Annotated in this window: 50 protein-coding genes (1 of these 50 running past the window's edge); 26 read left to right on the forward strand and 24 right to left on the reverse strand. The window is 66.6% G+C overall.

Annotated features, from left to right (window positions below; all coding sequences use genetic code 11):
- The 7 genes from F464_RS0118905 to F464_RS0118935 all read left to right on the forward strand — a co-directional run.
- Positions 1-68, forward strand: the 3' portion of a protein-coding gene (locus F464_RS0118905) for an SDR family oxidoreductase (protein WP_018991416.1). It extends 691 nt beyond the left edge of the window; 68 of the gene's 759 nt are visible here — the last part of the coding sequence; the start codon falls outside the window, past its left edge; it ends in the stop codon at positions 66-68.
- Entirely contained in the window at positions 65-1120 is a 1056-nt protein-coding gene (locus F464_RS0118910) for a ferredoxin--NADP reductase (protein WP_018991417.1), read from the forward strand. The genes F464_RS0118905 and F464_RS0118910 overlap by 4 nt, the downstream gene beginning before the upstream one ends.
- Before the next feature lie 160 nt (positions 1121-1280).
- Complete coding sequence (locus tag F464_RS0118915; protein ID WP_018991418.1) at positions 1281-2030, forward strand: electron transfer flavoprotein subunit beta/FixA family protein; 750 nt, start codon at positions 1281-1283, stop codon at positions 2028-2030.
- Between the two features lie 13 nt (positions 2031-2043).
- Positions 2044-2991: an electron transfer flavoprotein subunit alpha/FixB family protein gene (locus F464_RS0118920; RefSeq protein ID WP_018991419.1), complete on the forward strand. Its 948-nt coding sequence runs from the start codon at positions 2044-2046 to the stop codon at positions 2989-2991.
- Positions 2992-3120: 129 nt separating this feature from the next.
- A complete protein-coding gene (locus F464_RS0118925; protein ID WP_228217493.1) occupies positions 3121-4290 on the forward strand; it encodes a helix-turn-helix transcriptional regulator in 1170 nt (389 codons plus the stop codon).
- 238 nt (positions 4291-4528) lie between these two features.
- On the forward strand, positions 4529-5383 hold the full coding sequence (locus tag F464_RS0118930) for an SDR family NAD(P)-dependent oxidoreductase (protein WP_018991421.1): 855 nt from the start codon (positions 4529-4531) through the stop codon (positions 5381-5383).
- 17 nt (positions 5384-5400) lie between these two features.
- Positions 5401-7050, forward strand: a complete 1650-nt coding sequence (locus F464_RS0118935; RefSeq protein ID WP_018991422.1) for an electron transfer flavoprotein-ubiquinone oxidoreductase — start codon at positions 5401-5403, stop codon at positions 7048-7050.
- 167 nt (positions 7051-7217) lie between these two features.
- Here F464_RS0118935 and oah read toward each other — a convergent pair whose 3' ends face one another.
- On the reverse strand, positions 7218-8345 hold the full coding sequence (oah, locus tag F464_RS0118940; protein WP_026296145.1) for a 6-oxocyclohex-1-ene-1-carbonyl-CoA hydratase: 1128 nt from the start codon (positions 8343-8345) through the stop codon (positions 7218-7220).
- Positions 8346-8753: 408 nt separating this feature from the next.
- Between oah and F464_RS0118945 the strand changes: the two genes are divergently transcribed.
- The 4 genes from F464_RS0118945 to F464_RS0118960 all read left to right on the forward strand — a co-directional run bounded on the left by F464_RS0118945 (position 8754) and on the right by F464_RS0118960 (position 14629).
- Entirely contained in the window at positions 8754-10364 is a 1611-nt protein-coding gene (locus tag F464_RS0118945) for a DUF1302 domain-containing protein (RefSeq protein WP_232428990.1), read from the forward strand.
- A gap of 28 nt (positions 10365-10392) precedes the next feature.
- Positions 10393-11769, forward strand: a complete 1377-nt coding sequence (locus F464_RS0118950) for a DUF1329 domain-containing protein (RefSeq protein WP_018991425.1) — start codon at positions 10393-10395, stop codon at positions 11767-11769.
- A 119-nt stretch (positions 11770-11888) separates the two neighbouring features.
- Entirely contained in the window at positions 11889-13115 is a 1227-nt protein-coding gene (locus F464_RS0118955) for an NADH:flavin oxidoreductase (protein WP_026296147.1), read from the forward strand.
- Between the two features lie 44 nt (positions 13116-13159).
- Positions 13160-14629 carry an FAD-dependent oxidoreductase gene (locus tag F464_RS0118960; RefSeq protein WP_018991427.1) on the forward strand — a complete coding sequence of 490 codons (1470 nt, stop codon included), beginning with the start codon at positions 13160-13162 and terminating at the stop codon, positions 14627-14629.
- 53 nt (positions 14630-14682) lie between these two features.
- Here F464_RS0118960 and F464_RS0118965 read toward each other — a convergent pair whose 3' ends face one another.
- The 10 genes from F464_RS0118965 to F464_RS0119010 form a co-directional block, all read right to left on the reverse strand.
- A complete protein-coding gene (locus F464_RS0118965) occupies positions 14683-16236 on the reverse strand; it encodes a DHA2 family efflux MFS transporter permease subunit (protein WP_018991428.1) in 1554 nt (517 codons plus the stop codon).
- A 43-nt stretch (positions 16237-16279) separates the two neighbouring features.
- Positions 16280-17575, reverse strand: coding sequence for an HlyD family secretion protein (locus F464_RS0118970; protein ID WP_018991429.1), 1296 nt, complete (start codon positions 17573-17575; stop codon positions 16280-16282).
- A 29-nt stretch (positions 17576-17604) separates the two neighbouring features.
- Positions 17605-19071, reverse strand: coding sequence for an efflux transporter outer membrane subunit (locus F464_RS0118975; RefSeq protein ID WP_018991430.1), 1467 nt, complete (start codon positions 19069-19071; stop codon positions 17605-17607).
- Positions 19072-19156: 85 nt separating this feature from the next.
- A complete protein-coding gene (locus tag F464_RS0118980) occupies positions 19157-19639 on the reverse strand; it encodes a MarR family winged helix-turn-helix transcriptional regulator (protein WP_018991431.1) in 483 nt (160 codons plus the stop codon).
- Positions 19640-19737: 98 nt separating this feature from the next.
- Entirely contained in the window at positions 19738-21117 is a 1380-nt protein-coding gene (locus F464_RS0118985; RefSeq protein ID WP_018991432.1) for an MFS transporter, read from the reverse strand.
- An 82-nt stretch (positions 21118-21199) separates the two neighbouring features.
- Positions 21200-22264, reverse strand: coding sequence for an alkene reductase (locus F464_RS0118990; RefSeq protein ID WP_018991433.1), 1065 nt, complete (start codon positions 22262-22264; stop codon positions 21200-21202).
- Between the two features lie 12 nt (positions 22265-22276).
- Positions 22277-22906 carry a nuclear transport factor 2 family protein gene (locus F464_RS0118995; RefSeq protein WP_018991434.1) on the reverse strand — a complete coding sequence of 210 codons (630 nt, stop codon included), beginning with the start codon at positions 22904-22906 and terminating at the stop codon, positions 22277-22279.
- Positions 22907-22917: 11 nt separating this feature from the next.
- The gene (locus F464_RS0119000) at positions 22918-23685 is read right to left on the reverse strand and encodes an SDR family NAD(P)-dependent oxidoreductase (protein ID WP_018991435.1); all 768 of its coding nucleotides are present in this window, start codon (positions 23683-23685) and stop codon (positions 22918-22920) included.
- A 10-nt stretch (positions 23686-23695) separates the two neighbouring features.
- Entirely contained in the window at positions 23696-24520 is an 825-nt protein-coding gene (locus F464_RS0119005; protein ID WP_018991436.1) for an SDR family NAD(P)-dependent oxidoreductase, read from the reverse strand.
- A gap of 115 nt (positions 24521-24635) precedes the next feature.
- Positions 24636-25640: an AraC family transcriptional regulator gene (locus tag F464_RS0119010; RefSeq protein WP_018991437.1), complete on the reverse strand. Its 1005-nt coding sequence runs from the start codon at positions 25638-25640 to the stop codon at positions 24636-24638.
- Positions 25641-25869: 229 nt separating this feature from the next.
- Between F464_RS0119010 and F464_RS29030 the strand changes: the two genes are divergently transcribed.
- The 6 genes from F464_RS29030 to F464_RS0119040 all read left to right on the forward strand — a co-directional run bounded on the left by F464_RS29030 (position 25870) and on the right by F464_RS0119040 (position 31230).
- Positions 25870-27066, forward strand: coding sequence for an XdhC family protein (locus F464_RS29030; RefSeq protein ID WP_018991438.1), 1197 nt, complete (start codon positions 25870-25872; stop codon positions 27064-27066).
- 185 nt (positions 27067-27251) lie between these two features.
- A complete protein-coding gene (gene hflX, locus F464_RS0119020) occupies positions 27252-28559 on the forward strand; it encodes a GTPase HflX (RefSeq protein WP_018991439.1) in 1308 nt (435 codons plus the stop codon).
- A 721-nt stretch (positions 28560-29280) separates the two neighbouring features.
- Positions 29281-29481 carry a hypothetical protein gene (locus F464_RS31375; RefSeq protein WP_018991440.1) on the forward strand — a complete coding sequence of 67 codons (201 nt, stop codon included), beginning with the start codon at positions 29281-29283 and terminating at the stop codon, positions 29479-29481.
- The gene (locus F464_RS0119030; protein WP_018991441.1) at positions 29478-30065 is read left to right on the forward strand and encodes a ferritin-like domain-containing protein; all 588 of its coding nucleotides are present in this window, start codon (positions 29478-29480) and stop codon (positions 30063-30065) included. The genes F464_RS31375 and F464_RS0119030 overlap by 4 nt, the downstream gene beginning before the upstream one ends.
- Positions 30062-30469: a c-type cytochrome gene (locus F464_RS29035; protein ID WP_232428991.1), complete on the forward strand. Its 408-nt coding sequence runs from the start codon at positions 30062-30064 to the stop codon at positions 30467-30469. Before F464_RS0119030 ends, F464_RS29035 begins: the two co-directional genes overlap by 4 nt.
- Positions 30466-31230, forward strand: a complete 765-nt coding sequence (locus F464_RS0119040; RefSeq protein ID WP_018991443.1) for a metallophosphoesterase — start codon at positions 30466-30468, stop codon at positions 31228-31230. The genes F464_RS29035 and F464_RS0119040 overlap by 4 nt, the downstream gene beginning before the upstream one ends.
- A 452-nt stretch (positions 31231-31682) precedes the next feature.
- On the opposite strand, the gene F464_RS29040 is transcribed toward F464_RS0119040, so the two are convergent.
- Genes F464_RS29040 through npdG form a run of 4 tightly spaced genes read right to left on the reverse strand, consistent with a single transcriptional unit; the run spans position 31683 to position 36104 of the window.
- Positions 31683-32330: a CoxG family protein gene (locus F464_RS29040; RefSeq protein WP_018991444.1), complete on the reverse strand. Its 648-nt coding sequence runs from the start codon at positions 32328-32330 to the stop codon at positions 31683-31685.
- Between the two features lie 40 nt (positions 32331-32370).
- Positions 32371-34767: a 5-amino-6-(D-ribitylamino)uracil--L-tyrosine 4-hydroxyphenyl transferase CofH gene (gene cofH, locus F464_RS0119050; protein WP_018991445.1), complete on the reverse strand. Its 2397-nt coding sequence runs from the start codon at positions 34765-34767 to the stop codon at positions 32371-32373.
- Entirely contained in the window at positions 34713-35414 is a 702-nt protein-coding gene (cofC, locus tag F464_RS29045; RefSeq protein WP_018991446.1) for a 2-phospho-L-lactate guanylyltransferase, read from the reverse strand. Before cofC ends, cofH begins: the two co-directional genes overlap by 55 nt.
- A 12-nt stretch (positions 35415-35426) precedes the next feature.
- The gene (gene npdG / locus F464_RS0119060) at positions 35427-36104 is read right to left on the reverse strand and encodes an NADPH-dependent F420 reductase (protein ID WP_018991447.1); all 678 of its coding nucleotides are present in this window, start codon (positions 36102-36104) and stop codon (positions 35427-35429) included.
- Between the two features lie 208 nt (positions 36105-36312).
- Between npdG and F464_RS0119065 the strand changes: the two genes are divergently transcribed.
- Genes F464_RS0119065 through F464_RS0119080 form a run of 4 tightly spaced genes read left to right on the forward strand, consistent with a single transcriptional unit; the run spans position 36313 to position 40550 of the window.
- Positions 36313-37428, forward strand: coding sequence for an acyl-CoA dehydrogenase family protein (locus F464_RS0119065; RefSeq protein WP_018991448.1), 1116 nt, complete (start codon positions 36313-36315; stop codon positions 37426-37428).
- A gap of 1 nt (position 37429) precedes the next feature.
- A complete protein-coding gene (locus tag F464_RS0119070) occupies positions 37430-38596 on the forward strand; it encodes an acyl-CoA dehydrogenase family protein (RefSeq protein ID WP_232428992.1) in 1167 nt (388 codons plus the stop codon).
- 22 nt (positions 38597-38618) lie between these two features.
- The gene (locus F464_RS0119075; protein WP_018991450.1) at positions 38619-39488 is read left to right on the forward strand and encodes a TIGR03619 family F420-dependent LLM class oxidoreductase; all 870 of its coding nucleotides are present in this window, start codon (positions 38619-38621) and stop codon (positions 39486-39488) included.
- Between the two features lie 3 nt (positions 39489-39491).
- Complete coding sequence (locus F464_RS0119080) at positions 39492-40550, forward strand: enoyl-CoA hydratase/isomerase family protein (RefSeq protein WP_018991451.1); 1059 nt, start codon at positions 39492-39494, stop codon at positions 40548-40550.
- Here the strand turns inward: F464_RS0119080 and F464_RS29050 are convergent.
- Genes F464_RS29050 through F464_RS0119100 form a run of 4 tightly spaced genes read right to left on the reverse strand, consistent with a single transcriptional unit; the run spans position 40516 to position 45191 of the window.
- Positions 40516-41892, reverse strand: a complete 1377-nt coding sequence (locus F464_RS29050; protein WP_157353894.1) for an amidohydrolase family protein — start codon at positions 41890-41892, stop codon at positions 40516-40518. The two genes, F464_RS0119080 and F464_RS29050, sit on opposite strands and share 35 nt — an antisense overlap.
- A gap of 59 nt (positions 41893-41951) precedes the next feature.
- Entirely contained in the window at positions 41952-43355 is a 1404-nt protein-coding gene (locus F464_RS0119090; protein ID WP_018991453.1) for a CoA transferase, read from the reverse strand.
- A gap of 8 nt (positions 43356-43363) precedes the next feature.
- Positions 43364-44878, reverse strand: a complete 1515-nt coding sequence (locus F464_RS0119095) for a class I adenylate-forming enzyme family protein (protein WP_018991454.1) — start codon at positions 44876-44878, stop codon at positions 43364-43366.
- A gap of 4 nt (positions 44879-44882) precedes the next feature.
- Positions 44883-45191: a hypothetical protein gene (locus F464_RS0119100; protein ID WP_018991455.1), complete on the reverse strand. Its 309-nt coding sequence runs from the start codon at positions 45189-45191 to the stop codon at positions 44883-44885.
- Positions 45192-45526: 335 nt separating this feature from the next.
- Here F464_RS0119100 and F464_RS0119105 point away from each other — a divergent pair, with 335 nt between their 5' ends.
- The 4 genes from F464_RS0119105 to F464_RS0119120 all read left to right on the forward strand — a co-directional run bounded on the left by F464_RS0119105 (position 45527) and on the right by F464_RS0119120 (position 49109).
- Positions 45527-46759 carry a CaiB/BaiF CoA transferase family protein gene (locus F464_RS0119105; protein WP_026296149.1) on the forward strand — a complete coding sequence of 411 codons (1233 nt, stop codon included), beginning with the start codon at positions 45527-45529 and terminating at the stop codon, positions 46757-46759.
- 148 nt (positions 46760-46907) lie between these two features.
- Complete coding sequence (locus tag F464_RS0119110) at positions 46908-48002, forward strand: nitronate monooxygenase (protein ID WP_018991457.1); 1095 nt, start codon at positions 46908-46910, stop codon at positions 48000-48002.
- Entirely contained in the window at positions 47977-48315 is a 339-nt protein-coding gene (locus F464_RS0119115) for a hypothetical protein (RefSeq protein WP_018991458.1), read from the forward strand. The genes F464_RS0119110 and F464_RS0119115 overlap by 26 nt, the downstream gene beginning before the upstream one ends.
- A 5-nt stretch (positions 48316-48320) precedes the next feature.
- Positions 48321-49109, forward strand: coding sequence for an electron transfer flavoprotein subunit beta/FixA family protein (locus tag F464_RS0119120; RefSeq protein WP_018991459.1), 789 nt, complete (start codon positions 48321-48323; stop codon positions 49107-49109).
- 264 nt (positions 49110-49373) lie between these two features.
- On the opposite strand, the gene F464_RS0119125 is transcribed toward F464_RS0119120, so the two are convergent.
- The 5 genes from F464_RS0119125 to F464_RS0119145 form a co-directional block, all read right to left on the reverse strand.
- Positions 49374-50552: a Swt1 family HEPN domain-containing protein gene (locus tag F464_RS0119125; protein ID WP_018991460.1), complete on the reverse strand. Its 1179-nt coding sequence runs from the start codon at positions 50550-50552 to the stop codon at positions 49374-49376.
- Positions 50553-50823: 271 nt separating this feature from the next.
- Positions 50824-51027: a type II toxin-antitoxin system VapB family antitoxin gene (locus F464_RS0119130; protein WP_018991461.1), complete on the reverse strand. Its 204-nt coding sequence runs from the start codon at positions 51025-51027 to the stop codon at positions 50824-50826.
- A 212-nt stretch (positions 51028-51239) separates the two neighbouring features.
- On the reverse strand, positions 51240-52364 hold the full coding sequence (locus F464_RS29055) for an NYN domain-containing protein (protein WP_018991462.1): 1125 nt from the start codon (positions 52362-52364) through the stop codon (positions 51240-51242).
- A gap of 327 nt (positions 52365-52691) precedes the next feature.
- Positions 52692-53315, reverse strand: a complete 624-nt coding sequence (locus F464_RS0119140; RefSeq protein WP_018991463.1) for a glutathione S-transferase family protein — start codon at positions 53313-53315, stop codon at positions 52692-52694.
- Between the two features lie 81 nt (positions 53316-53396).
- Positions 53397-54092, reverse strand: coding sequence for a rhomboid family intramembrane serine protease (locus F464_RS0119145; protein WP_018991464.1), 696 nt, complete (start codon positions 54090-54092; stop codon positions 53397-53399).
- Between the two features lie 924 nt (positions 54093-55016).
- Here F464_RS0119145 and F464_RS0119150 point away from each other — a divergent pair.
- Positions 55017-55433: a cupin domain-containing protein gene (locus F464_RS0119150; RefSeq protein ID WP_018991465.1), complete on the forward strand. Its 417-nt coding sequence runs from the start codon at positions 55017-55019 to the stop codon at positions 55431-55433.
- Positions 55434-55500: the final 67 nt, after the last annotated feature.

Raw genomic sequence — 55500 nt, forward strand, 5'->3', positions numbered from 1 at the left:
ACGAGTCGCGCTTCGTCAGCGGTGCCGAGATCCGCGTCGATAATGCGATCCTGGGCATGGGGCTATGAACGCCGCCGCGACGCGCTGGCATGCGCTCAAAGTCGCATCCGTCGTCGCCGAGACGCACGATTCGAAGTCCTTCGAGTTCGACATCCCGGCGGACTTCGCGGACAGCTTCACGTACCGCCCCGGTCAGTTCCTGACCCTGCGGGTGCCGGTCCTCGGTCGCCATCTGCCGCGCTGCTACTCGATGTCGAGCGCGCCCACGCTCGATTCGAAGCCGCGCGTCACCGTAAAGCGCGTGGCCCAGGGCCGCGCATCCAACTGGCTGTGCGACCATCTGAAGGCCGGCGACACGCTCGACGTCATGGCGCCAGCCGGGGTATTCACGCCGCGCGCGCTGCAAACGGACTTCATCCTGTTCGCGGGCGGCAGCGGCATCACGCCCGTGTTCTCCATCCTGCGCTCGGCGCTGGCGCACGGGCAGGGACGGATCGCTCTGATCTACGCGAACCGCGATGAGCGGTCGGTAATCTTTCGCGAGGCTCTCAAGGAAGTCGCCGCCGCGCATCCGTCGCGTCTGCAGGTGATCCACTGGCTGGATTCGGTTCAGGGCGTGCCTTCGGTGGCGCAGCTCGGCGAGCTCGCGCGCCCCTGGCGGGGCGCGCAGGCTTTCATCTGTGGGCCGTCCGCCTTCATGGACGCGAGCGTCGCCGCACTCGAGTCCATCGGGATGCCGGGCGACGCGGTGCATGTCGAACGCTTCGTATCGCTGCCCGACGAGGAGGACGTGGCCGCGGTGAGTGCCGCTGCGGCGGCGGTGGCGCCGACGGCGGCGGTCGAGCAGGCCGAGCTCGAGGTCTCCCTCGATGGGGAACGTCATACCATCGCCTGCGGCGGCAGCGAGACCCTGCTCGAGGCGATGTTGCGCGCCGGGATCAACGCGCCTCACTCCTGCCAGGCCGGCATGTGTGCGTCCTGCATGTGTCAGGTGGAGGAGGGCAGCGTCCATCTGCGCCACAACGAAGCCCTCGACCAGAAGGATCTGGACCGCGCCTGGACGCTCTCCTGCCAGGCCGTCCCGACCTCGGGGCGCCTGCGCGTCCGCTTCCCCGGCTGATCCGGCCCGCGCAGCGCGCGGCCGCTCCCGCACCTTCGTTCCGATTAGTCCTGTTGGGGGATGTCTCCCTCTGCCGCGCCCGCGATGATTGGCTCAGGGGCTGGCCCGCCCTTGGCTGTCGGCCGGCGCAAACAAGTCACGTTCCGAGTGGGAGAAGCAAGTGAAGATTCTGGTCCCCGTGAAGCGGGTGGTCGATTACAACGTCAAGGTGCGGGTCAAGTCGGACCGCAGCGGGGTGGAACTCTCCGGCGTCAAGATGGCGATCAACCCCTTCGATGAGATCTCCGTCGAAGAGGCGGTCCGCCTCAAGGAGGCCGGCATTGCGACCGAGGTGATCGCGGTGAGCTGCGGCGGCGCCGCGAGCCAGGAAACGCTGCGCACGGCACTTGCGATGGGCGCGGACCGGGCGATCCTGGTGGAGAGCGATGCCGAACTGCAACCGCTCGCCGTCGGCAAGCTGCTGAAGGCCGTGGCGGAACGCGAACAGCCGCAGCTGGTGATCTGCGGCAAGCAGGCCATCGACGACGACGCCAACCAGACGGGACAGATCCTGGCGGCGCTGATGGGCTGGGCCCAGGCGACCTTCGCTTCGAAGGTCGTCGTCGAGGGCGAGACCCTGCGCGTGACGCGCGAAGTCGACGGCGGCCTCGAGACGATCGAGGTGAAGCTGCCGGCGGTGGTGACGTCGGACCTGCGGCTCAACGAACCGCGCTACGCGACGCTCCCCAACATCATGAAGGCGAAGAAGAAGCCGCTGGATGTCATTCCGGCGGCCGATCTGGGCGTCGATGTCGCCCCGCGCCTGCGGCACACGCAGTATTCCGAGCCGCCCACGCGGAAGGCTGGGATCAAGGTCGCCGACGTCGCCGACCTGATCGCAAAGCTCAAGAACGATGCCAAAGTGATTTGAGGAGTTCCGGGAAATGAAGGTTCTGGTCATTGCCGAACATGACAATACGAAAATTGCCGGCGCGACACTCAATGTCGTCGGCGCCGCACAGCAATTCGGAGCGGAGGTGCAGGTGCTGGTCGCAGGCTTCGACAGCGCTGCGGCCGCGACCGAAGCTGCGGCGCTGGCCGGCGTCGCCCAGGTCGTCAGCGTGGATGCGCCGCATTACCGCGACCAGCCGGTCGAGAACGTGGCGGTGCTCGTGGCGCGACTCGTGCGCACCGAGGGCTTCACGGCGGTACTTGCCGGCGGCACGAGCTTCGGCAAGAATCTCGCGCCGCGCATCGCCGCTTTGCTCGACGTGGCGCCGGTTTCCGATGTCGTGTCGATCGCGGGCGTTGGACGGTACGTGCGTCCGATCTATGCTGGTAACGTGATGGTGTCGGTGGAGTCGGACGAGCCGGTGCAGGTGCTCACCGTGCGCACGACGGCATTTGCCGCCGTTGAAGCCGGCGGGGCCGCGCCGGTGCGGGATGCGGCGGCAGGCGAGGATCTGGCGGTGTCGCGTCTCCTCGGACGCGAGATCAGCAAGTCCGAGCGGCCGGAGCTGGCCGCGGCGCGCATCGTCGTGTCGGGCGGGCGCGGTCTGGGCAGCGGCGACAAGTACCGCGAAGTGCTGGAGCCCCTGGCAGACCGCCTCGGCGCCGCGCTCGGGGCATCGCGTGCCGCGGTGGATGCAGGTTATGTCCCGAATGACTACCAGGTCGGGCAGACTGGCAAGATCGTGGCGCCCGATCTGTATGTCGCCGTGGGTATTTCCGGTGCGATCCAGCATCTTGCCGGGATGAAGGACTCGAAGGTCATCGTCGCGATCAACAAGGATCCGGACGCGCCGATCTTCCAGGTGGCCGACTTCGGATTGGTCGGCGACCTGTTCGAGACGATTCCGCAACTGGTTGAAGGACTGGGCGTGAATCAGTAGTTGATGCGATCGCGGCCGGGCACGCAGGTGTCCCGGCAGTTGCGGCAACGATGTGAGATGGCCGGGACGTGGAGGGAACCCCGACGGAGGGAACCCCCGATGGACGAAAATCCCGGTGAAGGAGAGATCGTGGAAGCAACCAGGGGGCCCTCGGCCCTGATGCAATCGAATTTCGATCTGGCCGAATATGACCGGATCGTCAGTGTCTTGTACGACGCGGCGCTCGACACGAAGTCGTGGGCGCCGGCGCTGGAGTATCTGCAGCACGTCTTCGCGGCGAACTACGTGACGCTCATCCTGCGAACGCCGGAACAGGCGGACACGGGGTTGATGATCGCGGTCGGCGACGTGGAGGGGGGCGGCCGTGTCACGTACATGAGCTATCCCCAGACCACTACCCCGTTCGTCAATCAGCCCGCCGACAAGGTTTTCACGGTCGAAGACCTGATGACCGAGAGCGAGTGGAAGCGTTCTTCCTACTATCAGCACTGGTGCGCGAGCCACGGCGTCTTCCACGTCATGGGCGTCGACATTGCCACCCCGGGTGCGGGTAAGCTGCGGTTCAGAATTACCCGGCCCGAGAACTCACCGAAGTTCTCCGCCGAGGATCGCGCCCGCTGCGAGGCCCTGTTGCCGCACCTGCGGCGCGCCCTGCAGATCCACAACCAGCTCGACCGCAGCGAGTCGCTGGGCGCGATGTACGCGCAGGCGATCAGCCGTCTTTCGGTCGCGACCATCGTGCTCGACGAGAGCGGCAAGGTGCTCGACCAGAACCTGATTGCGAAGGAGATCCTCGCGACCGGCGACGGGCTCAAGGTCGTCGGAGGGCGGCTCGAAGCGTCATATCCGAGCGACAATCGTGAGCTGCAGCGTTTGGTACGCAACGCCTTCGCGCGTTATGGCACGGGCAATGTCGCGGTCGCCGAGGCGATGTCGGTAGCACGGCCTTCGGGACTGGTGAGCCTGGGTGTCGTGGTGGAGGTTGTGCCGTCGAGCGAGTGGGCCGAAGGCAAGGGTCAGCCGGCGGCCGTCGTCTATATCCGTGACGCGGCCGGCAAGTCGCTGGCGAGCAGTACTGTCGCGAAGCAGCTGTTCAACCTCACGCCGGCGGAAACCGCACTCGCGCTCGAACTCACCAACGGCCTGTCGCTCGAGGAGGCCGCGGAGGCCCTCGGCATCCGTCGCAACACCGCACGCGCCCACCTGCGCTCGATCTTTTCGAAGACGGGCGTGCGGCGGCAGACGGAGCTCGTGCGCATCATGCTCAACAGCGTCGCGGCGCTCAGCAAGAACGGCTGAATCCTGCGCAGCGCCGCACGTGCGGCGCTGCCCTTCGCGGACGCCGGTCGCCCCACGCTGGGGCCCCGCGACTCTATCGCTCGTCCGCGCAGGTCGCCTAGCGGAATGCCCACTGCATTCACTGCAGCCACGCGTCCAGCGAGACGCGGAAAATCGCTGGGCATGATCTATATGGACGATGCGGCACTGCCGCAAGTGCCGGAAAATCTCTAACAACACAATTGGTTGAGAGGAATCCATGCACAAGGTCGCATTCGTGACGGGGGCGAGCCGCGGAATCGGACGCGAAACGGCGATCGCCTTCGCCCGCGCCGGTTTCGATGTCGCAATCAGTGCACGCACCATGGAAGAGGGCGAAACGCACGAGCACGCCCTGCAAACGGCGGACGGCAGCCCCTTGCCGGGAAGCCTTGCAGAGACTGCTGCCGCCATCCGCCATCTGGGTAGGAGGGCGCTTGCGATCCGCATGGATCTGCTGAACGACGCGTCGGTGCAGGCCGCCGGCGAAGCCGTGGTGCGCGAATTCGGCCGTATCGACGTGCTTGTGAACAATGCCGTGTATCAGGGCAGCGACCTCAACCTTCCGTTCCTCGAACTGGAGCCGGCGACGCTGCAGCGCGTGTTCCAGGGATACGTGATGGCGCCCTTCCTGCTGACGCGTGCCGTGTTGCCGGCGATGCTGGCGCAGGGCGAGGGCATCGTGATCAACATCACCTCGGGCGCCGGCGAAAGCGATCCTCCCGTTGCTGCGGGACGGGGCGGCTGGGGCTACGCATACGGCGCGGGCAAGGCCGCGGTATCGCGCCTGTCGGGGATCGTGTCAGTCGAATTGGGCGAACGGGGAATCCGTGCCTTCACGGTCAATCCGGGCGTCGTGACGACCGACGCGCTGAAAGTCACGATCGGCGAGAAAGGCGTCATCGCGCTGCGCAACGGATCGGCGCCGCCGGAAGTCCCCGCCGCCGTGCTGCTATGGCTCGCGACCGCGCCCGAGGCGGCGCGATTCCAGAAACGCACGATCAACGCGCAGCCCTTCGCGCTCGAACACGGCATCGTGCCCGACTGGCGCCCCGCCGGCACGACCGCGTCCTGAGCGGAGTCACGCAAATCATGAGTCACGAACGCGAATCGATGGAATTCGACGTCCTGATCGTCGGCGGCGGCCCTGCGGGCCTCGCTGCGGCGATCAGGCTGAAGCAGTTGGCCAACGAGAAGGGCACCGAACTGGCGGTGTGCCTGATCGAGAAGGCGGCCGAGATCGGCGCGCACATCCTCTCCGGTGCAGTGATGGATCCGCGCGCGCTGAACGAACTGATTCCCGATTGGAAGGAACAGGGCGCGCCGGTGACCACCGAAGTCACCGAAGACCGCGTGATCTTCCTCAACGAGACGGGTGGCCGCAAGGTGCCCACCGGCCTGCTGCCGGACTGTTTCCTGAACCACGGCAACTACATCGTGCGCCTGGGCAACGTCGCCAAGTGGCTCGGCGAACAGGCCGAAGCGCTGGGCGTCGAGGTCTATCCGGGTTTCGCCGGCGCCGAGATCCTGTATGACGAGACGGGCGCCGTGAAGGGCGTGGCCACCGGCGACATGGGCGTCACGCGCGAAGGCGAGCAAGGCCCCGCCTACCAGCCGGGCATGGAGCTGCACGCCAAATACACGCTCTTCGCCGAAGGCTGTCGCGGCCACCTCGGCAAGCAGCTCGAAGAGAAGTTCAACCTCAGCAACGGCGTCGATCCTCAGACCTACGGCATCGGCCTGAAGGAACTGTGGGAAGTGCCCGCCGAACGTCATGAGCCGGGCGTGGTCGTGCACACCACCGGCTGGCCCCTGCCCGCCGACACTTACGGCGGCGGTTTCGTCTATCACCTCGAGGACAATCTGGTTGCGATCGGCTACGTGGTCGGCCTCAACTACACCAACCCGCATCTGTCGCCGTTCGAGGAATTCCAGCGCTACAAGACGCATCCGGAAATCCGCAAGTATCTCGAAGGCGGCAAGCGCCTGGCGTACGGTGCACGCGCGATCGCCGCGGGCGGCCTGCAGAGCCAGCCGAAGCTGGTGTTTCCGGGCGGCGCGCTGATCGGCGACGACGCGGGCTTCCTCAACGCCGCGCGCATCAAGGGCAGCCACGCCGCGATCAAGAGTGGCGCGCTCGCCGCCGAGGCCGCCTTCGAGGCGGTTACTGCCGAGCGCCAGCGTGACGAACTCACGGCCTTCCCCGAAGCGTTCAAGAGTAGCTGGTTGTTTGACGAGCTGCACAAGACGCGCAACTTCAAGCCCTACATGAAGAAGGGCCTGTGGATGGGCTCGCTGCTCTTCGGCTTCGACCAGAAGGTGCTCAAAGGCAAGGCGCCGTGGACGCTGCACAACAGCGCGGACCACGACAAGCTCAAGCTCGCGTCCGAGTGCCCGAAGATCGACTACCCGAAGCCCGATGGCGTACTGACCTTCGACCGCCTCTCCTCGGTGTTCCTGTCGAACACCAATCACGAGGAAGACCAGCCCTGCCACCTGCAGCTGAAGGATGCCTCGGTGCCGATCGCGGTGAACCTCGCGAAGTACGACGCCCCCGAGCAGCGCTACTGCCCGGCCGGCGTGTACGAGATCGTGAGGGACGACTCCGGATCGAACCCCCGCCTGCAGATCAACGCGCAGAACTGCGTGCACTGCAAGACCTGCGACATCAAGGACCCGACGCAGAACATCAACTGGGTCGTGCCGCAGGGCGGCGAAGGGCCCATCTACCAGGGCATGTAATCCAACCGTTTTCCCGGCGGTGTCGCACCAAACGCTTTTGGGTCTTTCGACGCTCTCCTCCTCTCCCTCTTGCGTGACACCACCGTTTTTTACACCGCGCGGCGCCGGCCGGCTGGTTCAGCCCGACCGGCGCCCGCAGCAGGCAGGCGCCCGGCCCCGGCCCCGGCTCAGCGCGGAGCAGCCAGAACCTGCTCGGCGAAGTGCTCGTCGATCTGTGCGCCCTTCGCGAGGAGCTGGCGGTACTTCACGAAATCGACCGTGTCCTTGCCCGTGATCTTGCGCGACTCGAAGGCATTGAATCCCAGCCAGGCCTCGTTGTTCATGTTCGCGGCGAGCCAATGGCGCTGCGCGGCCTTCTGCTGATCCCAGAAGAACTTCTTCTTGCCGCGGATCGCGTCGATCGAGTTCATCAGGCAGTTGGGGAAGAGGTTCGTGAAGCGCCAGATCAGTGCGTTCACTTCCTTGTCGAGTAGTTCGAAGTCCACTTCGCATTGCGCGATCAGGGCTTCGGCCTCCTCGGCAGCGGCCCCCTGGACCATTTCGCCGTACACGATCTGTCCCAGCTCGGACCAGGTATCGGTGCGCACCTTGGGATTGGGGATCCACTCGCCGTTCTTCTTCAGCACCGGCAGGACCTTCGAGATCATGCCCTTGTACTTCATCTTGTACGCGCTCCACAGCTCGCACGAGACGCAGTTGTAGATCGCGTCTTCCATCGACAGGAACCACGGCAGGAAGTCAGTCGAGCCGCCCACCGGCGCGCTCCCGTGCTTCGGACCCGCCTGGCCATACACGGCCATGTCCGACGAGATCGTGATGTCGGTGGCCATCCCGATTTCCTGGCCACCCGCCACGCGCATGCCATTCACGCGGCAGATCACCGGCTTCTTGCAGTTGAGGATGCCGTCGACCATGCCGATGAAGAGATCGATGTAATCGCCGTATTCGGTCGGGCGCCGCGAATAGTAGGACGCATATTCCGCCGTGTTTCCCCCGCTGCACCATGCCTTCTCGCCCACTGCCGTAAACACCGCCGCAACGACACTGCGGTCGGACGAGGCCTTCTGGAAGGCTTCGATGACCCCCTTCACCATCTCGGTCGTGTAGGAGTTGTATTGCGCCGGGTTGTTGAGGGTGATCCACGCGGAATAGAGGTCGTCTACAGGCTTTCCGGCAGGGTCGAGGACCGGACGCTTCTCGTAGATGACCGATGGCGCGGACGCCCCGAGGTGTTCGTTCTCCATCAGGGCGTGATTCTTCAGTTCGTTGTCACGTTTCAGAAAGTCCAGGCTCACGTCGGTCTCCATGTATTGAGTGTGCCGGAAGGATTTCCGGCAACACATTGCAGTGATGTCTATCCAATAATCGGATTTCTATCTTTGATCGCGCCTCGACCGTACAGGCACGACTCCGCGCACGAATCACCGATTCCGGTGATGCGGGCACGCGGGGGATGGGATAGCCGGGGAGGGGAGGGGGCCGCAGCGCCACTGCCGGCGCGCCTTTCCATAGTTCATTTTAGTGATGTCGCGCCAGGGGCGAGGTGCGAGCATCCCTGTGCCACTGGGTGATTCCAATAACAGGCGACTCGGCCCCCGACGGGGACAACCGAAGTGAGCTCACATCGTGAGGGAGACAGGATGCTTGCATCAAAGCTTGAGAGGTACGGGATTGGCGCCGGGAAGCGGAGGCGCCCGCTTGCATTGGCGCTTTCGCCCTTGTGGATGGCGCTCGCGAGTGCCGGCGTCTACGCCGCGCCGACGGTGCAACTGGGACCGGACACGACGCTGGATTATTCCCTGACGCTTTCCTACACCGCGTCGACGCGAACGGAAAAGGCCGCGCGCGAATACCTGAATGACCTTAACAGCGACGACGGCACGCGAAACTTCAAGCGCGGCTCGCTATTCACGAATCGCGCCAATGCGTTGGCGGAAGTCCGGCTCAAGCATGACAACGTCGGTGCGATGCTGAGGGCGAGCAGCTTCTACGACTGGGCCTATCGCTCCTCCAACGACAACGACTCGCCGCTCACCGTCAACAAGACCGGCGATCACGATGAATTCACGCGCCGCACGCGGGAGCTGAGCGGCAAGAATTCCCGCATCCTCGATGCCTTCGCCTATGGCAACTGGATGCTGGGCGACGAGCAGTTCCTGTCGCTGAAGGCGGGCCGGCACGTGCTCGCCTGGGGCGAGAGCCTGTTCTGGCCGAACATCAGCCAGGGCCAGTCGCCGCTGGATGCAACGAAATTCAACGTGCCCGGCACGGAAGCGAAGGAAGGCTATCTGCCCGTCGGCCAGCTGTCGGCGTCCCTCACGGTGAATCCGTGGCTGACCCTCGCGGGCTACTACCAGTACAAGTGGGAAGAGACCCGCCTCAACCCCGTGGGCGATTACTTCGGCAGCGATTATTTCGGGCCGGGGGCGCAGTTCTTCCGTCTCGCGCCGGGCGTCATCGACACGCTGCCGGACCACAGCTTCCGCGTCGCCAATTTCGCCGGCGAGATCAAGCCGCGGGACACCGGACAGTGGGGCCTCGGCTCGCGCTTCCGCCTCGGCGAGACCACCGAAGTCGGGCTCTACCACTACCGCTATCACGACCGCATCGGCGCCATGTTCTTCGACTTCACCGGCGCGACCCAGTATTCCTCGTTCAATCGTTTCGGGCGCAAGGCCTCGCCGGCGAGCGCGCCGTACTACAAGCTTGCGTACTTCGACGACATCAAGCTCACGGGCGTCAGCCTCAGCACCAAGATCGGCGATGCCGTGCAGATCGGCGCGGAGGTCAGCTATCGCGACGGCGCGCCGGTCTATCTCTCCAACGGCGCCCCCGCGCGCGGCCAGCTCACGCAGGGCAACCTCAATTTCCTCTACATCCTGGGCCCCTCGAAGCTCGCGCATCAAACGACGCTGATGGGCGAAGTGGTGCATCAGCGCATCGAAGGCGTCGACAAGCTGACCATCACCGGTGGCCTGCCGGGCCAGAACGGGACCTTCAAGGACTTCACCTACGACACGCAGACGAAGGCCTCGACCCTGCTGGGCCTCGGGGCGATCTTCGATTATCCCAGCGTGTTCGACGGTTGGGACCTGTCGACCAAGGCGATCTGGACGCAGAACGTCGATGGCAGCTCGCTTTCGGGCATGGGCAAGGACGACCGCCGCCTGACGCTCGGCGCCGACTTCAAGCGACTGGGGAACTTCACGGTCGGCCTGACTTACGTCGCCTTCCTCGGCTCGCCGGACCTCCCCAACGGACGCACGATGACCGACCGCGACTACGTGTCGCTCAGCGCGAAATACACGTTCTGATTGCGTTCAATCTGAAAAGGATCTGTTCATGAAAATGAAACTGTGCGGACTGCTGCTCACGTTCGTGGCGGCGGCCCAGGTGCTTCCGTCGGTGTCGTTCGCAAAGGGAACGGCCGAGGAGATCGCGCGCCTCGGAAAGGATCTCACCTGCATCGGTGCGGAGAAGGCCGGGAACAGGGACGGCAGCATTCCGGAGTTTTCGGGGAAGTGGCTTGGTGCGCCGCCGCACGTGCCGTTCAAGGGCACCGGCAACCACCCGCTGGACGCCTATCCCGACGAGAAGCCGGTGGCCGTGATCACTGCCGCCAACATGGAGCAGTACGCGGCGCGGCTGTCCGACGGGCAGAAGGCATTGTTCAAGAAGTATCCGCAGACCTTCCGCATGCCCGTGTATGCGAGCCACCGCGACTTCCGCTTCCCGGATTCCGTATGCCAGACGGCGAAGGAGAACGCCGCCCACGCCGAACTGGTGAATAACGGCGAAGGCGTGATGGGCGTGACCGGCGGCCCGATCTTCCCCTTCCCGAAGAACGGTCTCGAACTGCTGTGGAACGCGATCATCCCGTATCGCGCCTACACCGAGGAACTCGTCTCGGACAACGCCTACGTGCTCGCCAGCGGCGCGATCAACTGGGGGCGCGTGAAGTCGCGCAACCTCGGCGCGGCGAACGAGCCGGGCGTGCGGCACAAGACCGAAGGGCAGTCCTCGTACTACCTCAACGAGACCCTGCTGCCCGAGCGCGACAAGGGCGAGATCAACACCGGCATGGAGTTCTTCAACTTCGCGCAGAACCCGCGCCAGAGCTGGCGTTTCGACCCGGGTACGCGCCGCGTGCGGCAGTCGCCGGGCTACGGCTACGACATGTCCTTCCCCGGCACCGGCGGCTCGATCACCGTGGATGAAGTGCGGATCTTCAACGGCTCGCCGGAACGCTTCGACTGGACGATCGTCGGCAAGAAGGAGATCTACATCCCCTACAACGCCTACAAGGTGCATTCGCCGAAGATCAAGTACTCCGAACTCGTGACGCCCGGCCACGCCAATCCCGAATTCATGCGCTACGAACTCCATCGCGTGTGGGTGCTGGAAGGCAAGCTCAAGGAAGGCTTCCGTCACCTGTACGGCCGGCGTGTGATGTTCATCGACGAGGACACCCTGTTCCCGATCATGGCGGACAACTACGACGTGCGCGGCGAGCTGTGGCGGACCTCGATGCTGAACCACTTCTATGCGTACGAGATGCAGACGCTGCAGGCCGGGGTCGGCTTCTATCACGACCTCAACGCGGGAACCTATCTCGCGTTCAACCTCATCAACGAGCAGCCGTCGGCCTACAAGCTGAACGAGAACAAGATCACGCCGCAGATGTTCGGGCCCGAGGCGGCCCGACGCATGGGTCTGTGATCCGCGCCGCGCCGCGTGCGGGCGAACCCGGGCCGGTCGGCCCGGAGGATGCCCCGCGCGGCATTCCGCTTTTCATGCGGCCGCCTCCGGGTGGCCGCAGCCACGACGAGGGACATGCGATGACAGCAACAGCATCGCCGTTCGATCCGCTGACACTGGGGCCCCTGCGGCTCCGCAATCGTTTCATCCGCGCCGGCGCGAACGAGGGCATGGTGGTGGAGGGCGCCCCCAGCCGCGCGCTCGTGAAACATCACCGCGACCTCGCCGCGGGTGGCGTCGGCATGACGACCGTGGCCTACGGCGCCGTGAGCGAGGTCGGCCGCACGCTGCCGAACCAGGTGTGGCTGCGCCCGGAGATCCTGCCCGACCTGCGCGTGCTGGCCGACGCGGTGCATGCCGAGGGCGGGGCGGTCTCCTACCAGCTCACGCACGGCGGCTCCTTCGTCACGTCCCTGAAAGTGCGCGGGCCCACGATGAGCGCGTCCTCCGGCTTCAACAAGGCGGGACTCCTGCGCGGCAACCTGTTCCAGCGCGCGATGACGGCCGACGACATGGAGCGCGTGACGCAGCAGTTCGTCGAGGCCGCGCAGCTGTGCAGGCAGGCGGGCTTCGATGCCGTCGAACTGCACATGGGCCACGGCTACCTCCTCAACCAGTTCATCTCGCCGCTGTCGAACCGGCGCCGCGATGCCTTCGGCGGCAGCGCCGAGAACCGCGTGCGCTTTCCTGCCGCGGTGCTTGCGCGGGTCAAGGAAGCGGTCGGCCGCGACATGGCCGTGCTCGCGAAGATCAACGTCGCCGACGGCGTGAAGGGCGGCGCCACGGTGGATGACGCGATCGTCACCGCCCGCGCGCTGCAGGCGGCCGGCGCCGACATGCTGGTGCTGTCGGGCGGGCGCAACGTCGAGTCCGGTTGGTTCATGTTCGGCAGCAATCACGACATGGACGAGATGCGGAAGGTGCTCGCGGCCAGCCCGATCACCGGCCTGATGCTCAAATGGTCGCAGCGCGGCGTGCCCCGCATCGCGTTCCGCGAGATGTACTTCCTCGACTACTCACGCCGCATCCGCGCGGCGGTCGACGTCCCGCTTGGCTACCTCGGTGGCGCCAAGTCACTGGCGAACGCCGAACAGGCGGTGCGCGAGGGTTTCGACGCCGTCGTCATGGCGCGCGCTCTGATCCATGACCCGGCGCTCGTGAACAAGTACCGGGATGGCAGCGCGACCCAATCGGGCTGCACCAACTGCAATCGCTGCGTGCCCTACATCTATCACCCGGCCGGGACATGGTGCGTGATGAATCCGCCCAACGATCCGGACCTCAACAAGATCCGGGCCGCCGGCTGAGCCGGCGAGATTCCGGACCGAACCTCACCCCAAGGAGACCCGATATGCAGCAGCAGTTTTCAGCCTCGCGGCCGTGCCGCGTCGAGGACGTCCCGCACTGGGACATCGAGACCGACGTTGCCGTGATCGGCTTCGGTGCCGCCGGCAGCTGTGCGGCCATCGAGGCGCGGCGCGCAGGCGCGGACGTGGCGATCTTCGAAGTCGCCGCAGCGCCGGGCGGCAGCGCGGCCCTTTCCGGCGGCGAGGTGTACGTCGGCGGCAGCGGCGGCACATCGGTGCAGCGCGCGGCCGGTTTCGAGGATTCCACCGAGGATCTCTACAAGTACCTCGTCATGGCCGGCGGGCCCGGCGCCGATACCGCACGCGCGCGCGTCTATGCCGAGAACGCCGAAGCGCACTTCCGTTGGCTGCAGGAGCAGGGCGTGCCGTACAAGGGAACCTTCCTGCCCGGCAAATGGCTCGAGCCGCACACCGACGACACGCTCGTGTGGTCGGGCTCGGAGCAGGCCTGGCCCTTCTCGGCCGAGGCCAAGCCCGCCCCGCGCGGCCATACCGCGCAACAGGACGGCTGGAGCGCAGGGCGCACGCTGATGGAAACGCTCTCCGGCCGTGCCGAGGCGCTGGGTGCCAAAGTGTATTGCAATAGCCGCGCACTGGCCCTCGTGACCGGCACGGACGGCGCAGTCGTCGGCCTCGTCGTGCGCATCGACGGCGAGCCGCGCTACGTGCGCGCGCGCCGCGGCGTGGTGCTGGCGGCGGGGGGATTCATCACCAACCGCGAGATGGTCGAACGCTACGCCCCCGACGCGCTCGTCTGCGAGACGCCCGTGTCCGCCGGCAACGACGACGGCTCCGGCATCCGCATGGGCATCGGCGTCGGCGCCGCCGCGATCCACATGGACCAGTTCTTCGCGACGCTGCCTTACTTCCCGCCCGAATCGCTGGTGAAAGGCATCTTCATCAACGAGCGCGGCGAGCGCTTCATCAACGAGGATGCCTACCACGGCCGCGTCGCCCACTACGTGCTGCGCCAGCCGGCCGGACGGGCATGGCTGATCGTCGACGACGAAATCTTCGGCCGCCCGATGATCCACCGCGACATCACGATCGCCGCCGTCGGCGAGACCTGGGAGGAGCTGGAGCAGGAACTCGCACTGCCGGAGGGCAGCCTGCGGCGTACCGCCGAGGCTTTCAACCGTAACGCAGCCGAGGGCAGCGATCCCGATTTCCACAAGGCGGCGAACTGGCTACGGCCGTTGACGAAGGCGCCTTTCGCGGCACTGAGCTATTGCCGTGGAGACATCCCGGGGCACGCCTTCACGCTGGGGGGACTCGCGACGGATACGGACGGCGCGGTGCTGGACGAGGCCGGGCGAAAGGTTACCGGGCTCTATGCCGCGGGGCGTTGCGCCTGCGGTTTGCCGCGCTGGGGGGAGGGGTACAGCTCGGGCATGTCTTTGGGGGATTCGACCTTTTTTGGGCGACGGGCGGGGCGGCGCGCGGCGGTGGGGTGAGCGCAGCAGTCCCCTGTCCGTGTTCGAGGGGTTTCGCCGAGTGGGCAAGCGGTTCAGTGGGCACCGCCGGCGACGCTCGTGTCCATCTTGTTCGTCACGGGGCGGCTCAACCAGATCAGGGCTGTCAGGACGAGGAAGAGGATCCCTGCCGCCCAGAAGAGGTCGGTCGCCGACAGCATGTAGGCCTGGCGCGTGACCTGGCGTTCGATCATGCCCATCGCCTGCGCCGGATCCAGCCCCAACGCGGACATGCCCTGTAGCGCCTGTGTGGTGGGGGCATCGTAGGCGGTGATGTGTTCGACCAGATGCGCGTGATGCATCGCGGCGCGGTCGTCCCACATCGTCGTCGAGATCGAGGCGCCCATGCCGCCCGCCGTGATGCGGAAGAAGTTCGACAGGCCGGCGGCGGCGGGGATGCGCTCGGGCGGCAGGCCGGACAGCGTCAGCGCGGTGAGCGGGATGAAGAAGGTCGCCATCGCCGCGCCCTGCACGAGCTGCGGGATCACGATCGCCATCATGTCGGCGTCGGTGTTGAAGCCTGCGCGCATGAAGGCGGTGGTCGCGAAGACGATGAAGGCGAAGCTCGCGATCAGGCGCGGGTCGGTGCGCGGCAGGATGCGACCGACGAAGGGCGATAGCAGCAGCGCGAAGATGCCGATCGGCGCCGTGACGAGGCCCGCCCAGGTCGCCGTGTAGCCCATGAACTGCTGCAGCCACAGCGGCATCAGCACGACCATGCCGAAGAAGAGACCGTAGGCGAGCGACACGGAGACCACGCCGGTGGCGAAGTTGCGCCGCTTGAAGAGCGTGAGATCGACGACTGGATGCTTGTCGGTGAGCTCCCACACGACGAGGAAGCTCAACGCGACGACGGCGACCACGGCGAGCGTGACGACTTCGCCGGACGCGAACCAGTCGAGCTCCTTGCCCTTGTCCAGCATGACCTGCAGCGCACCGACACCGAGGACGAGCAGCGCGAGCCCGACGCCGTCGATCGGGAGCTTCCTCGTCGCGGATTCGCGCGTGCGCATCAGCCGCCACGTGAGCCACGCGGCGCCGAGGCCGACCGGGATGTTGATGTAGAAGATCCACGGCCAGGTGTAGTTGTCCGAGATCCAGCCCCCGAGGATCGGTCCGAGCACCGGTGCGACCAGCGTCGTCATCGACCACATCGCGAGCGCCATGGCGGATTTTGCTTTCGGATAGCTTTGCAGCAGCAGCGCCTGCGATAGCGGGATCATCGGTCCCGCGACCGCGCCCTGCAGCACGCGCGCGGCGATCAGCATCTCGAGGCTCGTCGACATACCGCACAGCAACGAGGCGATGACGAATAGCACGATCGACGACACGAAGAGCTTCACCTGCCCGATGCGCTGCGTGAGCCAGCCGGTGAGCGGCACGCTGATCGCGTTGGCGACGGCGAAGGACGTGATCACCCAGGTGCCCTGGCTCGCGCTGACGCCAACATCGCCGGAGATGGTCGGGATCGACACGTTGGCGATCGTCGTGTCGAGCACATTCATGAAGGTGGCGAGCGACAGCGCCACCGTCGCGAGGACCAGGGCCCCGCCCGAGAGCGGGGGGAGCGGTTGCGAGGCTTGGCTCATGGCGGGAGCTCCGGTTGCAGCCGTTGTCGTGGGTGGGGGCAGCTCAGTGAGCGAGCTGCAGCCTGGTGCGGATCAGCGGCTGTGTCTTCAGCGCGTCGCCAGCCATCTGCGCAGCGGGGCGGGTGGCGTCGCCGCGGCGGGCGAGCGGCGGGATGTCCTGCGCGGGCGTCCCGTGCAGGTTGCTGGCGATGATCTGCTTGACCAGTGCATCCGCCCCCGCGCTCTCTTGCGAGAACACTTCGGTCTGCGCGACCGGCTCGTGGCGCTTGCCGCCTTCGGCCAACTGCTTGCCGCTTTGGTCGTGGACGTCGACATCGACCTGCATCGACAGGCCGACGCGCAGCGGATGCTCGCCGAGCTCTGCCGGATCGAGCGCGATGCGCACCGGCACGCGCTGCACGACCTTGATCCAGTTGCCCGTTGCGTTCTGCGCCGGCAGCAGCGCGAAGGCCGAACCGGTGCCGGCGGCGAGGCCGGCGACCTTGCCGTGGTACTCGATATGGCTGCCATAGATGTCGGAGGTCAGCGTCACTGGTTGGCCGATGCGCATGCGCCGGAGCTGGCCTTCCTTGAAGTTGGCGTCGACCCACACCTGGTCAAGCGGGATCACGGCCATCAGCGGGGCTCCCGGGGCGATGCGCTGGCCGACCTGCACTGCGCGCTTCGCGACGTAGCCCGAGACCGGCGCGGGGATCGCGGTGCGCTCGTAGGCGAGCCAGGCTTCGCGGACCTGGGCGGCGGCGGCCAGCACGCGCGGATGCTGCTCGACGGTCGCGTTGTCGATCAGCGCGTGGTTCGATGCGTACTGTTCCTGTGACGCTGCGAGTGCGGCCGTGGAGGCGGCGAGCGCGGTGCGGGCGTGTTCGATCTCCTCGGCCGAGACGGCGCCGCTGCCTGCGAGGGCCTGCCGGCGCGCGAGGTCATCGCGGGCTTTCGCGACATCGGCTTCGCGCAGCTTCGTGTTCGCCGACAGCGCATTGCTCGTCGCGAACAGCGTGCGCACTTCGCGCACCGTCTGCGCGAGCTGGGCCTGGGCGTGATCGAGTGCGAGCTTGGCATCGGCCTGGTCGAGCTCGACCAGCGATTCGCCGCTGCGCACGAAGTCGGTGTCGTCCGCATGGATCGCGAGCACGGTGCCGGCGGTGCGTGGGGTGATCTGCACGACGTTGCCGGCGACGTAGGCGTCGTCGGTCTTCTCGACATGACGCGCGAAGAGCGACCAGTAGGTGCCGTAGGCGATCCCGGTGGCGGCGAAGAGGCCGGTGAGGGCGAGCAGCATGCGTTTGCGGCGGGGCGTCGATTCTGGCACGGCGGCGGCTTGGGGGGTGTTGGCGGTCATCGTTGTTCTCCTTCGGAGCCGGGAAGGGCTCAGGCGGCTGCGGGGGTACGGATGTTCTGGGCAGTGGTGGGGGAGGCGCCGGGCTCGAAGCCGCCGCCGAGCGCACGGGCGAGGCCCACGGCGGTATCGCGCCGGCGGGCTTCAAGGTCGGCCACCTGCCGACGCTGGCCGAGCACTTGCGCCTCGACGCTGAGCACCGTCAGGTAGGTCGACAAGCCTTCGCGGTAGCGCAGCAGGGCCAGACGGTAGGCTTCGTCGAAGCGGCCGAGCGCGGCACGGCTCTGTTCGAGCTGGGTGTCGATCGCGCGCCACGACGCGATCTGGTCGGCGACGTCGCGGAGCGCCTCGACGAGCGTTGCGTTGTACTGTTCGGCTGCGGCGTCATAGTCCGCGTCCCGTACGGCGAGCTGGCTGCGCAGGCGGCCCCCGTCGAAGATCGGCAGGCTGATTGCGGGGCCCGCGCCGGCGATGCGGCTGCCCGCGTCGAGGAAATGTCCGAGTCCGATCGACTGGAAGCCGACGAAGGCGACGAGGTTCACGTTCGGATAGAACTGCGCTTTCGCGACGTCGATGTCCTTCGCCGCGGCCTCGACGCGCCAACGTTGTGCGACGACGTCCGGCCGGCGGCCGATCAGCTCGGCCGGCAATACCGACGGTAGCGCCAGCGTGTGCGCGACATCGACCGTGGGGCGCGCGATCGCGAGGCCGCGGTCCGGGCCGGCACCGAGGAGTGCGGAGATCTGATTGCGCAGCAACGCCATGCGTTCGTGGATCGCGGCGAGTTCGGCTTCGGTCACGGGAATCGCGGCGGACGCCTGCTGCATCTCGACGGCGGTATCGAGGCCGGCGCGCACGCGGCGCTCGGTCAGGTCCTGCAGCTGGCGGCGTTGCTGAAGCAGCGCTTCGGCGATGTCCTGCTGCTCGAATTCGCGCTGCAACTGGATGTAGCTGCGGGCGAGCGCGGAGGACAGCAGCAGACGCGCCTGCTGCGTCTCGGCTTCGGCCGCACGGACGTTGCCGACGGCCGATTCGAAGGCCGCAGCGTTCTTGCCCCAGAAGTCCAGCTCGTAGCTGAAGTCGAGCGCGGCGCGGTTGGAGGTCTTGGTCGAACCCGCAAGCGGCGGCGGGACCTGGCCGTTCTCGCTGAAGCGCTGGTTGGTGCTCGCCGCGTTCGCGGTGACCTGCGGCATACGCGCCGCGTCGGCGAGCCCGGCGGCGGCATTCGCGCGATCCAGACGGGCGCGGGCGCTGCGCAGGCTCGGGCTGGTCGCGAGCGCTTCGTTCATCAGGCGATCGAGCTGCGCGTCGCCGAACGCGGTCCACCAGTTCGTCGCCGGCCATGCCGCGGTCGCTGCCGACGTTCCGGCCAGAGTGCTTCCGGTGGCGAGGCGGTTGGCATCATCGAGGCCGGCGCGCGGGGCGAGTCCCTCGAAGCTGGCGCAGGCCGTGAGCACGGCGGCGCTGAGGGTGGCGAGCAGGAAAGGGCGGACGCTCATGATGGACTCCGGAAAATCTGCCAGGGATGTTACAGGTTAGGCTGTGGCTGCTTAGGCAGTAATCAGCTCAAAAAAATTCGGCGCATCAGGCCGAATCGGCATTGGCGATCATGCGCCGCAGGAAGCCCTTGAACAGCTCGAGTTCGCTGCGGGTGAAGCCATTCAGGTGGCGATTGAGCACCTTCAGAGCAATCTCGGGGAGTTGCGGGTAGAGTTCCTTGCCGGCCTCGGTGAGGCGAAGATGCACGATGCGGCGGTCCTCCGTGCTGCGTTCGCGGCGCATCAGCCCCTTCTGCTCGAGACGGTCGAGCATCCGCGTCGTCGAGCCGGTGTCGCAGCCGGTGTTGCGACACAGCTCGGCAGCCGTCTGGGCCTTGCCGTTGGCGATCTGCAGCAGGATGCCCCACTGCGCCCAGGTGATGTCCAGCGGCGCGAGTTCGGCGTCGATGGCGGCGACCATGCGGCCGCGCACTTGGGTGAGCAGGTAGCCGATGCTTTCGTCCATCGTCCAGTTCTCGGGCGTGTAGAGCGGGGTGTCGGGGGTGTTCGGGATTTCTTGCGTCGTCATGGTTAATGCTCGATTCAGTCAGTAACTGCCTGAGCAGCAATATCGCTGCTTAGGCAGTTATTGTCAAGACGAGAATTGCGAAAGCAATTCGTCGAGCCTCACGTGCGCGATCCCTGCAATCGCAAGCTGAGCAGCAGTGCGAAACCGATCAGGCCGACGAGCAGCCAGCCCACCGTGCCGAGCGCCGCGGCGAGGGCATCGGGCGTCCCTTGTGCCCTGTGGAAGCCCAGCGAGGCGCTGAATGTGGCCAGCGACACGGAGGAACCGGTCGGAGCGCCGAGGTCGCGCAGGGTGCTGAAGAGGCCGGTGCCGGCGCCGAGGCGTTCTGGCGGGACGGCGCCGAGGGCGAGTTTCATGACGGCGGGGGTGTTGCAGCCCATCGCGAGGCCGAGCACGCAGACGGTCGCGATGACGATCCAGAGCGGGGTGTCACTGCGCAGCGTGAGCAGCAGGGCGAGGCCGGCGAGCATGCCGGCGAGGGCGGCGGCGGTGACGTGGCGGGGGGCGATGCGGTCGACGAGGCGGCCGGCGAACGGGGAGGCGAGGACGCTGCTGCCGTAGAGGAAGAGGGTGACGAAGCCGAACTGTGCGGCGTTGCCGCCGGGGCGCCCGGTGATGAAGTAGGCGAGCGAATAGACGACGCCGCTGAAGGACAGCAGGTGCAGCCAGTAGATCGCGCTCGGCAGTGCGAAGGCGGTGCGGCGCAGGATGGCGATGTCGATGACGGGCGCGGCGACGCGTTGGCTGTTGCGCCATAGCAGCGTGAGGCCCAGGAGTCCGGTGACGACGATCACGGCGGTGTAGGGCGAGCGCACGCCGAAGTTGCCGACCCAGGTGGGCAGGGAGAGCAGGGCGGCGATGGTCGCTAAGAGATAGAGCGCGCCCTTGAGGTCGAACGGCGCGGCGGAGCGTTCGCTGCGGATGTCCGGGATGAGCAGGGCGACCGGGACAATGCCGACGATGGCGAGCGCGCCGCTGATCCAATACACGCTGGGCCAGCCGAGGCGGTCGATCAGGAGGCCGCCGAGCAGGCCGCCGCTCGCCGCGCCGAGCGTCATCGTCATCGCGAAGATGCCCAGCGCCATGCCGCGGCGGTGTTCGGGGAAGAGATGGCCGATGTAGGCGAAGACGCCGGGCAGGATGCAGGCGACGCCGGGGCCCTGGGCGAATCGCGCGGCGAGGAAGACATTGAACGTCGGGGCCGCTGCGGCGGCGAATTCGGACAGCGCGAACACGAGCAGCCCGGCGAGCAGGACGCGCTTGCGTCCGCGCTGATCGCCGAGGCGGCCCATGATGGGCGCGAACACCGTGAGTCCGACGAAGTAGGACATCAGCACGAGCGCGGCGAGGTTGATCGGGATGCCGAAGTGCCGCGTCAGGCTGGGCAGGGCGGGCGCCTGGAAGGCAGCGGCCTCGATGGTGACGAAGGTGCCGAACAGCAGGGCGACGTAGATCTTCCACGCGGCGCGCGAATCCATGGAGACTCCCGGGTGGGTGAGGGAAATTGTGATGGGGCGGCCCGTGCGAGCCGCCCCGATGCGCGACGCCGTGCGGGTAAGACTAGGCGGCGAGCGCCGGATAGTCCGTGTAGCCGCTGGGCCCCGGCGTGTACAGCGTGTTCTGGTCGAACTCGGCGAGCGGGGCGCCGTCGCGGAAGCGGCGGACGAGGTCGGGGTTGCCGATGAAGAAGCGTCCGAACGAGACCGCTTCGCCTTTGCCTTCCGTGAGGATGCGTTGGGCGCTGGCGAGTTTGAAGCTGTCGTTAGCGATGATCGGGCCGCGGAAGTTCGCGCGGGCCAGCGCCAGGGCGTCCAGTTCGCGCACGGGCGAGCGCATCACATGCAGGTAGGCGAGGCCCATCGGGTCGATCGCCTGAAGCAGGCCGGTGTAGGTCCGCACCGGATCGTCGTCGACGACGTCGTTGAAGGGATTGGCGGGGCAGATACGCAGGCCCACGCGGCCCGCGCCGGCTCCCGCCGCCATCGCTTCGAGCGTTTCGACGACGAAGCGCAGGCGCTTCTCGGGCGAGCCGCCATAGGCGTCGTCGCGCAGGTTGGTGTTGGCGGCAAGGAACTGCATCGGCAGGTAGCCGCTGGTGCAGTGCAGCTCGACGCCGTCGAAACCGGCTTCGAGCGCGTATTCGGTCGCACGGCGGTATTCCGCGATGACGCCGGGGATCTCGTCGGTGCGCAGCGCGCGCGGCAGGTCGTACTCGACCATGCCGGCGGCGTCGGTGAAGATCTTCCCGGCGGCGCGGACGGCCGAAGGGGCGACCGTTTCGGTGCCGGCATCCTTGTTGAGATGGCTGGCGACGCGCCCGACATGCATGATCTGCAGAACGATGCGCCCGCCTTCGCGATGCACGGCGTCAGTGACCTTGCGCCAGCCGGCGATCTGCTCAGCCGTGTGGATGCCGGGCGTGCGGCAGTAGCCCTTGCCGTTGGCGCTGGGCTGGGTGCCCTCGGCGACGATGAGGCCGGCGGTGGCGCGCTGGCGGTAGTACTCGACCATCAGCTCGGTGGGCACGTCGCCCGCGCCGGCGCGGCTGCGGGTCATCGGCGCCATGACGATGCGGTTGGCGAGCTCGATGTCGCCGAGCGTGAGCGGGGAGAACAGATCTGGCATGTGCGGGCTCCTTCAGCGGACGCGGATCTTCGGCGCAGGCGTGCCGCGCCGCATCGTCTCGAGAAACTTCTCGAGCGGCGCGGGCGCCGCGACCTCTGGCAGGGATTCCTTGTCGGGGCGCTCGGCCCAGAACTCCTTCCACGACGGGAAAAGCTCGTGGAAGGTGCCCGAATAGGGCTGGCGTCCCGGCCAGCGCATCTTCATGTCGCCGATCGGCGGCTTGTTGAGATCCGTCGCGTACCAGTAGCAGGGCAGGCGGCGACGGAACAGCCAGCGGCCGTCGATGCGCTGGTAGTCGTCCCAGTACAGCATCTGCATGATCACCCACTCGCCGCCGCACTCGTGCTCGTTCTTCGAGTAGACGACGCCGGTGGCGTGGTCGCGGTCGATGAACTCGATGATGTGCTGGCCGAGGTGGTGCGAGGTGCCGGTGAATTGATCGCGCAGCGTGTCGTCCTGCCAGGCCTTGAAGTGGGAGCGGCCCACCCGCTCGCGGCCGACGCGGATGTCGGGCGCGAAGAGGTTCACGTGCGCGTCCATGTCGCGCATGTCGAGCGACAGCGAGTACTTCGCGGCGAGCTGGCGGATTTCGTCGATCGATTCGAGCCGGTCGATGCGTTCTTCGAGCGTGGGCGTGCTCATTGCGTCCCTCATCAGAGCGCGGTGACGAGGACGGCGGAGCGGCCCCCGTCGACCGGCAGGGCGGCGCCGGTGATGTAGGACGCGTCCGGCCCGGCGAGGAAGGCGATGGCGGCGGCGAGTTCGTCGGCCTGGCCGACGCGGCCCATCGGGATGAGCTTCTCGGTGGTGCGGCGCGAGTTCTCGTCGGCGAGCATGCCGGCGGTGGCAGGCGTCTCGACGACGGCGGGGATCACCACGTTCACGCGGATGTTGTCGGGGGCGCCTTCGGCGGCCGCGGCGCGCGAGAAGTTCATGATCGCGGCCTTCGCGGCCGAGTAGCCGGCCATCCACGGCGTGCCGAGCGTGCCGCAGATCGACGAGAGGTTCACGATCGCGCCGCCACGGCCCTTCATCAGCTTCATCGCGGTGCGCGTGCCCCAGAAGGTGCCGTCGACCGAGGTCGCGAAGTTGGCGTGCCAGTCGGCGGTGGAGGTCGATTCGATCGCGCCCCAGGTGAAGGCCATCGCGTTGTTCACGAGGATGTCGAGGTGGCCGTGGCGCTTGGCGGTGTCTTCGAGCGCGGCGACGAACTGGGCCTCGTTGCCGACGTCGACGACGACCGCTTCGGCCTTGCCGTCCTTGGCGACGATGGCGGCGACGACTTCGTCGAGCGGCTCCTTGCGCCGGCCGCAGATGACGACCGTGGCGCCTTCGGCGGCGAGGCGGTGGGCGGTGGCGGCGCCGATGCCGGAGCCTCCGCCGGTGACGAAGGCGACCTTGCCGTGCAGTTTTCCGGACATGCTCATCTCCTTACTTGAAGTACGAGCCGCCGTTGGCGACGAGATCGGAACCGGTGACCATCGCGGCGTCGTCGGACGCAAGGAAGGCGACCGTCGCGGCGATGTCCGAGGGTTCGGCCATGCGGCCGAGCGGGATGCCGGCGACCATCGAGTCGATCCAGGCCTGCGAGACGTTGGCCATGATCGGGGTGTTCACCGGGCCGGGCATCACGTTGTTCACACGGATGCCACGCGGCGCGAGTTCGCGTGCGAGGCTGCGCGTCATGCCGGTCAGGGCGGCCTTGGAGGCGGCGTAGTGCAGCGCGCCTTCGCCCGAGATGGCGGAGGTGCTGGAGATGTTGACGAGGGCGCCCTTGATCCCGTGCTTGATCATCACGCGCACGGCCTCGCGGGTGCAGAAGAAGGTGCCGTCGAGGTTCACCTGCATGACGCCGCGCCAGCCTTCGTCCGCCATGTCGCAGATGAGATCCGGATACACGGTGGGCTTCTCGCCGCGCGCCATCTGTTCGCCGCGTTCGTTCATGCGCGCGAGCAGCTTGTCGAAGCCGTCGTTCTTGGCGCTGCCGATGCCGGCGTTGTTGACGAGCACGTCCAGGCGGCGGTAGCGGCCGTCGACTTCCTCGAACAGGGCCTTCACGGAGGCGCTGTCGGCGATGTTGCAGACGCGGGCGATGCCATCTTTGTTGCCCGCGAGCTCCAGCGTTTCCTTCGCGCTGGCTTCATTCACATCGACTGCGACGATGGTGGCGCCTTCCTGCGCGAGGCGGATTGCGATGGCGCGTCCCATGCCCTGGCCTGCGCCGGTGACGACTGCGACTTTCCCTGCGAATCTCATGCCTTGTCTCCTGGAACTGTCTGTTAGCGTGGTGTGAGCGTAGGGATCCCGCTCCCGCGTGCCATCGTCCGATGGGACTATCGCCGGGGAAGGAGGGGATTTCCGGTGCATGCGGTCAGGCAGCGTGCGCGAGGCGTGCGTCGGAGAGCGTCTGGTTCGTCCACGCCTTGAAGGCCCGGCGGAAGTTGCTGACGCTGCTGTACCCGAGCATGTAGCCGATCTCCTTGGGCGTCAGCCCCGTGTGCTGCAGGTACTGCATCGCGAGATCCTTGCGCGTGTCGTCGAGGATCTTCTGGTAGCTCTGGTCTTCATCCACGAGCCGTCGGCGCAGCGTGCGCGCGCCGACGTTCAGGTGGCCGGCCATCTCCTCCAGCGTCGGGAAGTCGCCGGGATGGTTCACGAGGTAGTCGCGGATCAGTTCCGACAGGCGGGCGTCGTGCCGCTGGCGCGAGGCAAGCATCTCGCACTGGCTGGCGCAGAGCTTGAACACTTCCGGGTTCGCGAGGCTGATCGGGTCCTGCAGGCGGTTGATGTCGAAGACGACGAGGTTGCGCGACTGGTTGAAGTAGACGGGGCAGTTGAAACGCCGGGTGTAGGGCGAGACGTCCGAAGGCTTGGGGAAGGTCAGGTGCAGCTCGAGGATCGGGAACGGGCGGCCGGTCAGGGACGACGCCAGCTGGATGGTCTGGCTGACGAACTCCTCGACGGCAAAGCGCATCACGTCGCCGAGACGATAGGCGTCGTGGATCTCCGAGAACCAGCGACCGTTCTTGATCGTGTTCGTGGTGGAGAAGATGTGCTCGTTGAGGCCGCGGTAACGGTCGTAGAGTTCGCGAGCGTCCTTGAGGGTGGAGGCGCTGAGCGCCGCGTAGCCGAGGATGCCCAGGTCGCTGAGGCGGAATTCCTCCCCGAGCGCGAGCCCGAGCCAGGGGTTGCGCGTCAGTTCGAGCATGTTGAGGATGACGCGCCGGTACTGCGGCGGATGCGGCGGCAGGCCATGGTCCTGGGCTTGCCCACGGCGCAGGCCGGTGCCGGCGAGCACGCATTCCGTACTGATCCCGCGGCTGGCCATGCGGGCGAGATAGAAGTCGAGTTTGCCAGTCGGTTTAAGGTCGTTCATGGTCGTCTCCGTCCGTATCCGTCGCGTTCCGGGGCGCTTGATGCGTCTTTGGCCGCATCGGAATCGTCGTCGACCCCTCGATCGGGCGCATCACCCGATCGCATTAAATCCAGCTCGCAAGTAGGGGCTTGCAGGGCGGGCGCGGCCGTAATGCAAAGGAACGATGCGGGTTTGCGCGCCGCGCGGGAGAGTGCGTGTGAGGTTCGTGATACGGATGGGGAGGTCGCCGATGAACGAAATGCAGCGGATCATCCAGTGCTGGGCGCGCCTGCGCGGTCTCGGCGAGCAGGCGGCGCTGGCCACCGTCGTTGCCGTGGAAGGCTCGACCTACCGGCGACCCGGTGCGCGCATGCTGGTGAGCGCGGACGGCGAGAGCGCGGGCGCGATCAGCGGCGGCTGTCTCGAACGGGATGTGTTCCGGCAGGCCGCGCGCGTCCTGCACAGCGGCGAGCCGACGGTCGTCGTGTATGACTCCACCGGCGAGGATCTCGCGGAAGGCTATTCGCTGGGCTGCAACGGTGTTGTAGTCGTGTTGGTCGAGCCGCTCGCGCCGGACGGATCTTCCGCCATGCTCGATTTCGTCGCGGACTGCCTGAGGCGGCGCCGCCGGGGCGTGGTCGCGACGGTGTTCGCCGCGCAGGGCGCCGGCGGTGCGCGGATCGGTGCGCGGCTCACGCTCGGCGACGACGGCTCTCTGAGCACGTGCGGCATCGACGACGCAGCGCTGCGCGCCCGGCTGGAGGATTCGGCGCGCACGGCCTTGCGCGACGGGCGCTCGACGCGCGTGCGGCTCCCCACCCCGGCGGGGCAGGTGGAAGCCTTCATCGAGCTCGTGACCCCTCCGCCTGCGCTGACGATCTTCGGCGCCGGTCATGATGCCGTCCCGGTGGCGCAGTTCGCGAAAGCGCTCGGATGGCAGGTGAGCGTCGTGTCGCGCAACGCCGGCCATGGCATCCAGGGCCGCTTCGTCGGGGCGGATCGCGTGCTCGTCGCCGATGCCGAGACCGCCCTGGGCGGGCTGCCGGAGGATGGCGGTGCGATCGCGGTCGTGATGACGCACAACTACTTCGAGGACCTGCGCGTGCTGCGCGCGCTGATCCCGCGCCGCCCGCGCTACGTCGCGCTGCTCGGCCCGAAGCGGCGCACGGATCGCCTGCTTGCGGCCCTGGAGGACGAGGGGCTGGACGTGCGCGGCGAGGTGGCGGGGTGGCTGCACGGCCCCGCGGGCTTGGATATCGGAGCCGACACGCCGGAGGAAATCGCGCTCGCGATCGTCGCCGAAATCCGCGCCGTCATCGCCGGGTGTACGGGCGGTTTCGCGCGGGTGCGGCGCGGGCCCCTGCATGCGCGGCACGAGGGCGCCGAAACCGTGGTTGCGGCGGGCGTGGAGCGGGGCGAGATCGTGTGCGGCTTGCCGGCGCCTTGAAGAAGCTCCCGAAACATCGCGGGCGAGACTTGCTGTGTCGAACCGCGATTCGCGTCGTAATCGCCACGGACCGGTTCGGGAGCGTCGTTGGCACTAAATTGCCCGGCGTGGTGCGGGAGATCGGCGTGGTCGCCGTGCTCACGTGTACCATCCCGTCTTGCTCATTCAAGGGACGCAATCTCCTAATGCAAAGGGAAGTCCAGGAAAAATCCCGATACGCCGTCGTCGCGGCCGTACAACTGCCGAACGTGACTGACGTCGAGTTCGAGGCGTCGCTGACCGAGCTGCGCGAACTCGCAAAGACATTGGGGCTGACCGTCGTCCACACCTTCGTCCAGAAGCGTTCCGGCTTCGACACGAACGGCTACCTCGGCGTCGGCAAGCGGCAGGAGATCCGCGAGTACGTCGATGGCGGCAGCGCTCACGAGATCGACGCGATCCTGGTCGATCACGAGATCTCGCCGTCGCAGGCGCGCAACCTCGAAGTCGAGGTGGGCTGCGAGGTGATGGACCGCACCATGGTCATCCTCGAAATCTTCCATCGCAACGCACGCTCGCGCGCCGCACGCGCACAGGTCGAGATCGCGCGCCTCGGGTACATGGCGCCGCGCCTGCGCGAGGCAGCGAAGCTCGCCGGGCCGCAGGGACGCCAGCGCAGCGGCACCGGTGGCCGCGGGGCGGGCGAGTCGCACACCGAGCTCGATCGGCGCAAGGTGCGCGACCGCATCGCCGAGCTGCAAGAGGAAATCGACGCGATGGAGGTCGAGCGCAAGACCCAGCGTGCGCGTCGGCAGGGGCGCCAGAGCCTCGCCGGCGTCGCGCTGGTCGGCTACACGAACGCCGGCAAGTCCACCTTGATGCGGGCGCTCACCGGCAGCGAAGTGCTCGTCGCCAACAAGCTCTTCGCGACCCTCGACACCACCGTGCGGGTTCTTTACCCGGAGAGCGTGCCGCGGGTGCTCGTCAGCGACACCGTCGGCTTCATCAAGAACCTGCCGCACGGGCTCGTCGCGTCGTTCAAGTCCACGCTCGACGAAGCGCTCGACGCATCGCTGCTGCTCCACGTCATCGATGCCAGCGACCCAGGATTCCAGCGCCAGCTGGAGGTCACGGATCACGTACTCGAAGAGATCGGCGCCGACGTCCTGCCGCGCCTGCGCGTCTTCAACAAGATCGACCACGTCGGCGATGCCGACGCGCAAGCGGAATGCGAAGCGGCATTGCGGGCGCAGTACCCGGACTGCGTTGTCATGAGCGCCCGTCGCCCGGACGACGTCGCGAAGCTGCGCCAGAAGATCGTCGCGTTCTTCCAGCAGGATCTGGTCGCCGCCGAATTGTTCCTTCCGTGGTCCGCGCAGCAATGGCGCAAGGACATCTACGCGAACTGCGAGGTACTGGAGGAGCGCGCGGAGGACGAGGGCGCGTTCTTCCACGTGCGCGGCGAGCGCGACACCGTGGAGAGCCTGCGCGAGCAGTTCGTGCAGGTGCGATGAGGCGAGGATAGCGGGAGAGCCTGGTGTTTTCCAGAGCCGGGTTTCGCGCGGCTACGTTCGGTTTGCTTTCCCGCGCAGGGAGTGCATCGAGCACGGTTTTTACGCAGATCGTTGCAGAATCGGCCCGCCGCACATTTGTCGTGGCCGCCGTCGAAGTGGCGGCTCCACTCGCAAACCGGCCAGCGGGCCAATCCGAACTGCTTGGCCAGACCGGCCGATGGACGTTTTCGCTGAAGCGGACGTTGATAGGGGTCGCACCCCGGTAAGCCGCCATTCGCCCTGCTGCGTCACATTTTGCGGACGACCGGCAGCTTTCCGAGCGATTCAGTCCTTGGCCAGCGACGTGGCGAGGTCTCTGTCCGGCCATCATCGACCATTGCCCGTTTCACTGAAGCAGCCAGCCGAACGACCGCTCGCCCCCCGGTAGTTGCCGTTCGCACAAATCCACTCTGCGTTGTCCAAGGTCAGCTCGGCCACAGCCGCGACCATGCCGTGCTGTTGCCTGCAACGCCCTCGTTGCGTTGGACAAAGTGATCCATGTTGTACTGCCTGGTGCGCCGGCCCCATAGGCTATCCGCCTCTTGGCCTTGGGAGGCCGGGGTAACCGCCAGACGCAGTGCATCGCGACGATCGACGGAACGGGTTTTCCCGGCCTGATGGCAGGCCGACTGTAACCTTTCCCCCGCACGGTCCATCCACTTGGCAACATCAGGAGAATGGCATGAACACACTCGGCACAGCAGCGGCGACTTGCACGGCGGTCTCAGACGCCGCGCTGGCGCGCAGCATCCTGCGCGACGATGCCGAAGCCGAGGATGCGCTGCAGGAGGGCTACGTATGCGCCCGCCTTGGGCTTCCCACCCCCGCCGTTGCCGGGCAGGGCGCCCTGACTTCACCCACCACCCCGAGGAGAGCGTCATGATCGCCCGCATAGATCCCTTTTCCGCCCTTGAAGGCCTGAGCCGGCGCCGTTTTCTGGTCGGTTCGGGCGCCATCCTGTCAGCCACGGCGGTCGCCCTGATGGCGGGGCGTCCGGCACTGGCCGCCGCCCAGGCTAGCAAGCAGGACGACACCGAGTCGGACGTCCGCATTCTCAATACCGCACTCAGTGCCGAACTGGAGGCCATCGCCGCCTATGCGGTAGGCGCCGGCAGCGGCCTGTTGCAGAAACCGGCGCTGGACCTGGCCTTGCAATTTCAGGGCCATCACAAGGAGCATGCGGACGCGCTCGCAAAGACGGTGCGCAAACTGGGCGGCACGCCGGCGGAAGCGCGCGAGCGATATGTGTTTCCCACCGACAAGCTCAAGAGCCAGGCCGATGTGCTGGGCTTCGCCGCCGGGCTCGAGCGCGGCGCGGTGAGCGCCTATCTCGGCGCGGTACCGTTGTTCCACGGCCGCGAACTGGCGAGTGCTGCAGCCAGTATCCTGGGCGACGAGGCCATGCACTGGGCCATCCTGCGCCAGGCGCTGGGCCAGGATCCTGCCCCCACCGCCTTCATGTCATGAAACGTCCACTCGCCACCGCCGTGCTGGCGCTGGCGGTGTTGGCCCCGCTGCCCGCCGGCGCCGCCACACCAGGCGATCCGGCGCGCGGCGAGGCCATTTATGCGCGCTGCCAGGCCTGCCACGCGCTCGCCTATAACCGCACGGGGCCCAAGCATTGCGGCCTGTTCGGACGCCGCGCGGGCGGCGTGGCGGACTTTCGCTACTCGCCGGCAATGGCCCACGCCAGCATCGTTTGGAACGGCAATACGCTGGACCGCTTTCCTGACCAACCCGATTGCGATGATTCCGGGCACGACTATGGGCTACGCCGGCATTGCCGATGCGCAGGAACGGGCGGACCTGATCGCCTGGTTGCGCCAGGCAAGTGCATCCTCTGCCGAATGCACGCCGTGAGCCACCCATGAAACTGCAGATCGTCTCGGACCTCCACCTGGGGCTGGCGCCTTGCGAGCTTCCCGACACCGGAGCGGATGTGCTCATCCTCGCCGGCGACATCCATCGACCGCCCGTAGCGATGCAGTGGGCCCGGGCACTGGACAGGCGCGCGATCTATGTGGCGGGCAACCACGAGTATTACGGTTCGAGCATTCCCGCGACCAACCGGCTGCTGCGCGAACTCAGTCGCGGCAGCCGGGTGACGGTGCTCGACTGCGCCGAAACGCGCATCGGCGGCGTGCGTATTCTGGGCGCCACCTTGTGGAGCGACTTTCGCATCCTCGGCGACGGTCCAGTCCGCGACCACGCGATGGACGAAGCCGTGCGCTTCAGCCGCGACTTCAGCCGCATCGCGATCGACGAAGATCAGAAGGAGGTATTCACCCCGGGACACTGCGCGTGTCTTTTCGAGCGTCACGCACGCTGGCTCGAAGCGCGGCTCGACGAGCCGTTCGCAGGCGAAACCGTGGTGGTGACCCATTTCGCACCCTCGCTCCACAGTATCGCCCCGCGCTTCGAAGATTCGCTGCTCAATGCCTGTTTCGTCTCCGATCTCGAGGTGCTCGTTGCGAACAGCGGCGCAGCGTTGTGGATACACGGCCACGTCCACGACAGTTTCGATTACCGTCTGGGCGGGACGCGCGTGCTGGCCAACCCGCGCGGCTATGTGCTCAACGGACAAGCGGAAAACCCGGACTTCGACCCCGGGTTGACGGTGCAGGTTGGCTGAACCGCAGCCTGGTGAACGAGGTTTTCGATCATCGCGGCACCTTTGCACGGAGCACAAAGTGCCGAATGGGATAGTCGCAGGCGCCGCGCGCGGCATCGCCAGGGAATTCGCCCATGCCTACGCCAGGGCCGGCGCCGCGTTGTCCATCGTCGAGATCGAAGGGCGTGGCCGTGAGATCCGTGCCTCTGGTGCAGCAACGCACCAAGCAAAGGTCGAAGACCCGCGACACGTCCATTAAAGCGCTATGCGCTTAATGGCGGAAGAGTTGATCTGCCGGCGTTCAAGCAGATCGGTATGGGCCCTCGCGGTATACGCACGCGCGCCATCGATTTCCTCCCTTCGCCTTTAATGCAGCACGGCCGCGGGCCTTGATCGCGTTCATGTCGACGGCGCCGGCGCGGCCGGCATCGCTGTCAGCCACGCCTCGGGCTTGTTGGGCCGCGCTGCCGCCGTCACGCCCGACCAAACACGCGCCGGAACAGCGCGGCGATGCGCTCGAAGAAGACCTTGAACACCACGGCGACGACGTTGATCGCCTCCTCGTTTTGCGGAAGCGCGCGCGGAGCTGCAGGGGCGGACAGCGTGGAGGTGGTGGCACTGTCGGCCGCGGTGGGCCGGGCCGAGGCTGCCGGCGCCTCGTCGCGCGGCACTTCGAGCAGCGCGCGCACGTTGTTGACGTATTTCTTGATGATCTGGGCCGACACGCCCTCAATCATGCCGCGGCCGACCTGGAGGATGCGGCCGGTGAGGTCGATGCTCGATTCGCAGCTCACCTGCGTGCCGCGCCCGTCGGCCGAGGGTGCGAGGCGCGTGAGGATGGTGCCGCTGACGGTGCCGCCGCCGCGTTCGTTGCCGGACGCGAGCAGCTTGACCGTCCGGTTTGCGACGTCCTTCTCGATGTAGGTGATCGTGCCCTGGTACTGTGCGGTGACCGCGCCAATCTTGAGCTTCACGGCGCCGATGAAGCTCTCGGCATCGACGATTTGCGTCAACGAGGCGCCCGGCATGCAGGCGACGACGTTCTGCGGGTCGAGCAGGAACTGCCAGACCGCGTCGGGCGGTGCCGCGACCTCGAATTTCTCCTGGATTTGCAGGGCCATGTCCGTTCCTTGGTAGTGGTTGTCTTGGTGCTGCGGTGCTTTAGCCGATGCAGGCCGCGGTTTCGGTACAGGCGGGCGGGAGCGCGTTCTCGCGCGAGGAGGCTCGCCCATAGACCGTGTTGCGGCGCCAGAGGGGGCGGCCGATGGAAGTGGCGATGCGGTTCATGCCCGTGCCGTCCATTTCCTGGCCGTTCAGGCCGCCGGCGGCGCGCGTGATCGACTCGTACATCAGTGTTCCGCCGAGGTCGTTGGCGCCGGCCTGCAGGCACAAGCCCGCCCCGGCCGGTCCCATCTTCACCCACGAGGTCTGGATGTTCGGGATCAGCGGGTGCAGCGCGAGGCGCGCGACCGCGTGCATCAGCACGGCCTCGCGTGCCGTCGGGCCGGACCGGCTGCGGCCCTTGTGCCATAGCGGCGATTCCATATGCACGAAGGGCAGCGGCACGAATTCCGTGATGCCGCCCGTGTCGCGCTGCAGCTGGCGCAGCTGCAGGAGGTGGCGTGCCCAGTGGCGGGTCGTGTCAACGTGGCCGAACATGATCGTCGAGGTCGTGGGCACTCCGACCTCGTGGGCGGCGCGCACGATGGCGAGCCACTCTTCGGAGCCGAGCTTGTCCGGGCACAGTTTGGCGCGCACCTCGTCGTCGAGCACTTCGGCGGCCGTGCCGGGCAGGCTGCCCAAGCCGGCGTCGCGCAGCCTGCGCAGGAACGCCGCTGGGGACAGCCCCAGCGTGGCGGCCCCGTGGCGGATCTCGAGCGGCGAGAATGCGTGGATATGCATGTCCGGTACGGCTCCACGCACGGCCGCGACGATGTCGAGGTAGGACTCGCCGGTGTAGGCCGGGTGAATACCGCCTTGCAGGCAGACCTCGGTGGCGCCGCGCCGATGTGCTTCCAGGGCGCGCTGTCCGACCTCGTCTGCGCTCAGCACGTAGGCCGGACCGCGCAGAGATTTCGCGCTGCGCCCTTTGGCGAAGGCGCAGAAGCCGCAGCGGTGCTTGCAGATGTTCGTGTAGTTGATGTTGCAGTTGGCGACGAAGGAAACGCCTTCGCCGACGGTGGCCGCGCGCAGGCGATCCGCCGCCTCGACCACGGCCAGGTAGTCGGCGCCGCGTGCCTCGAAGAGGGCGGTGATACCGTCCTCGAAGAGTTCGCCGCCCGCGCTGGCTTCGTCGATAAGCCGGAGGAGGTCACCCGAGGCCGCACGGGCGGCGCGGCGCGCTGAGAGCCCGGCCTCTGGCGGGAGCGGCGCCCCGCTGCCGGCGTGCCAGGCGTCATCACGCGCGAAGCCGGAAGCGTCGGTGGTGTGCAGGATGGCGCGCGCGACGCCGGGAGCCGTCCAGCGGACCGCGTCGCGGGCGAAAGCGGGAACCAGCGCGAGGCGCTCCACCAGTTCGCGGCCCGCCGTCTCGGTTTCCTGCCGCAGCGTGGCGATGTGCGGCCACGCCGCTTCCGGATTCACATGGTCGGGCGTGACGGGCGAGATGCCGCCCCAGTCGTTGATGCCCGCGCGGATCAGCGGCGCCAGTTCGCCCGGCCGAAGATTGGGGGGCGCCTGGATCGACATCGTCGGGCCGAAGATCAGGCGTGCCATGGCGACTGTCCACTGGTGTTCGGCCAGATCGGGTTCCGCGGCAAGCGCCATCGCCGTGCGTGGCTTGGCGCGGAAGTTCTGGATGATGAGCTCCTGGATGTGGCCGTAACGGTCGTTCAGTTCGCGCAGGGCAAAGAGGGCCTCGATCCTTTCGAGACGCGTTTCGCCGATGCCGACAAGAATCCCGCTCGTCATCGCGATCGCCTGCTCGCCGGCGGCGCGCAGGGTCGCGAGGCGCACGTCCGGGTGCTTGTCCGGGCATTGCCAGTGCGGCCCGCCGCGTTCGCTCAGGCGGGTGGCCGTCGACTCCAGCATCAGGCCCATCGACGCGGCGTATGGTCGCAACCGGGCGAGCTCCTCCGCCGAGAGGGTCCCCGGATTGAGGTGCGGCAGCAGTCCTGTCTCGTCGAAGATGCGCTGAGCCATCGCGGCGACGTAGTCCACCGTGCTGTCGAAGCCGAGCCTTGCAAGCGCCTCGCGTGCTGCCGGATGCCGCAACTCGGGTCGTTCGCCGAGCGTCAGCAGTGCTTCCCGGCAGCCCGCCTCCGCCCCGGCGCGGGCGATCGCCAGCACCTCGTCCGGGCCGAGATAGGCGGACGTTCCGGGTCGCGGACTCTCGGCAAAGGTGCAGTAGCCACAGCGGTTGCGGCACAGGTGCGTCAGGGGGATGAAGACCTTCCGCGACCAGCCGACCGCGTTGTCGTGGCCGGAGAGGGTCAGCGCTTCCGCCGTCGCCAGAATCGGATCGAGTTCGACCGCGGCCGCGAGAAATGCGGCGCCTGCGACGTCTAGCCTCCGTCCACCGCGTAGGTCGGCAAGGATTCGCTGTGCACATTGGGCCATGGCATGGGGTTCCGGTGAAGGGTGGGGAAGCGGCGGTCCGCCGGGTCACGGCGGGTCGTCGGCAGGTGGGCAAGAGGACGCACGAAGCGCGCGAGATCGGCCGGCAGATCGACGTCCAAGGCGAGGCCCGGCCGTTCCACGATCGTCGGCGTCAGTCCGCAGCGCAGGGCCTCTGCAAGGTGGATCGGAAAACTGTGGGTGCCGAACTGGAAGCGGAATTCCCCGCCGGTCTTGAGGTAAATCGCGTTGGTGCCGACGTGGCTCAGATCGGGCGCGAGGGCAAGCTTCGATGTGCGCCCCCGCAGCACGAGCTCGTCGATGTCTTCCGTTCGGGCGAGCGGCAGGTCGCCGTGCATGACCACGAGTTCGCTCGCTCCGCGCTCCGCGAGGGCGAGGGATGCCTGCTGCACCGAGCCGTTGAGCCCGAGGCCGCAGTCGGGCAGGAACTCGACGGGGCGGGAGGTCAGGCCGGTCGCGGGCGTGACGATCGCGACGCGTTCGATCAGCGCCGAGCCGAGCACCGCGTCGAGCACGCGGTCCAGCATCGCGCGGACGAGGCGCTGCCGCTCGCTCGGGCCGAGCACCGTGGCCAGCCGGCCCTTGCCGAGGGCCGGCAGCTTGATCGGGATCAGCGCCCAGCAGCTCACGGCCCGCTCCACTTAGTCCGCGAAGGCGGCCAGTGCGCCGGTGATGCGTATGCCTGCCCCATCCACCGAGTAGTTACGGTTCATGAAGATGAGGATCGAGGTCAGGGCCTCGGCGGCGGCGGAGTTGGCCAATGCCCCGCCGTGCAGGCCGCGCAGGCCCGCATCGTCAGCGAGGGTGGCGACGACCGCGCGCGCCGCCTTGTCGTCGCCGAAGACCAGGACGTCGCATTCGACCTCGGCATCGGTCGCCAGCTTGTGCGCGGCGACGTTGTGAAAGGCGGACACGACACGCACACCGTCACCGAGCAGCGCCTGCGCGCGCAGCGCCGCGCAACCTTCCGGGGGCAACTGGACGCGCATGACCTTGGGCGGAACGAGCGGCACCGTGGTATCGACGACGATCTTGCCGTGGACCGCGGGGCGGATTTCCTCGAGCACGGCGGCCTGCGAGGCGAAGGGCACTGTCACGACGACGACGTCGGCCTGGCGGGCCGCGTCGAGGTTGGTGCCCGAGGCGATCTCGCGCCCCAGTTCGGCGCCCAGCGCATCGGCCGCGGCGCGGGCCTTGTCCGCATCGCGCGACCCGATGACGATCTTGTGGCCGTGCTTCGCCCAACGTCGCGCGAGGGCCGCGCCCAGGTGCCCCGTCCCGCCCACCACGCCGATGATTCGTTCCGTCCCGTTTGTCATGTCTGGCCTCTTTTCGATGTGAGGCCAAAGCTATCAGCCGGGGGAGGCGGGCAGCATCGTTCTTTTGCACTATCGGCGGGGCAGGGGGCGATTCAAATGCGGTCAGCGTGCGGGGGTGGGCGAGTAGTCTCATTGGATGATGTGTCCCGCAGCGCCCGTCGAGAGAATGGCCGCATCGAGATCCACGGGGCGTTTCACGGGAAAGCCAATGCAGAATGCTTTGCTGTTATCCGAAGAGCAACTCGCGCTGCAGGACACCGCGGCCGCGTTCCTCGCCGAGTTCGCCAATGCCCGCAAGCCGCGGGACGAGGATGCCCGCCTGTGGCGGCGCATCGCGGAGCTGGGGTGGCCGGCAGTGCAGGTGCCGGAGAACCTGGGCGGACTCGACATGGGGGCGGTGGAACTCGCCCTCCTGATGGAGGAGATGGGACGTCGGCTCATCCGCTCGCCCTACTTCGCGAGCGTGGTGCTGGCGCAGACGGCGTTGCTCCACGCGGGAGGCGCTGTCGCACAGGAGCGTTTCCTGCCCGAACTCGCGAGCGGCGAGGTGACTGCGACGCTGATCCTCGCGCCCGGCCTGGTCTGGGCGCCGGACGCGATCCGCATCGAATGTCGTCGCCACGGTGACGGATGGGTGATGAGCGGCGAGGCTCCGCAGGTGCTCGACGACGGCAGCGCTGCGATGGCCTTCGTCGCCGCGCGCACCGAGGACGGCTTCGGGCTCTTTCATGTTTCCGCGAACGCCCCGGGTGTCGAGCGCAGTCCGCTGGACGTATGGGATCTGACCCGCCCGCAATGCGCCTGGCGCTTGCGGAATGTGCGTCTCGATCCCGGTGCGCGCGTGGACGCGCCCGGGAAGCTCGAGGTGGGGCTCGCGCGCACGGTCTCGCTCGCCGCGCTGCAGCTTGCGGCCGAGCAGGTCGGCGGTGCGGCGGCCTGCCTCGACATGACCCTCGCCTACACGAAGGAGCGCGTGCAGTTCGGCCGCCCGGTCGCGAGTTTCCAGGCGGTCAAGCACCGCTGCGCCGAGATGATGGTTCGGCTCGAAACCGCCCGCTCTGCCGTTCGCGGTGTCGCCGCGAGCGTCGACTGCCAGGAGGACGCGCAAGCCCTGGCCTGCGAGGTCGCTGTCGCCCGCGTGCTCGCGTCGGACGCCTATCGCTACTGCGCGCAGGAGGCGGTACAGCTGCACGGTGGCGTGGGGTTCACGTGGGAGTACGACCCGCAGCTGCACTTCAAGCGCGCGCAGTGGGGCAGCCAGTGGCTCGGAACGGCCAGTGTCTGGCGCGAGCGCGTGGCCACCCAACTTCTGGATCTCGCCTGACATGGATGCGACAAAGGATTCAATGAACGAGACGGCCTTTCGTGCCGAAGTGGCCGGCTGGCTCGCCCGCGAGCTGAAAGGCGAATTCGCTTGCCTGCGCCACCGGGGCGGTCCCGGTGATGAAGAGGCGTTCCCGACCTTGCGCAAGGCCTGGGAACGCAAGATGGCCGAAGGGGGCTGGGTCGGCGCCGCGTGGCCGCAGGAGCACGGCGGTCGCGGGCTGCCGCTGGAACTGCAGCTCGCCTTCCACGAGGAATACGTGCGCGCCGGTGGTCCGGGCCGCATGGGTCACATCGGCGAGACCTTGCTCGCTCCGACCCTGATCGAACTCGGCACGCCCGAGCAGCAGCGCCGCTTCCTGCCCGGAATCCGCGCCGGACGCGAGTTCTGGTGCCAGGGATATTCTGAGCCCGGCGCCGGCTCAGACCTCGCGGCGATCACCACGCGGTGCTGGCAGGACGGCGACGTCTGGCGCGTGCAGGGGCAGAAGGTATGGACCTCGCTCGCGCACGAATCCGACTGGATCTTCGTGATCGCGCGCAGCACGCCGGGTTCGGTGGGCCGCGAAGGACTCACCTTCCTGCTGATGCCCCTCGACCAGCCCGGCATCGAGATACAGCCGATCCGCCAGATGACCGGTGAGGCCGAGTTCAACGCGGTGTTCTTCGACGGCGCCTCCACGGACGCCGGTTGCATCATAGGCAAGCCGGGCGAGGGCTGGCGTGTAGCGATGGCCCTGCTCGGTTTCGAGCGCGGGGCTTCGACGCTCGGGCAGCAGATGCACTTCGTCCATGAGATGCAGGTCGTCGTCGACGCGGCCATCGCCACCGGGGCGGCCTTCGACCCGACCCTCCGCGAACGCATCGCCGACGCATGGATCGGGCTGCGGGCATTGCGCCACAACGCGCTGCGCATGCTCGCGGGTAACAGCGGCAGCGTGCGTCCCGAATCGCTGATGTACAAGTACGCGTGGTCGAACTGGCACCGCGACCTCGGCCAGCTGGCGATGGACGTGCTCGGCACGGCCGGCGATGTGCGGTCGGAGGACGACGCCGTGCGGCGCCTGCAGCAAGTGTTCTTCTTCTCCCGCGCCGACACGATCTACGCGGGCACCAACGAAATCCAGCTCAACATCATCGCCGAGCGCGCGCTGGCCATGCCGCGCTGACGTGACCGGAAAGGGAGTTTCCATGCGCTTCGTGCTGCAACTCGGCTTCAGCAACTACCGCAACTACACTGCGATCGCCCAGGCCGCGGAGGCCGCAGGCTGGAGCTGGTTGTCCATTCCGGACAGCCTGTTCTTCCCGCGCCTGACCGAATCCGACTACCCGTACGCCGAGACCAGCGCGATCCGGCAGTACCTGGAGCATTCGGACTTCATCGAACCCTTCGTCGCGATGTCCACGATGGCGGCCGTGACGTCGCGCATCCGCTTCTACCCCGGCGTGCTCAAGGTCGCAGTGCGCCAACCGCTGATCCTCGCGAAGCTGCTCAGTTCGCTCGCGGTGATCTCCAACGGGCGCGTCGCGCTCGGTGCAGGGCTGAGTCCGTGGAAGGAGGACTTTATCTACAACGGCGCGGATTTCGAGCGGCGCGGCGAGCTGATGGACGAATGCATTGCCGTGCTGCGCGGCGCGATGAGCGGAGAGTTCTTCGAATTCCACGGCAAGCATCATGACTTCGGGCCCCTGCGCATGCGCCCCGTGCCCGAACAGCCGGTGCCGATCCTGATCGGAGGCCACAGCAAGCCTGCACTGCGCCGGGCGGCGCGTCTCGGAGACGGCTGGGTGTCCGCGAACACCGATCTGCCGACGCTGAAGGACCTGATCGCCGAGGTCAACGCCTACCGCGCCGAGTTCGGCACGACCGAACGCGACTTCCAGTTCCACGGCATCGATTTCGCTGCGCGCACCGTGGACGATTTCAAGCGCCTCGCCGAGATCGGCGTGACGGATGCCGGCGTCCTCCCGTGGGACGTCCGCAGCGACCCGACCGACCTGCAGGGCCAACTCGACGCGATCCGCCGCTTCGGCGACGAGGTGATCGCGAAGATGGACTGATCGATGCCAGACGGCGGCCCCCGGATTCTCGACCTCGCCGGCCTGCGCGCATTGCGCTTCGCGTCGGCCGGCGGGGCAGGGGGCTCGCCGTTCGCGCCCGATCCTTTCCTCGTCGTCGCTCCCATTGGCGCAGACGAAGGCGATGAGCACCTTCTCGCCGCCTGGCTCGCGCGCCAGCCCTGCCCGGTGATCGGGCTTTCCGTCACGGGCGCCGCTCCCGCGCTGCTTGCGGCGTGCGACGTCGTGCTGGATGACCTGGCCGATCTTGCTCCCCTGGCTGCAAACATCCGCAAGGCGCCGCTCGCGGCAATGACACTGGTGCAGGTCCTGCGGGTCACGCAAGGTATGCCCCCCGCGCAGGCGCTCGCCGTCGAATCGCTGGCCTACGCGACCCTGCAGGCCGGGCCCGAGTTTGCGGCCTGGTCGCTGGGAAACCCGCCTGCGCGCGAGGGGATTATCGTGGAGGACGGGCCGGCGGTACGCATCGAGCGCGACGGATCGCGTCTCGCGCTCGTCCTGAACCGTCCGCTCAGCCGCAATCCCATGTCGGTCGAGATGCGCGACGCCCTGTGCGAGGCGCTGGAGCTCGTCGTCGCCGACGAATCCATTGCATCGGTCACGCTGTCGGGCGCCGGCGCATGCTTCAGCGTCGGCGGCGAGCTGCGCGAGTTCGGCACCGCGCCTGATCCGGCCACCGCACATGCTGTCCGCAGCCAACGTCTACCGGCGGCCTTGCTGCTTCAATGCGCCGATCGTGCCACTGCCCATCTGCACAGCGCATGCATCGGCTCGGGAATCGAACTTCCCGCGTTTGCACATCGACTCACGGCGACCCGCGACACCTTCGTCCAGCTGCCGGAACTTCGCTTCGGCCTCATTCCTGGCGCCGGCGGCTGCGTGAGCCTGCCGCGGCGCATCGGGCGACAGCGTACGGCGTGGCTGGCGCTGTCGGGTCGGCGGCTCGGCGCGACGACGGCCTTGGCGTGGGGGCTGGTCGACGAGATCGTCGATCAGGACGAAGCACATTTCACTGGCGCTGCCAGATCACCCGTCCATCCTTGATCGTCGCATCGACCGCAACCGCTGCCAGATCGTCCAGCGCGGCTTCCCAGGAGCGATCGAGCAGGCACAGGTCGCCGCGGGCACCGTCTTCGATGCGGCGCGGCGGTCCGCCGGGATCGTTCGCATCGCCGGTGAAGAGCGCAAGCGCTTCGTCGGGGGCGAGCGCCTCGTCGGGGCCGACGAGCGCGCCATTGCGGGTACTCCGGCTGACAGCGGCGGCCATTGCGGTCCACGGATTGAGGTCACCGCAGGGCGCATCGGTGCCCGCAGCGAGCGGGATCCCGGCCCGTGCGAAACCGCGTCCGCAGTAAAGCCAGGGAAGATCCTCCCGGTCGACCTCGTTGAGATAGCTGTCGCCGCGTTCGAACACGAAATTCGGCTGGGTCACGACGGTGAGCTTGAGTTCGCGGAGCAATTCGAGGGCCTCCGGTGGTGCGACAGAGGCATGTTCGATGCGGTCGCCGGGCATGGTGCCGCACTGGCGCAGAGCGGCTGTCGCGAAGATCAGTTCCCCCCGGGTCACGCAGTGGATTGCGACCGGCCGTCCGACCGCGTGGCTCCGGCTGATGGCGTGGCAGAACTCCTCGAAGGGCGGCAGCTCGGCGTCGCGGAGGTACAGCTTCGTCGGCCCGACCCGGATTCCGGGCGCGTCGGCGAGATCGTCGAGCTCCGCGCTGCCCATCACGAGGACGTCCTGCTTCAGACGGCCGCCGCGCCGTTCACCGACGAAATGCGCGAATTCGCCGCGCCCGTTACGCGCGCCTGCGTCGGTTACGCCGGTGACGCCGAGCCGGGCGAGGGCCTCGCTTGTGCGAGCGAGCGAAGGGTAGGTGCCGGCAAGCCGCTCCCGCAACCACTCGTCCCCGTCAAAGAGCCGCCCCGTGAGCCGGCCGTCGATGCGCTCGAGCGGCGCCGCGCGGGTGCTTTCGGTGTCGATCTCATCCATGCCGAGGCGACGTAGCGCGCAGGTGTTCAGGATCCACAGCCGGCCGCTGCGATGCTGAATGCGGACGGGCACGTGAGGTGCGACCGAGTCGAGCCAATTCCGGTCAATGAGGCCGGCGATGCTCTCGTGGTAACCGATGCAGCGGATCCAGCCGGGCGCGGCCGGGTCTTCCCTCCGTGCGCGCACCAGCAGCAGGTCCGCGAAGTCTTCCGCCGAGCTTGGGGCGGGATCGCTGCACGTGAGGGATTCCAGCGCCGCCGCTTGGGCCATGAGGTGCACATGGTGGTCGTGCAGACCCACCGACAGGGCGCGACCGCGCGCATCGATCACCGCCTCGCCCTCGCGCGGCCGCAGTCCCGGGCCGATGCCCGCGATACGTCCGTCGGTGAGGCGCACGTCCACCCGTGTCCCGCATTGAAGCTCCGCGTCGCGGATCAGCAGCTGTGGCGAGGGATTCATGCCGCCCGCCGGCCGAGGTCCGACAATACGGCTGCGGTGTCGGCGCCCAGCGGGCGTGCACTGCTGCGCGGCGCGAAGCAAAGCGGGGCAGGCGTGATATCGCGCCGCGATCTCGCGACGCGCGTCCAGCGGACATAACGCTCATGCAGAGCGTCGTCGGAGCGCGGTGAGCCGAAACTCACGCAGTGCCGCAACACGCTGTCCAGCGACAGCGCGAGGAGGTGACCCCCGCCGGCACGCCAGCTCGCCCACGCGGCGAGCGCGGCATGCAGTCCCGTGAGCGGATCGCCGATCGCGTCGCCGCAGATCAGCCGCTCCCCCGTCGCGCGTTGCATCAGCTCCGAGAGTCCCGCCCCCACGCCGGCGTCGTCGCCGAATGCGACCCAGCCCGCGTGAGGCTCCTGTCTGCCGTGGCCGGTGATACTCAGCCAGCTGCGCCCGGAGCGTCCGGCAAGCCAGTCTTCGGCGTGGATGCCCATCTGGCGCAAGGCGCGAGGACGGGAGGCCTCGATCACGATGTCGGCGTGGTCGACCAGTTCTCTCAGCCGGTCGCGCCCCGCAGGGGTGTCGAGGTCGAGCTGCACGCTCGCCTTGCCGGCGTTAAGCAGGTCGAAGAAGGCCGCGGGACCGCGGCGCGCACCGTCGGGCCGGGCCGCCGATTCGACCTTGATCACGTGTGCGCCGAGCTCGCGGAGCAACTGTCCGCACAGCGGTCCGGCCCACAGGGACGAGAGGTCGATGACGAGGGGGCGTGCGATGTCGGGGCGTCGCGGGCGTGGCGCCCGGGGCATGCCGAGAAGGTTCAGTTCGAGCCATGGACTCGCCCGGGGAGTCGTGGACGCGGCGGCCGCAAGTCCCAGCAGGCGTGCGCGTTCGAGCATATCGGCAGTACCCCGTTCGGACACGTGTGCGGCGATGTCAGTCCAGTCGGGAGCGCAGTCGCATTCCAGCCAGGCCGGGACCATTACCCAGTCGTCGGGGCGCGCGAGGTTGATCGCGAGCTCGCCGTCTCGGCACGCGAGCAGGCGGCACGTTCCGCCCGGGGAAAGGGCGCCCTGGCGGGCCAGGCCTGCGAAGCGTGCGCGCACGCCCATCAGCGCCGCGCCGCTTCCGGGTAGGGCGCGCAAACCGGATCCGAGCGCGGAGAGTGCGGCGAGCGCCCCATCCGCGCAGGCGGTGAGCGGCAGCGGGCACATCCGCCCGGCGCCGCCCGCCCGTCCCGTGAGTGCCATCAAACCGCTGCGGCGCCACGAGAGCGCCGGATGCTCGTCGGGCTCGCCGTCGACCTTCGCCTCGCACTCGGCGCCCAGGGACGTCAGCAGGCTCCGCGCATAATCGCTGGCGTGACCCCGGCGGCCCAGTGCGACGCGCAGTCCGGCGAGCGGGTAGACGGGCGCCATGGGAAAGTTCAGGCCGATTCGGCCGCGCTGAGGAAGTCGTCCTTCAGCACGCGCCGCAGCACCTTGCCCATCTCGTTGTATGGCAGTTCGTCGCGGAAACGGATCGCCGCGGGCACGCGCGACGAGCGCAGGCGCTGCCGCACCCAGTCCTGCAGATCGGCAGCCCCCACGTTCGCGCCTTCGCGCGGAACGATCACGGCCGCCACTGCTTCGCCCCACTGCTCGTCCGCCATCGCAACCACTGCGACGTCGGACACTGCCGGATGTTCGCGCAACACGTCCTCGATTTCGCCCGGCGAGATGTTCTCGCCGCCGCGCACGATCACGTCATCTGCCCGCCCGTCCAGATAGAGAAAGCCGTAGCGGTCCACGAAGCCACGGTCCCGCGTGGGGAACCAGCCGTGAGCATCGAGCAGGCTGCCCACGCCGAGGTATTCGCCCGACACCTGCCCGCCGCGCACGAACACGTCGCCGATCTCGCCCGCCGGCACCGCCTTGCCGTCCGCGCCGCGAATCTCGATCTCCACGGCCCCGATCGGCTTGCCGACCGAATGCAGCCGCCGACGGACGTCCGGGTCGCCGCTCGCGAACGCGTCGCGATGATCCTCGGGTCCCAGCAGACAGATGGTCGAACTCGTTTCGGTCAGGCCGTACGCGTTCGTGAAATCCACCGCGGGCCAGAGCGCCATCGCCTTCTCGATCACCTGCGGCGGCATCTTGCCGCCTCCATAGGCGATCGCCTTCATGGCGGGCAGTGCGCCGGATTCACCCGCCGCGTCCAGATGCTCGATCACGCGCGAGAGCATCGTCGGCACGACGAAGGCGTTGGTGGTGCCCTCGTCGCGACACACCCTGAGCCACTCAGCCCCGTCGAAGTTCGGCAGCTGCACCATGCGTCGGCAAGCGTAGGTCGAGCTCAACACCGCCGAGATGCCGGCAATGTGATACGGCGGCACGGCGACCAGTGCGGCATCCGCGTCGTCGGCGCTGGCGAAGTCGACGGTGCCGAGGATGTAGCTCATCAGGTTCTCGTGACGCAGCACCGCGGCCTTCGGCGCGCCAGTGGTGCCGCTGGTGAAGAGCTGCACGGCAACGGACGAGGGTTCCCCCGGCGCTTCGGTCGCGGGAGCGGTGTCGCCTTGGGCGAGCGCGAGGAAATCGTCTGCGCTTACGACGCGATTGCCCGCCGGCATCGTCAGCGCTTCGACGTAGGTCGGAGCGGCAACGAGGAAGGCCGGCTCGATGCGTGCGAGCAGCGCCTCCAGCTCCGGGCGCGTCAGCCGGTAGTTCATCGGAACATAGGGCACGCCCGCGTAGGCGGCAGCGAAGATTGCGACGGGCGCCGAGGGGCTGTTGATGTCGAGGAGGCCGACGTAGCGGCAGCCGCTGTCGCGGATGACGGCGCCGGCAGTTCGCGCCGCGTCGAGCAATTGCCGGTAGGTGAGACTTTTTGTGCCGGAAGTGACGGCGATTCGATCGGGAAGGCAGTCGGCCGCCATTTCCAGGGCCATGACGATGTTCATGGGCTCAGTCCGAAGAAGGCAATGCCTTGGCCTGCTTAACGACGAGCACCGCGCCGTCGAGCGACAGGCTGCCCTTCCCGCCCTTGGTACACAGCAGCTCGGTCGTGTCCTGCTCATCGACATAGCGCTTGCCCACCAGGCTGCCCTGGGCAAAGGCGGGATCCGGCGCGGCTTCGGCCTTCTGGCCGTCCATCGCGATCATCTCCATCCCGCCGCAGCACAGCAGCACGGGCTCGGTGCGGGTGCGGATCACCATGACTTCGGTATCGCACGCGGCGCTCTTCAGGCGCGTTCCGGCTTTAAGGGTTTTCATCGAAGCTCCTTCGGATTGTCCGTTGGCCAATTCCGCACAGCCTCTGCGAGCGAATTCGGCGGTGTGGAATCGATTCGGCGACGCTCGTACGGGAGGTCCGGCCAGGCGCCGCATCGCATTGATCGTGCTGCGATTCTGGGCGATGAAACTCGCGTAAACATTGGACTGGCCCGAATTGCAATTCCGATGTCCCGATCAGAAACGCAAGCCCGAAAATCGCCTTCCGGCAATTCCCTATCGTGATCGCACCGGCCGATCCGCCATCACTCGGCGCGCTTCGCCCTTCGTTTGCAATCCCCGGAAAACCGCTCCGCTTCACAAGGTGAATGTCCATCATGAATACGCCCGTCCCGCCGCTCGGCAGTCTGCGCATCATCGAAAGCTCGATCCTCGGCCCCGCCGCCATAACCACGGCGCTCGCGGACCTGGGCGCCGAGGTCATCAAGGTCGAAACGCCGGCCGGCGACTACATCCGCGAGATGACCTGGCCGGTCATCGAGGGCGTATCGCTGATGCACTACCACCTCAACCGCGGCAAGAAGAGCATCGCGCTCGACCTCAAGACCGAGGCCGCGCGCCGCATCTACCGCGACCTCGTGCGCGATGCCGACATCGTCATCGAGGCCTCCAAGCCGGGCGCCCTCGCGAAATACGGGCTCGGCTACGAGGAGCTGCGACGGATCAACCCGAAGATCGTCTTCATCACCGTCTCCGGCTACGGCATGAGCGGCCCGTACAAGGACATGCCCTCGCACGGCATCGCCTACGACACCTGGGCCGGCATCGTGAAACCCGCCTATGACGACGAAGGTTTCTGCCACATCCCCGAGCACGTCGGCATCGGCATCAACGCCGCGCCGCTGTTCGGCGGCCTCGCCGTGCTCGCCGCCGTGATCCGCGCCCGTGAGACTGGCGAAGGCTGCTTCATGGAGCTCGCGCAGAGCGACGCGGCCGCCGCCTTTGACTGGTACCGCAGCGAAAGCCACATGGCCTATGCCCGACCCGAGGACGTCGTCACCGGCAACAAATCCGACAACTGGGTGCGCCGCCCGGTCGCGACCGCCGGGATGAAGGAGGGCGTGCGCTACCAGCTCTACGAATCGGCAGACGGCCACGTGCTGTTCATGGCCTCGGAGCAGGCCTTCTGGAAAAACTTCTGCGCCGGCGTCGGTCGCATGGACCTCTTCGACAAGTGGCCGGGCTCGAAGTACGCCGACCACGCCCGTGGCAACCGCGAACTGCAAGCCATCCTGCGTGACATCTTCAAAACGCGCACTACCGAGCAGTGGCTCGCCTTTGGCGTCGAGGCCAACACGCCGATCGCGCCGGTCAACACCGCGCAGAACATTGTCGACGACCCGCAGTTCAAGGCGCGCTTCAAGCTCATCCCACACGAGACGCACGGCGCCGACATGCTCGGCTTCCCGGTGCAGTTCGTCGGCGAGGAGCTGCCGACGCCCTCGCGTGCGCCAACCGTCGGCGAACACCGCGACGCGGTGCTGCGCGAAGTGCTCGGCTACGACGCCGCGACCATCGATGCCCTCGCGCAGGACAAGGCTTTCGGCTGAATCCATTCCGGCGCCCCGCGGGCGATGTCAATTCCGGATATTCCCGCGGCCACATTCGATACCAATCACGCCGTCCCGGGCAAAGCCCCCTCAATAGAATGAAATCGAGACCGCGAACCGGTCAGCGCCCATTCCTGAAGGAGCCACGATGAGCAACCCCCTGCACACCCCCCTCTGCGACAAGCTCGGCATCGAGTACCCGGTCGTCGCTTTCACCCACTGCAAGGACGTCGCCGTCGCCGTCATCAACGCGGGCGGTTTCGCGGTGCTGGGCGAAGCGCTGCACACCCCCGACCAGATCGCCGCGGACATCAAGTGGATCCGCGAACGGATCGGCGGCAAGCCCTTCGGCATCGACCTCGTGCTGCCGTCCTCGGTGCCGGAGGAGAAGAGCGTCGACGAACTGCTCGCCATGATCCCGCCCGAGCAGCGCGAATTCGAGCAGATGATCAAGCACAAGTACAACGTGCCCGATCCCAAGGTCGCGCCGGACATCCACCACTGGGGCGGCCTCGACCAGAAGCGCGCGCTCGACCAGCTCGAAGTCATCTTCGACGAGCGCGTGCCGGTGTTCGCCTCCGGCCTGGGCTCGCCGGCTTTCCTGCTCAAGCGCGCGCACGAACTCGGCATGCAGGTGTGGGGCCTGGTCGGCAAGCCGAAGCAGGCGAAGAAGCAGCTCGCCGCCGGCACCGATGTCATTATCGCGCAGGGCTACGACGCGGCCGGCCACACCGGCAACATCGGCACCTTCTCGATCGTGCCGCAGGTCGTCGATGCCGCGCGCGGCACCGGCGTGCCGGTCATCGCGGCCGGCGGCGTCACCACCGGGCGCCACCTCGCCGCGGCGCTCGCGCTCGGTGCGGACGGCGTGTGGACCGGCTCGCTGTGGCTCGCGTCGCGCGAATCGGACGTCAACCTCCCGCTCAAGGAGCGCCTCATCGAGGCCGAGACCGACGACACCGTCTACTCCAACTGCATCTCCGGCTACACCATGCGCACCACCCGCAGCCCGTGGCACAACGAATGGAGCAGCGAGGCCGCGCCGGACGTCCTCAAGCCGCCGCTGCAGATGATCCTGTCGTCGAACTACATCCAGGGCTCGCTCGACTACCAGCGCAAGGACCTCATGACCGAGGCCGCGGGGCAGGGCATCCATTACGTCACCGAGATGAAGCCCGCGCGCCAGATCCTGTCGGATATCGTTGAGGAGGCCCTCGATGTCTTCGACCGCTTCGCGGCCTGACTTTCCGCCCAACTCGCCGGCGGACAGCGGCTTCCTCGCCGGGTTCGACGCCGCGCTGAGCGGCCGTGTCGCCGACTGCGACGGCGGTCGCCCGATCGCGGGCACCAAGTTCGCCGGCCGGCAGGAGTTCACCGGCACGCTCACCGGCGCCTACCGCGACTTCGGCCCCTATCCCTGGCGCTGGTACCTGCTCGGGCGACTCACCCGCAAACCCGAAGGCTTCGCTCACGACGCCGTGTGGTGCGACGCGGACAGCCTCGACCTCACCGGCGCGGTCGATCCCGCCGGCCTCAGCCAACCCGAACAGGAGTGACCCCCATGCGAATCGTCGTATGCGTGAAGGAAGTGCTCGACCCGGCCGCCGTCAACAACTACGCGCTCGCCGGTAACCTCAAGATCGGCGCCGACGGCTGCACACCCGACGTCGCCGCCATCCCGCGCCTCATCAACGGCTATGACGAACAGGCGATGGAAGCCGCGCTGCGCATCCGCGACCAGGGCGTCGCCTGCACCATCACCGCCGTCACCATCGGCCAGGATCGCAAGGATCTACTGAAGCACTGCGCCGCCCTCGGCGCCGACGAAATCGTCGCCATCGACCCCGGCAGCGCCGCGCTCGACGGCCAGGCCGTCGCCAACATCCTCGCCGCCTACGTGAAGCACACCGGCGGAGCCGACCTCGTCCTGTGCGGCCGCCAGGCCTCGGACGACGACCAGGGCATCGTCCCGCTGCTCCTCGCCGAAAAACTCGGCTTCGCCTCCGCCACCCTCGCGCGTGCGGTCGAGGTCGACGGCAACAGCGTCACGGTGATCCGCGCCACCGCCGACGGCGACGAAACCGTCCGCGGCACGCTCCCCGCCGTTGTCACGGTCAGCAACGAACTCGGCACACCGCGCTTTCCTACCGCGAAGGCGAAGATGGCGGCGCGGAAGATGAGTCCCGTCGAACTCGACCCCGCCGCGTTGGGCCTCACCGCGGAGGATCTTCAGCCGGCCGTTGTGATGCTGCGGCAGTATGTGCCGAAGGTGCAGGGGAACTGCCAGTTCCTCACCGGTTCGCCGGCGGAGATTGCGCGGCAGTTGATGGAGAAGATCAAGGCGGCCTAAGCGCAGGAACTACGTGCAGTGTGTGTGAGCCGGGGGCTTCAGGGTGAAGTCGCCCGGCTCATGACGTTTACTTGGATAGGGGGTCACTGCTGCTCGGCCGAAGCGGCCGTTAAAGGGCGCCGTAACCAAAGACGGCACCGTACAAGTGAGCAACTGTACGAAATGAGGTTGACCTCGACGACGCTTCGCCCGCTTGGCTACTGCTGCACCCGATCCAAATCTGAAGTCGATCGCACGGGGAAGTGGCCGCGGTTTAGGAACGCCTCAGAAGGGCCACTCCTGAGAAGATACAGTTGAGGGCATCCACGGATACTGGGCAACGGAAGAAACGAAATCAGTGGAGTAATGCCAACGCTGCCCCCAGTACTCAACGGCCTCAATCTCCGCCGGCGACGTGGACAACGACTCGAGGTTGGATGCCCAATATTTCGTGTTGTTCACTCCCTCTCTTAGAATCGCAGATGCTTCCTTGACTTCAACAAGTTCTCCACGCGCGAGATTGTCCTGCCGAATGAGTGCTGTCTCTTGCTCAGTGATTATCGCGATATCCTTAACTGCATCCACGACCTCTGCTAGACCCGCCTCCAAGGCCTCGCAAGAGAATACGATGCTCAAGCCCTTAGTTACCTGCAAATTTTTGTCATCGGGAACAGCACCATGTATTGGAGACTCGCTGACATAGATGCACCGATTTCGAAGACTGTCGTACCGAGCTAGAACCTGAGGCGTCCGAATGCTGCCAAGCCGATAGGCAACATAAGAGTGACCATACAAGGTTTTTTGCAGGAGTGGAACCTGATATTCGAGCTCCAAACGGCCCCAATCTTGGTCGACACTTGAGAATAATCCTGTACGAAGCGTCTCGCTCCCGATTGCCTTTAATTCCTTGTACCAGTTCGCAGACGAGTTGGTCGGTACAACATCAGTGATCGCCGTAATTTGAGCGAGGCACTTTTCAATTTCGAGCAGGACGTGCCGCGAGTTCTGCTTTATTAGATCAATGTCGTCCTGCTTAATTGGGCGAAAGTGTGCGAGTGAGTTTCGAACGGTACCAATTTCTTGGAGTTTCGTGAGTACAACTGCTTTGGTTGCTCGAAAGTACGGTGCGAAGTGCTTCCAGTAAGCATCTGACGATATGATCTGGGTAAGTTCCCCACTATTCAGGTAGAGCATCGGCGAGGACACCTCATATCCGAGATAGCCATGCTCGCGAGCCTGAGCGATACGCTTCTTCGTCTCAGTTCTGATGGTGATGCCATCGCCTAAGGCCGCGGCATCCCAGTCTTTGCCCAGCTTATTCTTCAGCACCACGTACACAAAAAGGCGTAACGCATTCTCGAATCGGAAGAGAATGTTCAGGGCCTCGTAGTAGTAAAGATGGAGCCAGCGCTGTGGGATCTTTACGACCCCGTCCGCTGAGACTTCCGCTGACTTCCATTCCATCTTAACGTTCTCCCATTTTACGGTGACGGCCTTTCCGGGGTGACCTGCAGGGCGCTGTCATCCGTCAAGTATCGTCGATATTACGCTCACAGGTTTCCATTGGCATTATACGAGCGTTCGTGGTCATCTTGACCACTGGGCGTTGTTGGCCGGAACGCACCCGCCGACCAGCCGACAGTCACGACTGGGCCGCACTCAAGGAAATCGACTCGATCATCATCGCCGCGTCGGAACTGGTCGATTCATCCCCTACATGTCGGCCAGATTCCCGTTACTGTCCGATGTCCTCATAATGGCGCGGGTGCTGCTGCATGTCCGGCGTAGTGGCGCCAAGGGCAACCAGTCGCTTCGCGGACTGGACTCTGACGAAAGTCTTGATCGCCTCGCGGAAGAGGTCGGCCTTGTCCATGCCCGGATCGGCCACTTCGAGCGCTCGCTGGTAGAGCGCATCATCGATCGTCACGGTGGTTCTCATGGGCGTCTCGCTGCATCAAGATTGATGCAAGTGTGAGTCGAAGGTGATGCTCATTCAAGGGCGAATAGGGGGCAGCGTGCGATCTGGACCCGATACGGCTCGCTGTGTGAGCCATTCGGCCGGATATACGGCGTGAGTCGTTTATCAGTCGGTATACCGCTGTCGCGCTTCACGAAAATAGGGGACACGATTTACCCTCAACGCCGCCGCGGTTAGCCGGCCGCGGCTTTGCCGTCGACTCTGAGGCGGAAGTAACGAGCGGCGCCGCTACCCCGCATTTCAAACAGTCCTGTCGCCTTCAAGGCCTCGGTCAAGGTGGAATGGCCGGAGTTTTCGACGCGCTGCCCGGCTCCCTTGAGTTTTTGCCCGACGCTGCTGACCAGCGCCCAGCCGTTTGCGGCGGTCGCGTCTTTGACGGCCTGGATGAGGGCCGCGCGGTAGGTTTGCGGGGAAGGGGGCTTCGGGTTGGCGGCGGGCGCAGGGGGCCGCGTTCCGTTTGTGGGGCGGCAGAAATAGCTGTGACCGTTCTTGTACGGGCGCTGGACGAGTTCGAACGCGGCGGTCTTCTGGATCAGGTCGATGAACTTGGTACAGCCGTAGGTGCGCGGATCGAAGTCGGAATGATTGGCGTGGATGTACGAGGACACGTGCCCGAGCAGCGCCCAGCCGAGTTCGTCTGCGACATTGGTATAGGCGCGCATCAGCAGGTTGAGTGCGAGGGCCGGCGGCTTGAAGGACGGCGCAGGAGGAGGCTCCGTCGCTTGTGCCGGGGCCGGCGTTTGTGGCACGACGATGGCGTCGGCCGGGGCGGCTTCCGCGGCGATGGCAGGTGCTGCGGCCGGGATTGATGTGGCGCCTTCGGGAGCGGGAATACCGTTCTGGGAATCCGGTTCGCGGGTGTTGAGCAGGTTCTCGACGTAGATGTAACGGTCGCAGGCATTCACGAAGGCCTTCGGCGCCTTCTTTTCGCCGAAACCATAGACGACGAGTCCGTCCTCGCGGATGCGCGTTGCGAGGCGCGTGAAGTCACTGTCGCTGCTGACCAGGCAGAACCCTTCGAAACGGCGCGAATGCAGCAGGTCCATCGCATCGATGATCAGCGCGCTGTCGCTGGCATTCTTGCCGACGGTATTGCGGTATTGCTGGATCGGGTGGATGGCATGTTCGGCCAGCCTGGTTTTCCAGGCCGAAAGATTCTGGCTCGTGAAGTCGCCGTAGATGCGTCGAACCGTGATCCGCGCATGCCGGGTGATCTCTTCGAGGATGGGCGCGATCGATTCCTGGCTGACGTTGTCGGCGTCGATGAGGACGGCGAAAGGCGGGAGGTCGAATTTCATCCTTGCGGCTCGGCATCGATGGCGATGACGAAATGATAGCCGGACGGGATGGAAAATTGTGGTCGAACACTTGCCGACGGGCTCGGCTTGACGGTCCGTCGCTTGGATTCAGCAGACGGCGCTCTATGCGTCCCGGATCAGGGAGTCGGCAATCGAAGCTCAGGCCATCGGCCGCTTGAAGATCCAGCTGCGGTTGGTGGGCGCAAGGAATAGGGGACAGACCACGATTTCACAGGTGAAATCGTGGTCTGTCCCCTATTCCTCTCAATGCGGCCGAAATCGCCGCGTTCGAGCGGGCGGCGTCGTAGCGGTCTCCGCGCCGGGGCCTCAGGCGCCGGCGCGCTTTGCGTAGTATTGCGCGATGGCCGGCGTGCTGCCGATCCGGTCCATGTACTCGGCGAGCTTCGGTGCCACCGTGGCGACCAGGTTGGCCGGGATGTAATCGAGTTTGCCGGAGCTGATCCAGCGCAGAGTGACCAGTGCCTTGAGATCGGCGATCGTCAAACGGTTGTCCGCAAGGTAGGCACCCCCGCCGCTCTCGAGACGAGTCTGGAGCCAGCGCAAATACCGGGGCAGGGTATCGGTTGCCAGGGGGGCGCGCGCCTTTCTAAGGTCTTCGCCCGTCAGGCCGAAGCTTGCACCGATCTTGACGTTGACGTCTTCGATGGCGCTCATGACTTCGTCGCAGAACAAGGCCTGCAGGTCGTCTTCGGGGTACAGCCCGGTCAGCTTGCCGGCGTAACGCGTGATCGCGTCGCTTTGCGTGACCACCCGATTGCCGACCTGCAGGGTGGGAACCTGGTTGAGCGGCGTGGTCTCGCGAACCTCGGCGAAAGCGGCCGGTGCAAAGCGATCGTCCTCGAAAGGGATCCCTCCGATATGCAGGGCCAGTCGCGCAGGCTCGGCCCGCCCGCCGTTGAAGTCGAAATACGTCAGCTTCAGTTTGTCCATTTGTCGTCCCTTTTTGTGGTTCGGTAGCCAGCGAACGAGAAACGTATAGATAGCCCGCGCGGGCGATGCAAGTCCGCCCGCTTACTCGCGCCCGTGCTTTTCGTCCGCATTGTCTGCTTCATCTTCCCACGAGTATCGGCGGCGCGGCGGGATGTCCAGATGCCGCAGCGCGACCGCCGAGACCGCGCCGATCAGCGCCCCGGCAAGGTGGGTTTCCCAAGACATCGCGGGCTGGATCGGCAGTATGCCCCAGATGAGGCTTCCGTACAGGAAGCACACCAGCAGGGACGCGGCGATCGCGCGGCGGTCGTGTCGGATCAGGCCGGCAATGAAGACGTATGCGAGCAGCCCATAGACCAACCCGCTCGCCCCGATATGGATCGACGCGCGGCCCAGCAGCCAAACCGCGATGCCCGGGCCGAGGTAGATCGCCGGAAGCACCCTGAGCGCCGCGTTCGGATAGAGATGGAGCGTCGCCGTGATCAGCACCATCAGCGGAACGGTGTTGGCGAAGAGGTGGGCGACATCGGCGTGCAGCAGCGGAGCCAGGACGATGCCCGCCAGCCCGCTCCATGCGCGAGGACGGACCCCGAACCGCTCCAGGCCCAGACCGAACGCTTCATTCACGATCTGGACGAGCCACAGGAGCGCGACAACGCCGAGTGTGATCCTGCATGCCAGGCGGAAACTCGCGCGTGCCTGCTCCGAAGCGGTGTAGGCCGGGTCGGGGACGTCAACCTGCATCATCATCCAGCCTAGGCGTGCCTTGCTGTCCATGCCCGGTGGCGTCGGGCATCGTGCTCGAAGTCCTGTCGCCTGCGCATCTTCGATTCCCTCCCGTGTGCAATTTCAGCTTCGCCACCGGGAATGACATTCCACCGGCGTCGGGCCATCCATTGACCCAAAAGCAAGAAGCCCAACCACCGTGAAGTGATTGGGCTTCTTGCTTGAATCTGGTTGCGGGGGCAGGATTTGAACCTGCGACCTTCGGGTTATGAGTGGCATGCCTTTCACGTCATAACCCTTTGAATTTTCGCACAACTCAACAAGATCAGTAACTTGCGCTCGGGCAAGAAGGGACTCGAAAGAACATGTGCCCCCGCCACGCCCGTCAGTATTTTTCCATTTTACGCCACGTCCGCACGTTCTAGAAAGCTCATCCGTCTCGCCAGCCTCTCGCTGAAATCTCGTAGGTGTGGTCCACGCGCATACCATACTTCCGGCGCAATTTTTCGCGATCGGCCCAGTTCACCACGTTGGGATACGACACCGCCGCGACAGGCCCACAGACCACCGAAGACGGCAATGGGGGGCTGCGGCTTCTCGGCCAGACCGGCCGATGGAGGTCTTGCACGGAACCAGACTTTGAGGTGGACCGCACACCGGTAAGTCGCCATTCGCCTTGCTGCGCCACCCTTTGCGAACGACGGGCAGCTCTCTGAGCGCTCCAGACGTTGACCAGCGAAGTGGCGAGGTCTCAGTCCGGCCACAAGTTGCCGGTGACCGTTACATTTCAATTGTCTGCCGGGGGCGCTCATCTATGCTGGGAACAATGGCCCCACGGGGATCCTTGTCGCACATTTCTGGACCGTCGGGCCGTTGAGGCTCCGCCCGCCGCCAAACTCTTGGATCAATAGAATGCGGATGGCCGCGGCGGGTAGTTGAGACGGCATTCCCGTAAGCTTTCCCAGGAGACTAAGTATGCTCACTACCGCCGAAAAGAAAGTGGGTAGCGTCGTCCGTGGCTCAGATAGTTACATGAGCAAACAAGGGTCCGTGTACGCACCAGGGATTAGTGCAGAGACGGTTGGCTCCACGGCTGTCTTTCTCGGTATGGTCACGCTGCCACCGGAGGGCCGAACGCGGGCGCATCTCCATGAGTTCCACGAATCTGCGTTCTATTTACTCAGCGGCGAGGAAGTAGAGTTGTTCACCGGGGATCGACTTGAACACAGGGCGCTTGCGCACCCAGGTGACTACCTATTTATCCCGGCCAAGGTCCCGCATGTTGCTGTTAATCGCGGCAAGACGCCGGCCGTCTTTATTGGCGTCCGCAATGAGCCAACCGCGCAGGAAAGCGTGGTCATGCTTCCGGAGCTAGACGCGCTAGTACCGTGATCGGACAGGACCGGTACGGCGGCTTTCCGGCGATGATTCAAAAGAGTTGTTGGTCGCCACCCGACCC

Origin of the sequence: Aromatoleum toluclasticum ATCC 700605 (assembly GCF_000378245.1) — a bacterium.
GTDB lineage: Bacteria > Pseudomonadota > Gammaproteobacteria > Burkholderiales > Rhodocyclaceae > Aromatoleum > Aromatoleum toluclasticum.

Bases quoted from the DNA above. Each gene is read 5' to 3' on its own strand.
- F464_RS0118910 (WP_018991417.1), top strand. From the start codon at position 65: ATGAACGCCGCCGCGACGCGCTGGCATGCGCTCAAAGTCGCATCCGTC.
- F464_RS0118920 (WP_018991419.1), top strand. From the start codon at position 2,044: ATGAAGGTTCTGGTCATTGCCGAACATGACAATACGAAAATTGCCGGC.
- F464_RS0118930 (WP_018991421.1), top strand. From the start codon at position 4,529: ATGCACAAGGTCGCATTCGTGACGGGGGCGAGCCGCGGAATCGGACGC.
- F464_RS0118935 (WP_018991422.1), top strand. From the start codon at position 5,401: ATGAGTCACGAACGCGAATCGATGGAATTCGACGTCCTGATCGTCGGC.
- F464_RS0118950 (WP_018991425.1), top strand. From the start codon at position 10,393: ATGAAAATGAAACTGTGCGGACTGCTGCTCACGTTCGTGGCGGCGGCC.
- F464_RS0118955 (WP_026296147.1), top strand. From the start codon at position 11,889: ATGACAGCAACAGCATCGCCGTTCGATCCGCTGACACTGGGGCCCCTG.
- F464_RS0118960 (WP_018991427.1), top strand. From the start codon at position 13,160: ATGCAGCAGCAGTTTTCAGCCTCGCGGCCGTGCCGCGTCGAGGACGTC.
- F464_RS0118965 (WP_018991428.1), bottom strand. From the start codon at position 16,236: ATGAGCCAAGCCTCGCAACCGCTCCCCCCGCTCTCGGGCGGGGCCCTG.
- F464_RS0118970 (WP_018991429.1), bottom strand. From the start codon at position 17,575: ATGACCGCCAACACCCCCCAAGCCGCCGCCGTGCCAGAATCGACGCCC.
- F464_RS0118975 (WP_018991430.1), bottom strand. From the start codon at position 19,071: ATGAGCGTCCGCCCTTTCCTGCTCGCCACCCTCAGCGCCGCCGTGCTC.
- F464_RS0118980 (WP_018991431.1), bottom strand. From the start codon at position 19,639: ATGACGACGCAAGAAATCCCGAACACCCCCGACACCCCGCTCTACACG.
- F464_RS0118985 (WP_018991432.1), bottom strand. From the start codon at position 21,117: ATGGATTCGCGCGCCGCGTGGAAGATCTACGTCGCCCTGCTGTTCGGC.
- F464_RS0118990 (WP_018991433.1), bottom strand. From the start codon at position 22,264: ATGCCAGATCTGTTCTCCCCGCTCACGCTCGGCGACATCGAGCTCGCC.
- F464_RS0118995 (WP_018991434.1), bottom strand. From the start codon at position 22,906: ATGAGCACGCCCACGCTCGAAGAACGCATCGACCGGCTCGAATCGATC.
- F464_RS0119000 (WP_018991435.1), bottom strand. From the start codon at position 23,685: ATGTCCGGAAAACTGCACGGCAAGGTCGCCTTCGTCACCGGCGGAGGC.
- F464_RS0119005 (WP_018991436.1), bottom strand. From the start codon at position 24,520: ATGAGATTCGCAGGGAAAGTCGCAGTCGTCACCGGCGCAGGCCAGGGC.
- F464_RS0119010 (WP_018991437.1), bottom strand. From the start codon at position 25,640: ATGAACGACCTTAAACCGACTGGCAAACTCGACTTCTATCTCGCCCGC.
- F464_RS29030 (WP_018991438.1), top strand. From the start codon at position 25,870: ATGAACGAAATGCAGCGGATCATCCAGTGCTGGGCGCGCCTGCGCGGT.
- hflX (WP_018991439.1), top strand. From the start codon at position 27,252: ATGCAAAGGGAAGTCCAGGAAAAATCCCGATACGCCGTCGTCGCGGCC.
- F464_RS31375 (WP_018991440.1), top strand. From the start codon at position 29,281: ATGAACACACTCGGCACAGCAGCGGCGACTTGCACGGCGGTCTCAGAC.
- F464_RS0119030 (WP_018991441.1), top strand. From the start codon at position 29,478: ATGATCGCCCGCATAGATCCCTTTTCCGCCCTTGAAGGCCTGAGCCGG.
- F464_RS29035 (WP_232428991.1), top strand. From the start codon at position 30,062: ATGAAACGTCCACTCGCCACCGCCGTGCTGGCGCTGGCGGTGTTGGCC.
- F464_RS0119040 (WP_018991443.1), top strand. From the start codon at position 30,466: ATGAAACTGCAGATCGTCTCGGACCTCCACCTGGGGCTGGCGCCTTGC.
- F464_RS29040 (WP_018991444.1), bottom strand. From the start codon at position 32,330: ATGGCCCTGCAAATCCAGGAGAAATTCGAGGTCGCGGCACCGCCCGAC.
- cofH (WP_018991445.1), bottom strand. From the start codon at position 34,767: ATGGCCCAATGTGCACAGCGAATCCTTGCCGACCTACGCGGTGGACGG.
- npdG (WP_018991447.1), bottom strand. From the start codon at position 36,104: ATGACAAACGGGACGGAACGAATCATCGGCGTGGTGGGCGGGACGGGG.
- F464_RS0119065 (WP_018991448.1), top strand. From the start codon at position 36,313: ATGCAGAATGCTTTGCTGTTATCCGAAGAGCAACTCGCGCTGCAGGAC.
- F464_RS0119070 (WP_232428992.1), top strand. From the start codon at position 37,430: ATGGATGCGACAAAGGATTCAATGAACGAGACGGCCTTTCGTGCCGAA.
- F464_RS0119075 (WP_018991450.1), top strand. From the start codon at position 38,619: ATGCGCTTCGTGCTGCAACTCGGCTTCAGCAACTACCGCAACTACACT.
- F464_RS0119080 (WP_018991451.1), top strand. From the start codon at position 39,492: ATGCCAGACGGCGGCCCCCGGATTCTCGACCTCGCCGGCCTGCGCGCA.
- F464_RS0119090 (WP_018991453.1), bottom strand. From the start codon at position 43,355: ATGGCGCCCGTCTACCCGCTCGCCGGACTGCGCGTCGCACTGGGCCGC.
- F464_RS0119095 (WP_018991454.1), bottom strand. From the start codon at position 44,878: ATGAACATCGTCATGGCCCTGGAAATGGCGGCCGACTGCCTTCCCGAT.
- F464_RS0119100 (WP_018991455.1), bottom strand. From the start codon at position 45,191: ATGAAAACCCTTAAAGCCGGAACGCGCCTGAAGAGCGCCGCGTGCGAT.
- F464_RS0119105 (WP_026296149.1), top strand. From the start codon at position 45,527: ATGAATACGCCCGTCCCGCCGCTCGGCAGTCTGCGCATCATCGAAAGC.
- F464_RS0119110 (WP_018991457.1), top strand. From the start codon at position 46,908: ATGAGCAACCCCCTGCACACCCCCCTCTGCGACAAGCTCGGCATCGAG.
- F464_RS0119115 (WP_018991458.1), top strand. From the start codon at position 47,977: ATGTCTTCGACCGCTTCGCGGCCTGACTTTCCGCCCAACTCGCCGGCG.
- F464_RS0119120 (WP_018991459.1), top strand. From the start codon at position 48,321: ATGCGAATCGTCGTATGCGTGAAGGAAGTGCTCGACCCGGCCGCCGTC.
- F464_RS0119125 (WP_018991460.1), bottom strand. From the start codon at position 50,552: ATGGAATGGAAGTCAGCGGAAGTCTCAGCGGACGGGGTCGTAAAGATC.
- F464_RS0119130 (WP_018991461.1), bottom strand. From the start codon at position 51,027: ATGAGAACCACCGTGACGATCGATGATGCGCTCTACCAGCGAGCGCTC.
- F464_RS29055 (WP_018991462.1), bottom strand. From the start codon at position 52,364: ATGAAATTCGACCTCCCGCCTTTCGCCGTCCTCATCGACGCCGACAAC.
- F464_RS0119140 (WP_018991463.1), bottom strand. From the start codon at position 53,315: ATGGACAAACTGAAGCTGACGTATTTCGACTTCAACGGCGGGCGGGCC.
- F464_RS0119145 (WP_018991464.1), bottom strand. From the start codon at position 54,092: ATGGACAGCAAGGCACGCCTAGGCTGGATGATGATGCAGGTTGACGTC.
- F464_RS0119150 (WP_018991465.1), top strand. From the start codon at position 55,017: ATGCTCACTACCGCCGAAAAGAAAGTGGGTAGCGTCGTCCGTGGCTCA.